Annotated in this window: 48 protein-coding genes and 2 pseudogenes; 23 read left to right on the plus strand and 27 right to left on the minus strand. The window is 70.3% G+C overall.

The window, feature by feature from the left end; translation table 11 throughout:
- From FGD71_RS05100 to tkt, 5 genes are all read right to left on the minus strand, one after another.
- Window positions 1-740 (minus strand): glucose-6-phosphate isomerase (locus FGD71_RS05100; RefSeq protein WP_478129863.1); only part of this gene is annotated, 740 nt, incomplete at its 3' end.
- Window positions 733-1,665, minus strand: coding sequence for a glucose-6-phosphate dehydrogenase assembly protein OpcA (gene opcA, locus FGD71_RS05105; protein ID WP_119099168.1), 933 nt, complete (start codon window positions 1,663-1,665; stop codon window positions 733-735). The genes opcA and FGD71_RS05100, both read right to left, overlap by 8 nt.
- Window positions 1,662-3,305, minus strand: coding sequence for a glucose-6-phosphate dehydrogenase (gene zwf / locus FGD71_RS05110; protein ID WP_240436399.1), 1,644 nt, complete (start codon window positions 3,303-3,305; stop codon window positions 1,662-1,664). The genes opcA and zwf overlap by 4 nt, the downstream gene beginning before the upstream one ends.
- Window positions 3,302-4,471 carry a transaldolase gene (tal, locus tag FGD71_RS05115; protein WP_119099211.1) on the minus strand — a complete coding sequence of 390 codons (1,170 nt, stop codon included), beginning with the start codon at window positions 4,469-4,471 and terminating at the stop codon, window positions 3,302-3,304. Before tal ends, zwf begins: the two co-directional genes overlap by 4 nt.
- 19 nt (window positions 4,472-4,490) lie before the next feature.
- On the minus strand, window positions 4,491-6,566 hold the full coding sequence (tkt, locus tag FGD71_RS05120; RefSeq protein WP_119099169.1) for a transketolase: 2,076 nt from the start codon (window positions 6,564-6,566) through the stop codon (window positions 4,491-4,493).
- 146 nt (window positions 6,567-6,712) lie between these two features.
- Here tkt and FGD71_RS05125 point away from each other — a divergent pair, with 146 nt between their 5' ends.
- A complete protein-coding gene (locus FGD71_RS05125) occupies window positions 6,713-7,600 on the plus strand; it encodes a helix-turn-helix domain-containing protein (RefSeq protein ID WP_119099170.1) in 888 nt (295 codons plus the stop codon).
- Window positions 7,601-7,654: 54 nt separating this feature from the next.
- Here the strand turns inward: FGD71_RS05125 and FGD71_RS05130 are convergent, their stop codons facing one another.
- From FGD71_RS05130 to FGD71_RS05160, 7 genes and pseudogenes are all read right to left on the minus strand, one after another.
- Window positions 7,655-9,049, minus strand: a complete 1,395-nt coding sequence (locus tag FGD71_RS05130) for a glycoside hydrolase family 16 protein (protein ID WP_119099171.1) — start codon at window positions 9,047-9,049, stop codon at window positions 7,655-7,657.
- Between the two features lie 1,176 nt (window positions 9,050-10,225).
- Entirely contained in the window at window positions 10,226-10,786 is a 561-nt protein-coding gene (locus FGD71_RS05135) for a DoxX family protein (RefSeq protein ID WP_240436400.1), read from the minus strand.
- 264 nt (window positions 10,787-11,050) lie between these two features.
- Window positions 11,051-11,998, minus strand: a pseudogene (locus FGD71_RS05140) (glycoside hydrolase family 16 protein); the annotation flags it as partial.
- A 421-nt stretch (window positions 11,999-12,419) separates the two neighbouring features.
- Window positions 12,420-12,650: pseudogene (locus FGD71_RS05145) on the minus strand (MMPL family transporter); the annotation flags it as partial.
- A gap of 72 nt (window positions 12,651-12,722) precedes the next feature.
- A complete protein-coding gene (locus tag FGD71_RS05150; RefSeq protein ID WP_162931034.1) occupies window positions 12,723-12,881 on the minus strand; it encodes an MMPL family transporter in 159 nt (52 codons plus the stop codon).
- 43 nt (window positions 12,882-12,924) lie between these two features.
- Window positions 12,925-13,692: an IclR family transcriptional regulator gene (locus FGD71_RS05155; RefSeq protein ID WP_119099174.1), complete on the minus strand. Its 768-nt coding sequence runs from the start codon at window positions 13,690-13,692 to the stop codon at window positions 12,925-12,927.
- Window positions 13,692-14,117: a MarR family winged helix-turn-helix transcriptional regulator gene (locus FGD71_RS05160; protein WP_119099175.1), complete on the minus strand. Its 426-nt coding sequence runs from the start codon at window positions 14,115-14,117 to the stop codon at window positions 13,692-13,694. The genes FGD71_RS05155 and FGD71_RS05160 overlap by 1 nt, the downstream gene beginning before the upstream one ends.
- Before the next feature lie 263 nt (window positions 14,118-14,380).
- Between FGD71_RS05160 and FGD71_RS05165 the strand changes: the two genes are divergently transcribed.
- The 4 genes from FGD71_RS05165 to FGD71_RS05180 are packed head-to-tail and all read left to right on the plus strand — an operon-like array spanning window position 14,381 to window position 18,195.
- Window positions 14,381-15,298 (plus strand): SDR family NAD(P)-dependent oxidoreductase, encoded by a 918-nt coding sequence (locus FGD71_RS05165; RefSeq protein ID WP_119099176.1) that lies wholly within the window; start codon window positions 14,381-14,383, stop codon window positions 15,296-15,298.
- A gap of 2 nt (window positions 15,299-15,300) precedes the next feature.
- The gene (locus FGD71_RS05170) at window positions 15,301-16,185 is read left to right on the plus strand and encodes an amidohydrolase family protein (RefSeq protein ID WP_119099177.1); all 885 of its coding nucleotides are present in this window, start codon (window positions 15,301-15,303) and stop codon (window positions 16,183-16,185) included.
- A 10-nt stretch (window positions 16,186-16,195) separates the two neighbouring features.
- Window positions 16,196-17,698, plus strand: a complete 1,503-nt coding sequence (menE, locus tag FGD71_RS05175) for an o-succinylbenzoate--CoA ligase (protein WP_119099178.1) — start codon at window positions 16,196-16,198, stop codon at window positions 17,696-17,698.
- A 41-nt stretch (window positions 17,699-17,739) separates the two neighbouring features.
- Window positions 17,740-18,195, plus strand: a complete 456-nt coding sequence (locus FGD71_RS05180; protein ID WP_119099179.1) for a MaoC family dehydratase — start codon at window positions 17,740-17,742, stop codon at window positions 18,193-18,195.
- Between the two features lie 105 nt (window positions 18,196-18,300).
- Here the strand turns inward: FGD71_RS05180 and FGD71_RS05185 are convergent, their stop codons facing one another.
- The 4 genes from FGD71_RS05185 to FGD71_RS05200 all read right to left on the minus strand — a co-directional run bounded on the left by FGD71_RS05185 (window position 18,301) and on the right by FGD71_RS05200 (window position 25,910).
- Entirely contained in the window at window positions 18,301-19,968 is a 1,668-nt protein-coding gene (locus FGD71_RS05185; protein WP_119099180.1) for a PHP domain-containing protein, read from the minus strand.
- 70 nt (window positions 19,969-20,038) lie between these two features.
- Complete coding sequence (locus FGD71_RS05190) at window positions 20,039-21,883, minus strand: LamG-like jellyroll fold domain-containing protein (protein ID WP_119099181.1); 1,845 nt, start codon at window positions 21,881-21,883, stop codon at window positions 20,039-20,041.
- A gap of 89 nt (window positions 21,884-21,972) precedes the next feature.
- The gene (locus tag FGD71_RS05195; RefSeq protein ID WP_119099182.1) at window positions 21,973-24,885 is read right to left on the minus strand and encodes a glycoside hydrolase family 2 TIM barrel-domain containing protein; all 2,913 of its coding nucleotides are present in this window, start codon (window positions 24,883-24,885) and stop codon (window positions 21,973-21,975) included.
- A complete protein-coding gene (locus FGD71_RS05200) occupies window positions 24,882-25,910 on the minus strand; it encodes a carbohydrate kinase family protein (RefSeq protein WP_119099183.1) in 1,029 nt (342 codons plus the stop codon). The genes FGD71_RS05195 and FGD71_RS05200 overlap by 4 nt, the downstream gene beginning before the upstream one ends.
- Window positions 25,911-26,038: 128 nt before the next feature.
- Here FGD71_RS05200 and FGD71_RS05205 point away from each other — a divergent pair, with 128 nt between their 5' ends.
- The 4 genes from FGD71_RS05205 to FGD71_RS05220 all read left to right on the plus strand — a co-directional run bounded on the left by FGD71_RS05205 (window position 26,039) and on the right by FGD71_RS05220 (window position 32,301).
- A complete protein-coding gene (locus FGD71_RS05205; RefSeq protein ID WP_119099184.1) occupies window positions 26,039-26,788 on the plus strand; it encodes a DeoR/GlpR family DNA-binding transcription regulator in 750 nt (249 codons plus the stop codon).
- Between the two features lie 39 nt (window positions 26,789-26,827).
- Window positions 26,828-28,165: a 6-phospho-beta-glucosidase gene (locus tag FGD71_RS05210; protein WP_119099185.1), complete on the plus strand. Its 1,338-nt coding sequence runs from the start codon at window positions 26,828-26,830 to the stop codon at window positions 28,163-28,165.
- Window positions 28,166-28,209: 44 nt separating this feature from the next.
- Window positions 28,210-31,260 (plus strand): alpha-mannosidase, encoded by a 3,051-nt coding sequence (locus tag FGD71_RS05215; RefSeq protein WP_119099186.1) that lies wholly within the window; start codon window positions 28,210-28,212, stop codon window positions 31,258-31,260.
- Between the two features lie 156 nt (window positions 31,261-31,416).
- Entirely contained in the window at window positions 31,417-32,301 is an 885-nt protein-coding gene (locus tag FGD71_RS05220; RefSeq protein ID WP_240436401.1) for a sulfotransferase family protein, read from the plus strand.
- A 32-nt stretch (window positions 32,302-32,333) separates the two neighbouring features.
- Here FGD71_RS05220 and FGD71_RS05225 read toward each other — a convergent pair whose 3' ends face one another.
- A complete protein-coding gene (locus FGD71_RS05225) occupies window positions 32,334-33,443 on the minus strand; it encodes an ATP-grasp domain-containing protein (RefSeq protein WP_119099188.1) in 1,110 nt (369 codons plus the stop codon).
- 395 nt (window positions 33,444-33,838) lie between these two features.
- On the opposite strand from FGD71_RS05225, the gene FGD71_RS05235 reads away from it, so the two are divergent.
- Together FGD71_RS05235 and FGD71_RS05240 are read left to right on the plus strand one after the other, a co-directional pair.
- On the plus strand, window positions 33,839-34,747 hold the full coding sequence (locus FGD71_RS05235) for a metallophosphoesterase family protein (RefSeq protein WP_119099189.1): 909 nt from the start codon (window positions 33,839-33,841) through the stop codon (window positions 34,745-34,747).
- A complete protein-coding gene (locus FGD71_RS05240; protein ID WP_119099190.1) occupies window positions 34,695-35,381 on the plus strand; it encodes a 4'-phosphopantetheinyl transferase family protein in 687 nt (228 codons plus the stop codon). The genes FGD71_RS05235 and FGD71_RS05240 overlap by 53 nt, the downstream gene beginning before the upstream one ends.
- Window positions 35,382-35,420: 39 nt before the next feature.
- Here the strand turns inward: FGD71_RS05240 and FGD71_RS05245 are convergent, their stop codons facing one another.
- Window positions 35,421-35,648: a hypothetical protein gene (locus FGD71_RS05245; protein ID WP_119099191.1), complete on the minus strand. Its 228-nt coding sequence runs from the start codon at window positions 35,646-35,648 to the stop codon at window positions 35,421-35,423.
- A 299-nt stretch (window positions 35,649-35,947) separates the two neighbouring features.
- Here FGD71_RS05245 and FGD71_RS05250 point away from each other — a divergent pair, with 299 nt between their 5' ends.
- The gene (locus tag FGD71_RS05250; protein ID WP_119099213.1) at window positions 35,948-36,934 is read left to right on the plus strand and encodes an alpha/beta fold hydrolase; all 987 of its coding nucleotides are present in this window, start codon (window positions 35,948-35,950) and stop codon (window positions 36,932-36,934) included.
- Window positions 36,935-36,980: 46 nt separating this feature from the next.
- Here the strand turns inward: FGD71_RS05250 and FGD71_RS05255 are convergent, their stop codons facing one another.
- The 4 genes from FGD71_RS05255 to FGD71_RS05270 are packed head-to-tail and all read right to left on the minus strand — an operon-like array spanning window position 36,981 to window position 40,889.
- Window positions 36,981-38,465 carry an NAD(P)/FAD-dependent oxidoreductase gene (locus FGD71_RS05255; protein WP_119099192.1) on the minus strand — a complete coding sequence of 495 codons (1,485 nt, stop codon included), beginning with the start codon at window positions 38,463-38,465 and terminating at the stop codon, window positions 36,981-36,983.
- Window positions 38,449-39,657 carry an MAB_1171c family putative transporter gene (locus FGD71_RS05260; protein ID WP_119099193.1) on the minus strand — a complete coding sequence of 403 codons (1,209 nt, stop codon included), beginning with the start codon at window positions 39,655-39,657 and terminating at the stop codon, window positions 38,449-38,451. Before FGD71_RS05260 ends, FGD71_RS05255 begins: the two co-directional genes overlap by 17 nt.
- A 13-nt stretch (window positions 39,658-39,670) precedes the next feature.
- Window positions 39,671-40,201, minus strand: coding sequence for a toxin-antitoxin system, toxin component (locus tag FGD71_RS05265; RefSeq protein WP_119099194.1), 531 nt, complete (start codon window positions 40,199-40,201; stop codon window positions 39,671-39,673).
- Window positions 40,202-40,232: 31 nt separating this feature from the next.
- Complete coding sequence (locus FGD71_RS05270; RefSeq protein WP_119099214.1) at window positions 40,233-40,889, minus strand: helix-turn-helix domain-containing protein; 657 nt, start codon at window positions 40,887-40,889, stop codon at window positions 40,233-40,235.
- 263 nt (window positions 40,890-41,152) lie between these two features.
- Here FGD71_RS05270 and FGD71_RS05275 point away from each other — a divergent pair, with 263 nt between their 5' ends.
- The 4 genes from FGD71_RS05275 (at window position 41,153) to FGD71_RS05290 (ending at window position 44,261) form a co-directional block, all read left to right on the plus strand.
- On the plus strand, window positions 41,153-41,824 hold the full coding sequence (locus tag FGD71_RS05275) for an MmyB family transcriptional regulator (RefSeq protein ID WP_119099195.1): 672 nt from the start codon (window positions 41,153-41,155) through the stop codon (window positions 41,822-41,824).
- Window positions 41,825-42,046: 222 nt separating this feature from the next.
- Window positions 42,047-43,117: an aromatic ring-hydroxylating oxygenase subunit alpha gene (locus FGD71_RS05280; protein ID WP_181359124.1), complete on the plus strand. Its 1,071-nt coding sequence runs from the start codon at window positions 42,047-42,049 to the stop codon at window positions 43,115-43,117.
- Entirely contained in the window at window positions 43,114-43,329 is a 216-nt protein-coding gene (locus tag FGD71_RS05285; protein ID WP_119099197.1) for a hypothetical protein, read from the plus strand. Before FGD71_RS05280 ends, FGD71_RS05285 begins: the two co-directional genes overlap by 4 nt.
- Window positions 43,326-44,261 (plus strand): PDR/VanB family oxidoreductase, encoded by a 936-nt coding sequence (locus tag FGD71_RS05290; protein ID WP_119099198.1) that lies wholly within the window; start codon window positions 43,326-43,328, stop codon window positions 44,259-44,261. Before FGD71_RS05285 ends, FGD71_RS05290 begins: the two co-directional genes overlap by 4 nt.
- Here FGD71_RS05290 and FGD71_RS05295 read toward each other — a convergent pair.
- Entirely contained in the window at window positions 44,212-45,039 is an 828-nt protein-coding gene (locus tag FGD71_RS05295) for an IclR family transcriptional regulator domain-containing protein (RefSeq protein WP_119099199.1), read from the minus strand. The genes FGD71_RS05290 and FGD71_RS05295 overlap by 50 nt on opposite strands.
- Window positions 45,040-45,254: 215 nt before the next feature.
- Here FGD71_RS05295 and FGD71_RS05300 point away from each other — a divergent pair, with 215 nt between their 5' ends.
- The 4 genes from FGD71_RS05300 to FGD71_RS05315 all read left to right on the plus strand — a co-directional run bounded on the left by FGD71_RS05300 (window position 45,255) and on the right by FGD71_RS05315 (window position 48,689).
- Window positions 45,255-46,226: an ABC transporter substrate-binding protein gene (locus FGD71_RS05300; RefSeq protein ID WP_119099200.1), complete on the plus strand. Its 972-nt coding sequence runs from the start codon at window positions 45,255-45,257 to the stop codon at window positions 46,224-46,226.
- Between the two features lie 83 nt (window positions 46,227-46,309).
- A complete protein-coding gene (locus tag FGD71_RS05305; RefSeq protein WP_119099215.1) occupies window positions 46,310-47,077 on the plus strand; it encodes an ABC transporter permease in 768 nt (255 codons plus the stop codon).
- A complete protein-coding gene (locus FGD71_RS05310; protein WP_119099201.1) occupies window positions 47,074-47,853 on the plus strand; it encodes an ABC transporter permease in 780 nt (259 codons plus the stop codon). The genes FGD71_RS05305 and FGD71_RS05310 overlap by 4 nt, the downstream gene beginning before the upstream one ends.
- A gap of 32 nt (window positions 47,854-47,885) precedes the next feature.
- Window positions 47,886-48,689: an ABC transporter ATP-binding protein gene (locus FGD71_RS05315; protein WP_181359125.1), complete on the plus strand. Its 804-nt coding sequence runs from the start codon at window positions 47,886-47,888 to the stop codon at window positions 48,687-48,689.
- 51 nt (window positions 48,690-48,740) lie between these two features.
- Here FGD71_RS05315 and FGD71_RS05320 read toward each other — a convergent pair whose 3' ends face one another.
- Window positions 48,741-50,036, minus strand: a complete 1,296-nt coding sequence (locus FGD71_RS05320) for an MFS transporter (protein WP_119099202.1) — start codon at window positions 50,034-50,036, stop codon at window positions 48,741-48,743.
- A gap of 261 nt (window positions 50,037-50,297) precedes the next feature.
- On the opposite strand from FGD71_RS05320, the gene FGD71_RS05325 reads away from it, so the two are divergent.
- Window positions 50,298-52,349 carry a phosphocholine-specific phospholipase C gene (locus tag FGD71_RS05325; RefSeq protein ID WP_119099203.1) on the plus strand — a complete coding sequence of 684 codons (2,052 nt, stop codon included), beginning with the start codon at window positions 50,298-50,300 and terminating at the stop codon, window positions 52,347-52,349.
- A 67-nt stretch (window positions 52,350-52,416) separates the two neighbouring features.
- Complete coding sequence (locus tag FGD71_RS05330; protein WP_119099204.1) at window positions 52,417-53,280, plus strand: LURP-one-related family protein; 864 nt, start codon at window positions 52,417-52,419, stop codon at window positions 53,278-53,280.
- Between the two features lie 117 nt (window positions 53,281-53,397).
- On the opposite strand, the gene FGD71_RS05335 is transcribed toward FGD71_RS05330, so the two are convergent.
- Window positions 53,398-54,363 carry a DMT family protein gene (locus tag FGD71_RS05335; RefSeq protein ID WP_119099205.1) on the minus strand — a complete coding sequence of 322 codons (966 nt, stop codon included), beginning with the start codon at window positions 54,361-54,363 and terminating at the stop codon, window positions 53,398-53,400.
- Complete coding sequence (locus FGD71_RS05340) at window positions 54,360-55,229, minus strand: phosphatase PAP2 family protein (RefSeq protein ID WP_119099206.1); 870 nt, start codon at window positions 55,227-55,229, stop codon at window positions 54,360-54,362. The genes FGD71_RS05335 and FGD71_RS05340 overlap by 4 nt, the downstream gene beginning before the upstream one ends.
- A 260-nt stretch (window positions 55,230-55,489) precedes the next feature.
- On the opposite strand from FGD71_RS05340, the gene FGD71_RS05345 reads away from it, so the two are divergent.
- On the plus strand, window positions 55,490-56,113 hold the full coding sequence (locus tag FGD71_RS05345; protein WP_119099207.1) for a TetR/AcrR family transcriptional regulator: 624 nt from the start codon (window positions 55,490-55,492) through the stop codon (window positions 56,111-56,113).
- 134 nt (window positions 56,114-56,247) lie between these two features.
- Here the strand turns inward: FGD71_RS05345 and FGD71_RS05350 are convergent, their stop codons facing one another.
- A complete protein-coding gene (locus FGD71_RS05350) occupies window positions 56,248-57,204 on the minus strand; it encodes a DUF2510 domain-containing protein (RefSeq protein ID WP_119099208.1) in 957 nt (318 codons plus the stop codon).
- Window positions 57,205-57,217 lie beyond the last annotated feature (13 nt).

Consider the following 57,217-nt stretch of genomic DNA (forward strand, 5'->3'; position numbering starts at 1 on the left):
GACAGGGCCACGAAGTGCGCCGCGACGGCGTCCGGGCCGGCCTTCAGCTCGGACAGCAGCCAGTCCCGCGCCGACGTCGCGTTGGTGATCGTCTCGATGGTGGTGAAGGTCTTCGAGGCGATGATGAACAGCGTCTCGGCCGCGTCCAGATCCCGTACCGCCTCGTGCAGATCGGCGCCGTCCACATTGGAGACGAAGCGGACCGTCAGCTCGCGGTCGGTGAAGGAGCGCAGCGCCTCGTACGCCATCGCGGGGCCCAGGTCCGAGCCGCCGATGCCGATGTTGACCACCGTGCGGATCCGCCTGCCCGTGTGGCCGGTCCACTCACCGGAGCGGACCTTCTCGGCGAAGGCGCTCATCTTGTCGAGCACGGCGTGCACCGCCGGCACGACGTTCTCGCCGTCGACCTCGACGACCGCGTCACGCGCGGCGCGCAGCGCGGTGTGCAGCACGGCCCGGTCCTCGGTCGTGTTGATCTTCTCGCCGCGGAACATGGCGTCGCGCAACCCGAACACATCGGTCGCGGCGGCGAGTTCCTGGAGCAGGGCGAGCGTCTCGTCGTTGATCAGATGCTTGGAGTAGTCGATGCGCAGATCGCCGGCGCGGACGGTGTAGCGCTCCGCGCGCCCGGGGTCCGTGGCGAACAGGTCGCGCAGCTGAGGGTGGAGCATGCTGTCCGCGCGGTGGTCCTCCAGCGCTGTCCACTCGGGGCGGCGGATGAGCCTGGGCGTGTCAGGCACGGCTGGTCCCTTCCTCGCCGTCGGCGCGCAGGGCGACGGCGTACATCTCGTCCGCGTCGAGGCGGCGCAGCTCCTCGGCGATCAGCTCGGAGGTGCTGCGGACCTTCAACGCGAGGGTGCGCGGGGGCTGGCCGGGCAGAGAGAGGGTGGCCAGCGGGCCCTCGGGGCGGTCGATCCGGAGCGCGCCGTTCTCCGCGCCGAGCTGTACGGCCGTCACCACCGGTCCGGCGGTGACGACACGCTCGACCGGTACGCCGAGCCGGGCGCCCAGCCAGCGGGCAAGCAGCTCGGCGCTCGGGTTCTCGGCCTCGCTCTCGACGGCGGCCGAGATCACCTTCGCGCGCGCCTGGTCGAGAGCCGCGGCCAGTATCGAGCGCCACGGTGTCAGCCGGGTCCAGGCGAGGTCGGTGTCGCCGGGCGTGTACGAGGCGACGCGGGCCTCCAGCGCGCGGAGAGGCTGCTCCACGGCGTACATGTCGGTGATCCTGCGCTGGGCCAACGCCCCCAGCGGGTCCTTGGCGGGGAACTCGGGGGCGTCCACGGGCCACCAGACGACGACGGGCGCGTCCGGCAGCAGCAGGGGGAGGACCACCGAGTCGGCGTGGTCCCCGACCTCCCCGTACAGCCGGAGCACCACCGTCTCGCCGGTGCCCGAGTCCGCGCCGACCCGGACCTCGGCGTCGAGGCGTGAGTTCGTCCGGTCACGGGGCGAACGGGAGACGCGCCTGATGACGACGAGCGTGCGCGAGGGGTGCTCGTGCGAGGCTTCCTCGGCCGCCTTGATCGAGTCGTACGCGTTCTCCTCGTCCGTCACGATGACCATCGTCAGGACCATGCCCACGGCGGGTGTGCCGATGGCGCGGCGGCCCTCCACCAGGGACTTGTTGATCTTGCTTGCCGTGGTGTCGGTCAGGTCGATCTTCATGGCCTGCGCCAGCTCCGTCCGTCTCGTGCGAGCATCTCGTCGGCTTCCCCGGGTCCCCAGCTGCCCGAGGCGTACTGCGCGGGCCTGCCGTGGGAGTCCCAGTAGTTCTCGACCGGGTCGAGGATCCTCCAGGACTCCTCCACTTCCCTGTGGCGCGGGAAGAGGTTGGCGTCACCGAGCAGCACATCCAGGATGAGGCGTTCGTACGCCTCGGGGCTGGACTCGGTGAAGGACTCGCCGTAAGCGAAGTCCATCGTGACGTCCCGGATCTCCATCGACGTACCCGGCACCTTCGAGCCGAAGCGCACCGTCATGCCCTCGTCGGGCTGGACGCGGATGACGATGGCGTTCGCGCCCAGCTCCTCCGTGGCGGTCGAGTCGAAGGGGGAGTGCGGGGCACGGTGGAAGACGACGGCGATCTCCGTGACGCGGCGGCCGAGGCGCTTTCCGGTCCTCAGATAGAAGGGGACACCGGCCCAGCGGCGGTTGTCGACCTCCAGCTTGACCGCGGCGTAGGTGTCGGTCGTGGAGGCCGGGTCGATGCCGTCCTCCTGGAGGTAGCCGCGCACCTGCCTGCCGCCCTGCCAGCCCTCGGCGTACTGCCCGCGGACGGTGTGCCGGCCCAGGTCGTCCGGGACCCTGACGGCCTTGAGGACCTTCAGCTTCTCGGCCAGCAGGGACTCGGCGTCGAAGGCGGCGGGCTCCTCCATCGCGGTCAGGGCCATCAGCTGGAGCAGGTGGTTCTGGATGACGTCCCGGGCCGAGCCGATGCCGTCGTAGTACCCGGCCCGGCCGCCGATGCCGATGTCCTCGGCCATGGTGATCTGCACGTGGTCGACGTACGACCGGTTCCAGATGGGTTCGTACATCTGGTTGGCGAAGCGGAGCGCCAGAATGTTCTGAACGGTCTCCTTGCCGAGGTAGTGGTCGATGCGGAACACCTGGTCCGGGTCGAACACCTCGTGCACGATCGCGTTGAGCTCGCGCGCGCTCGCCAGGTCGTGGCCGAACGGCTTCTCGATGACGGCGCGCCGCCACGAGCCCTCCGGAGCGTCCGCGAGCCCGTGCCTCTTCAGCTGCTGGACGACCTTCGGGAAGAACTTCGGCGGTACGGAGAGGTAGAAGGCGTAGTTGCCGCTGGTGCCCCGGGAGGCGTCCAACTCCTTGACGGCCGCGCGCAGTTGCTCGAACGCGTTGTCGTCGTCGAAGTCCCCCGGGATGAATCGCATGCCCTCGGCGAGCTGCTGCCAGACCTCCTCGCGGAAATCCGTACGGGCGTGCTCGCGCACCGCGTCGTGCACCACCTGCGCGAAGTCCTGGTCCTCCCATTCGCGGCGGGCGAACCCGAGGAGCGAGAAGCCCGGCGGGAGCAGACCGCGGTTGGCCAGGTCGTAGACGGCCGGCATCAGCTTCTTGCGGGCCAGGTCGCCGGTGACGCCGAAGATCACGAGCCCGGAGGGGCCGGCGATCCGGGGGAGACGGCGGTCGCGGGGATCACGCAGGGGGTTGGTCCAGTCATCGGCCGGGGTGCCCGCTGCCGGCAGCGCGACCGGCGCTTCGGCGGCGACGCCCGCGGTGGATGCCCTCTGTGCCGTGAGCGCTTCGACGAGCGCCTCGACAGACGTGTCGCTCTTGCTCATTCCGCCACGACTCCCTTGCCGCTCAGCGAGGCCGCGACGGCGTCCAGCAGATCGCCCCACGCGGCCTCGAACTTGGCGACGCCCTCGTCCTCCAGCTGCCGCACGACCTCGTCGTAGGCGATGCCGAGCCGCTCGATGGCGTCCAGGTCGGCATGCGCCTGGGCGTAGCCGCCGCTCACCGTGTCGCCGCGGATGTCGCCGTGGTCGGCGGTGGCGGTCAGCGTGGCCTCCGGCATGGTGTTGACCGTGCCGGGCGCGACCAGCTCGTCGACGTACAGCGTGTCCTTGTACGCCGGGTCCTTGACGCCCGTCGAGGCCCACAGGGGGCGCTGGCGGTGGGCGCCGGACGGGGCGAGCGTGGTCCAGCGGTCGGAGGACTGTGTCGAATTGCCGGCGGAGCCGAACACGTCCTCGTACGCCTCATAGGCCAGGCGGGCGTTGGCGAGCGCCGCCCTGCCCCTGAGCGCGAGAGCCTCGTCCGAGCCGAGCTTCGCGAGCCGCTTGTCGACCTCGCTGTCGACGCGCGACACGAAGAAGGAGGCGACGGAGTGGATGGCGGAGAGATCGAGGCCCGCGGCCCGCGCCTTCTCCAGACCGGCCAGGTAGGCGTCCATGACCTCGCGGTAGCGCTCCAGCGAGAAGATCAGCGTCACGTTGACGCTGATGCCGAGGCCGATGACCTCGGTGATCGCGGGGAGACCCGCCTCGGTCGCCGGGATCTTGATCATCACATTGGGCCGGTCCACCAGCCAGGCGAGCTGCTTGGCCTCGGCGACCGTGGCCGCGGTCCGGTGCGCGAGGCGGGGGTCGACCTCGATGGAGACACGGCCGTCGCGGCCGCCGGTCGCGTCGTACACGGGCCGCAGGATGTCGGCGGCGGCGCGGACGTCGGCGGTCGTCATCATCCGGACGGCCTCGTCGACCGTCACGCCGCGTACGGCGAGTTCGGCGAGCTGCTCCTCGTAGCCCTCGCCGGAGCCGATCGCGGACTGGAAGATCGACGGGTTGGTGGTGACACCCACCACGTTCCGCTTCTCGATCAGTTCGGCGAGGTTGCCGGACGTGATCCGCGTGCGTGACAGATCGTCCAGCCAGATGGAAACGCCTTCGTCGGAAAGGGACTTGAGGGGCTCTACGGGTGCGGATATGTCAGTCACAGTGATCATCTTCTTTCTGGCGATCGGGTCAACCACGCGCGGCGGCGAGTGATTCCCGGGCGGCGGATGCGACGTTCTCGGCGGTGAAGCCGTACTCGGTGAACAGGGTCTTCGCGTCGGCGGAGGCGCCGAAGTGCTCCAGCGAGACGATGCGTCCGGCGTCACCGACATACCGGTACCAGGTCAGACCGATTCCGGCCTCGACGGCCACACGGGCCTTCACGGCCGGCGGCAGCACGCTCGCCCGGTACTCCGGGGACTGTTCCTCGAACCACTCCACGGACGGCATCGACACCACCCGGGTGCCCACGCCCTCTTCCTCCAGCCGCTCACGCGCCGCGACGGCGAGCCGCACCTCGGAACCGGTGGCGATGAGGATGACGTCCGGGGTCTCGGTGGAGGCGTCCCGCAGGACGTAACCACCCCTTGCCGCCTCGGGGTTGGCCTCGTACGTCGGCACGCCCTGACGCGTGAGAGCAAGGCCGTGCGGGGCCGGGGCGGTGGCGTGCCGCCGCAGGATCTCGGCCCAGGCGACCGCCGTCTCGTTGGCGTCGGCCGGGCGGACGATGTTCAGGCCTGGGATGGCGCGCAGCGAGGCGAGGTGCTCGACGGGCTGGTGGGTGGGCCCGTCCTCGCCCAGGCCGATGGAGTCATGGGTCCACACGTACGTCACCGGGAGCTGCATCAGCGCGGACAGGCGTACCGCGTTGCGCATGTAGTCCGAGAAGACGAGGAACGTGCCGCCGTAGACGCGGGTGTTGCCGTGCAGCGCGATGCCGTTCATCTCCGCGGCCATGGAGTGCTCTCGGATGCCGAAGTGGATGGTGCGGCCGTAAGGGTCGGCCTCCGGCAGGGGGTTGCCCTTCGGCAGGAACGAACTCGTCTTGTCGATGGTCGTGTTGTTGGAACCCGCGAGGTCGGCGGAGCCGCCCCACAGCTCGGGGATCACCCCGCCCAGCGCCTGGAGGACCTTGCCGGACGCGGCGCGCGTGGCGACGGACGTGCCCGCCTCGAACACCGGCAGGGCCCGCTCCCAGCCCTCGGGCAGCTGACCTGCCACGACGCGGTCGAAGAGCTGGGCGCGCTCCGGATGGGCGCCGCGCCACTTGTCGAGCCGCTTGTCCCAGGCGGCGTGCGCTTCGGCGCCGCGGTCGAGGGCCTCACGGGTGTGGTTCAGGACCTCGCCCGTGACCTCGAAGGTCTTCTCCGGGTCGAATGCCAGCAGCCGCTTGGTGGCCGCGATCTCGTCCGCGCCGAGCGCCGAGCCGTGCGAGGCCTCGGTGTTCTGCGCGTTCGGCGCGGGCCAGGCGATGATCGTGCGCATCGCGATGATCGAGGGGCGCTCGGTCTCGGCCCGCGCCGCCACGAGCGCCGCGTACAGCGCGTGGACGTCGACATCACCGCCCAGCACCGGCTCGACCCGCTGGACGTGCCAGCCGTACGCCTCGTAACGCTTCAGGACGTCCTCGGAGAACGCGGTCTGCGTGTCGCCCTCGATGGAGATGTGGTTGTCGTCGTAGACGAAGACGAGGTTGCCGAGCTTCTGGTGGCCCGCGAGGGACGAGGCCTCGGCGGAGATGCCCTCCTCCAGGTCGCCGTCGGAGACGATCGCCCAGATGGTGTGGTCGAAGGGGGACACGCCCTCCGGGGCGTCCGGGTCGAACAGGCCGCGCTCGTAGCGGGCGGCCATCGCCATGCCCACGGCGTTGGCGACGCCCTGGCCGAGGGGGCCGGTCGTGGTCTCGACGCCTGCGGTGTGTCCGTACTCGGGATGGCCGGGCGTCTTCGAGCCGTGCGTACGGAACGCCTTCAGATCGTCCAGCTCCAACTCGTACCCGGAGAGGTAGAGCTGCGTGTAGAGGGTCAGCGAGGTGTGGCCGGGGGAGAGGACGAAGCGGTCGCGGCCGGTCCATTCGGGGTCCGCCGGATCGTGCCGCATCACCTTCTGAAAGAGGGTGTACGCGACCGGGGCGAGGCTCATCGCGGTACCGGGGTGGCCGTTGCCGACCTTCTGTACGGCGTCGGCCGCCAGCAGTCGGGCAGTGTCGACGGCACGCCGGTCGAGGTCGGTCCACTCGAGGTCGTCGTGTGAGCGCGTACTCATCTTCAAGAAGTCCTCAGTGAGGGAGAAATGGATGGCTGGACGCCTTCAAAATTAAAAGTCAGACCTTTAACGCGGAAGGTAGGCCTGTGTCAGGCTTCGGTGAAAGTGGGACACGGAGCGCAGGGCCGAGCCGCCGCGAGAGGGACATGGCAGACAGATCCATGCAAGACGGGGACGGGATCAAGACCTTCCCCTTCCCCGTCGACCAGAGCCTCTCCGGCGTCGGTATGCAGGTCGGCCCGATGGGCCCCGGCCACACCTGGCACACGGACGCGCCCCTGGAACGCGTGCACCGCATCGACTTCCATGTCGTGATGCTGTTCAGTGGCGGCCCGGTGAACCACATGATCGACTTCGCCGCGTACGAGGTCTCGGCCGGCGACCTGCTGTGGATCCGCCCCGGCCAGGTCCACCGCTTCTCCCGGACGGCCGGGTATCGCGGGACGGTGCTGACCATGCAGCCGGGCTTCCTCCCGCGCGCGACCGTGGAGGCGACCGGCCTCTACCGCTACGACCTGCCACCGCTGCTGCGACCGGAACCGGACGAACTGACCGCGCTCCACCACTCGTTGGCACAGCTGGAACGCGAGTACGTCGACACGACGACGCTGCCGCCGGGCGTGCACACCGCGGTGCTGCAGCACTCCCTGACCGCGTTCCTCCTCCGGCTGGCCGACCTCGCGGCGCGTTCCGCGCGGCCGGGGCCCGACCAGGCCGACACCGCCTTCACGCGTTTCCGGGAGGCGGTCGAGAACGGCTTCGCCACCAATCACAGCGTCAGCGCGTACGCCGATGCCCTCGGCTACTCCCGCCGCACCCTGGTCCGCGCGGTGCGCGCCGCGACGGGCGAGACGCCCAAGGGCTTCATCGACAAGCGGGTCGTCCTGGAGGCCAAGCGTCTACTCGCCCACACGGACATGCCCATCGGACGCGTCGGCGCGGCCGTCGGCTTCCCCGACGCCGCGAACTTCTCCAAGTTCTTCCACCAGCACACCGACTCGACCCCGGCGGCGTTCCGGGCGGAGTTGCATTGAGAGGGGCGGGCCGGCCGGCCCGCCCCTCTCGCTGGTCTTGGTCGAACTCCTCGGTCAGCGGCCGAAGTTGAACCAGTTCACGTTCACGAATTCCGCCGGCTGGCCGCTGGTGAAGGTCAGGTAGACGTCGTGTGTTCCGGTGACGTCGCGGATGTTCGCCGGGACCGTCTTCCAGCTCTGCCAGCCTCCGGTGTTGGCCAGCGAGAAACTGCCGATCGGGGCGCTGGTGCGGCTGTCCAGGCGGACCTCGACCAGGCCGCTGACGCCGGAGGGGGCACCGCTGGCGACGCGGGCGTAGAACTGCTTGGCGGGTGTAGAGCCGAAGTTGACGCCCTTGTAGAGGGCCCAGTCGCCGCCTGCGAGGGAGCCGATGTTCTGGCCGCCGCCGGAGTCGGTGGTCGTCTCCGTGCCCACGCCGCTCTGGCCGTCGTGCGACTCGGCCTGGATCGCGCTGTAAGCGTCACGGTTGCCGGTCGGGGGAGGTGTGGTGCCGCCCCCGCCGGCCTGCAGCACCTGGACGTAGTCGACGACGAGCGGGTGGCCGGGCACTGTGGCGCTGTCCGGGCCACCGCCGTACGCGGCAGGAAAGGCGCCGCCCATCGCCACGTTCAGGATGATGAAGAAGCCGTGGTTGGTGGCGTTGGCCCAGGTCGTCGCGTCGACCTGGTTCGCTCGTACGGTGTGGTAGTTGGTGCCGTCGACGTAGAAGCGGATCTCCTCAGGGCTCGTCGACCGGTCCCACTCCATGCTGTACGTGTGGAAGCCCGCCTGACAGGTCGTGCCGGGGCAGGAGGTGGAGCCGCCGAGGCCGGTCGTCTCGTTACAGGGACCGCCAGGGTTGGTGCCGCAGTGCATGGTGGCCCACACGGTGTTGACGCCCTGGACGTTCTCCAGGATGTCCAGTTCACCGACGCTCGGCCAGTTCTGGTAGTTGCCGCGGTAGGGCGCGCCCAGCATCCAGAAGGCCGGCCAGTAGCCCCGGGCGGCGGCGCCCGTCACGTTCGGCATCTGGATCCGGGACTGGACACGCAGTTTGCCTCCGGCAGGCGGCTGGAAGTCGGTGCGGTTGGTCTCGATGCGGCCCGACGTCCAGTTGCCGGAGGCGTCGCGCCGCGGGGTGATCCGGAGGTTCCCGGAGCCGTCCAGCGCCACGTTGTTGGTACTGGAGGTCATCGTCTCGACTTCGCCGGTACCCCAGTTGGCGGGGCCGCCGGGATAGCCGGTGCCGGTCGCGTACTGCCAGTTCGAGGTGTTGACGCCGGTGCCCGCGGCGCCGTTGAAGTCGTCGACGAAGACCTGGGTCCAGCCGGCCGGCGGCGCGGGCGCGTCCGCCTGGGCGGCCGGCGCCCCGGCCGCCGCCAGGCTCAGGACGCTGACGAGGGCGATGAGCGTACGCCGAAACGGACCGCGTCTACCGCGTCTGACTTGTGTGCCGGAAGTTTCCCTCATGGGTGCCTCTTCGGGTACGGAGTGGAGGTGCGCGGGTGTTTGTGAGAGCGCTCTCATCACAGCTGCGCGGCCAATGTGCTCTTCGGCACTCCGGTCGTCAAGAGGTAAAGCAGCGAAAGCCCCCCGAGGAATGGGGAGTTCACACTCTGAAGGAGGGACGCCCCGTTCGACCACGGTCCGGTTCGACCATGGTCCGGAGTCTGTTCCATCACGTATCGGACAAGGGGTGTGCCCGGGGTCGGCGGCTGGGGGAGTCTGCCGGAGTGGCGAGACGCGGGGGATGTCTGATCAATGGTTGCCTGACCATGCTGGTGCTCTCCCTGGTGGCGGTCGTTGGCGTGATGGCGTGGATCGGGACGAGCGGCTGGCGTTACGGCAACCAGGCGCGGGACGACCTGAAAGAGAGCGTGGACCGGACGCGGGCCGCCCTGGCGCGGGCGGCCGCCGATGGCGTCCTGCTCGGTACCGAGATCGACCGGGCGGTGGTGGGCTACGCGAAGCCGCGCCCCGAGGTCCGGCGTCAGGCCCGGACCGTCACGGTCACCGTGCGGCTGTCGGCTTTCGTGGGTGCCGGGGTCGTCGGCAGCGGGGACGCCGACGGGTGCTACCGGTTCGAGGCCGTCCCCTCTGCCGGTTCGTCTTCCGTCTCCGTACGCGAAGTGCCCGCGCGGTCCTGCCTCGACCGTTCGCCCTGGCCGTACCGGAAGCCGACGGAGGTCGCCGACGACGTGATCGTGGAACTGCGGGCCGCGGTGGCCCGTGGCGGGGTCGAGGGCGCGGGCACCGCGCAGGTGTGGAAGACCTCGGGCATCAGGATCCAGGACACCGAGACCGCGAGCGGCCGGCTGACCACGCTCGCGTGGCTGGATGGCGGCACCGGACCTGGGGGCAAGGACTGCTATGAGTTCCGGGTGACCACGTTCTCCGTCACTGCCAAGCAGCTGAAGCCGGACGGCTGTTACCGCTTCCAGCGCGAGCGCGACGCCCAGGCGGGAAAAGCCCGCCGGGCCGAACTCGAAGCGGGCGCCGAGAAGGTCGAACGACAGATGGAGGACGCGATGGCCGACGGACGGTTGACACGGAGCCATGTGGTGCTACGAGTTCCGCGCGCATCTCCCGACGGAGGCCGTCACGCGCCACTACCTGGAGCAGGGCTGCTCGTTCTAGCCACGTCCTCTAGCCAAAGATCTGCTGGCCCCTCCGCCGTCGCCGCACCGCCAGCAACGATTGCAGCGAGTACGTCGGCGCCCCCGACAGCAGCAGCGGCAGCCAGGACATCAGATAGGCAAGGTCATTGCTGTAGTAGTAGTGCTCGGTCTCCCAGCTGACCGTCAGCCAGAAGGTGAGCGAGATCAGCCCCCCGCCGAATGCGGCCAGCCGGGGCCACAGGCCCAGCAACGTCCCCGCTCCCACGGCGATCTCGCCCGCCGCGATGGCATAGCCGAAACCCTCCGGGCTCTTCAGCGCGAGGTCGATCAGCCAGGGCACGGCCGCCGTCTGGTGCACGCTCTCCAGCAGCGAGGCGAGCGAGCCGTCACCGCTGCCGGCGAGGAAGGCGGAGTCGGTGAGCTTGTCCAAACCGGCGTAGACGAAGGTGATGCCGAGGAAGAGCCGTAGCGGCAGCAGCGCGTGACGCCCGGCCGAGGTCCTGTTCCCCCCACCGACCCGGGCATCGCCGAAGCCGTCGATGGCCTTGGGGCCGCCGCCCTCGCCGCCCATCCGCTCCGCCAGGGACATCCGTCCACCTGCCTCTCCGCAAGTGCGTTCGGGGTATGTGCGGAGGTGATCCTTCCCCTTCGTCCGCGGCTCAAGGCGAGCATGGTGCGAACTGTGCGGGGAAATTACGTGCGTCCTAGGTGATCGAATCCAAGGGGTAACCAGGCCCGGGTCGGTGGCGAGGGGGGTCGCGAGGGTGTCCAACTCTGTCTCCACACACCGACGTTGGACTGTTGGACACCCTCGTCCCATGCACTCGGCTCATCCCTTGGAATCGATCACCTAGCCGGCCGCCTGGAGAACCTGGACGTAGTCGACCACGAGCGGGTGGCCGGGTTCCGTGCCGCTGTCCGGGCCGCCGCCGTGCGCGTTCGGGAAGGCGCCGCCCATCGCGACGTTCAGGATGATGAAGAAGCCGTGGTCGGTGGCGTTGGCCCAAGTCGTCGCGTCGACCTGGTTCTCCCGCACCGTATGGAAGTTGGAGTCGTCGACGTAGAAGCGGATCTCTTCCGTGCCGGTCGACCTGTCCCACTCCACGGCGTACGTGTGGAATCCGGCCGTGCATGCCGTGCCGGGACACGGGGCGGATCCGCCGATGCCGGTGTTCTCGTTGCAGGGGCCGCCCGGGGCGGTGCCGCAGTGCATCGTGGCAAACACCGTGTTCTGGCCCTGGGTGTTCTCCATGATGTCCAACTCGCCGACGCTCGGCCAGTTCTGATAGTTGCCGCGGTAGGGCTCGCCCAGCATCCAGAACGCGGGCCAGTAGCCCTTGGCGGCGGCGCCGGTGACGTTCGGCACCTGGATCCGGCCCTCGACGCGCAGCTTGCCTCCGGCGGGCGGCTGGAAGTCGGTGCGGTTGGTTTCGATGCGGCCCGAGGTCCAGTTCCCGGAGGCGTCGCGGCGTGGCGTGATGCGCAGGTTTCCGTTGCCGTCGAGGGCGACGTTGTCCGTGCTGTCGGTCATCGTCTCGATCTCGCCCGTGCCCCAGTTGGCGGGCCCGCCCGGGTAGCCGGTGCCCGTCGCGTACTGCCAGTGGCCGGTGTCGACGCCGGAGCCCGCGGTGCCGTTGAAGTCGTCGACGAACACTTCTGTCCAGCCCGTCGGGGGAGGGGGCGGCGACGCGTTGGCGGGCAGGGTGACGGCCGCGGCGGCGCCCGCGGCCAGGCCCAGTGTGCTCAGGACGGCGATGAGCACACGCCGACGAGGTTTGCGTTTGCTGTGAGTTCCGCTCATGGGTGCCTCTTCACTGAGGGTGGGGGGAGGTGCGGGTGCGCTGAGAGCGCTCTCATTACAGCTGCGCCGGACAATGTGCTCTCCGTGGCGCCAGTCGTCAAGAGGTAAAGCCGAGAAAGTACTTGCGGGGAAGGGGAGTTCACGCGGTGAACGATCGCGAAGGCCGGGTCCGAGGGGACGCTGTTGGCCCATCACCCTCTGCCGGGACACCAGCTGCGAAAAGCGTGAACACTTTCCGGGAAAGTGTTCACGCTTTCGCTGGGTGCATGCCTGGGATGGCGCGCCGCCGGCCGGGATCAGGACCGGGCTGTCAGTTGGGGCTCAGCGGGTGCAGCCTCCTCCGCATGCGGACGACGGTCGCGTCGATCAGGACCGCCAGCGTCAGGTGCCGGTGACCACGCGGCCGGAGCTGGCGCAGGCCGCCCAGCGCTCCCGCCAGATGACCGTCCTGGAAGACCCGGACCACCACTCCCAGCGCGGCGGCCAGGCTGAGCAGTGTGAAGATGCCGGCGAGCACGGTGAGGGCGGCCCAGGGCGCGCGGTCGCCGAGCATCGTGCGGAAGTCGACCAGTCGGGCCGCCACACCGGTGACCTCGACGGGCTCGTCCCCGCGTACGTCCCGTACACGCTGGACCAGATCGGTTGCCGCCTTGCAGCGGCAGCCCGGCGGCGCGCAGTCCGCCGAAGATGACGAGCAGCAGGGCGAGGACGACCGGCAGTGAGATCAACTCGGCTTGCGCCACGTCCGGTGGACGCGGTCAGCGGCCGTGTCCACGGCCTTCTCCTCGGCGTCGTCGTCGAGACCGCCCTTCAGCGTAACGGGGATGACCAGGGCCTGCCCGTCCTCCGAGGTGAGGCCGCGCGTGGTGTACGGGTCGGGCACAGTGACTATCCGTCTGACAGGTCAGTATCCCGTCACTCGCCCGTCAGCCGCCCGGCGGCTTGTCCGGCTCCGGCTGCCAGCCGAGTGCCCGCGAGATGCCGCGCGCCGCGAGCCGCACCGCCGGGATCAACGCCGGGGTCTGGGCGTCGCGTTGGGGCACCACGACGGAGACCGCGGCCACGACCGATCCGTCCGCTCCTCTGACCGGAGCGGCCACCGACAGCGCGTCCTCGGTGACCTGTCGGCTGCTCACCGCGACGCCGGAGCGCCGGACTTCGGCGAGGACGCGGCGCAGGGTCGCCGGGTCCGTGATGGTGTGCGAGGTGAACCGGGCGAGCGGCTGCGCACAGTACGCGTCCTGCGAAGCGACGTCGCTGTGCGCGAGCAGCGCGAGCCCCACCCCGGTCGCGTGCAGCGGCCAGCGCGCGCCCACCTGGATCCGTACGCCGACAGCGGAGCGCCCGGAGATCCACTCGATGTAGACGACCTCGGAGCCGTCGCGCACCGCCAGCTGCACGTTCTCGTGCGTGGCCTCGTACAGGTCCTCCAGATACGGCAGCGCGATCTGCCGCAGGGCCAGGCCGCGCGGGGCGAGCGCGGCGACCTCCCACAGGCGCAGCCCCACGTGGTACACCCCGGACTCGTCGCGCTCCAGGGCGCCCCATTGGCTGAGCGCGCTCACAAGACGATGGGCGGTGGTGAGGGAGAGCCCGGCCCGGCGGCTGATGTCCGTGAGGGAGAGCGCCGGGTGGTCGTGATCGAAGGCGGCGAGCACGGAGAGGAGGCGGTCGGGCGCCGAGCGTGCGGTCATCAGCTGAGTTCGGTCTCGGCGATCCGTTGCAGGAGCGTGTGCAGCGTGTCCCGCTCGGTGGCGTCGAGGGGGCGGAGCAGGGTGCTTGTCGCGCGCAGCCCCGCCTCGTCGGTGTCACGCAGGAATGCCCGGCCGTCGTCGGTGAGGACGACGATCCGGCTGCGGCGGTCGTCGGGCGACGGGCGGCGGGCGGCGAAGCCGAGCTTCTCCAGGTCGTCGACCAGGCCGACGATCGCGCTCGGGTCGTACCCGAGCCGGGTGCTCAGCTCCCGCTGCAGCGCGCCCTCGGTGGTGGCCAGGAAGCGCAGCAGCGCGTAGTGACGCAGCCGCAGCCCCGACTCCTGGAGGAACGCGTTGAACAGCTGCCCCGAGCGCAGACCGATCCGGTACAGCAGGTAGCCGGTGTCCGCGTGCAGCCCGCGCATCCACGGCTCCTGCGCGTCGATGGCGTCGGGGTTCGTTGCGTGCTGCTGGCCGGTGATGTCGGGCTCCCTGGTCGAGGCCCCGGGTCGGGGCGGTCCTGCGTACTGCGGGGGTCCTGCGTGGCGCGGTTCTGCGTACTACGGCGGATCCTGCCTATGGGAGACAGCATGACGCACAACTGAGCGAGCAACAACTATTGACGTCGACAATTATTGTCCTTAGCTTCGATCTCGTAGCCGCAGCTCCTTCTCGAAGGGACCCCCTCGTGCCCAGCATCGATCTCACCGGCAAGGTCGCCGTCGTCACCGGCAGTGGCCGTGGCCTCGGCCTGGCCTACGCGCACGCTCTGGCTGCCGTAGGCGCCTCCGTGGTCGTCAACGACGTCGACGAAGCCGTGGCCGAGCAGGCCGTCAAGTCCATCACCCAGGCCGGCGGCAAGGCCGTCGCCGAGGTGGTAGCGGTCGGTACGTCCGAGGCCGCGGACCGCCTGGTCACCCGTGCGGTGGAAGAGTTCGGGCGCCTCGACATCCTGGTCACCAACGCGGGCATCCTGCGCGACAAGGTCCTGTGGAAGATGTCCGACGAGGACTTCGACGCGGTGATCACCACCCACCTGAAGGGCACCTTCACCTGTGCCCGCGCCGCCGCGGTGCGCCTGCGCGAGCAGGGCGAGGGCGGCAGCATCATCCTGGTGGGCTCCCCGGCCGGGCAGCGCGGCAACTTCGGCCAGACGAACTACTCCGCCGCGAAGGCCGGCATCGCCGCCATGGCCCGTACGTGGTCGATGGAGCTGGGCCGCGCGGGCATCACCGTCAACGCGATCGTCCCCGTGGCCGCCACCGCGATGACCGAGACCATCCCGGCCTTCGCCCCCTACATCGAGGCGATGCGCCAGGGCGAGCCGCTGCCGGACTTCCTGCGCAAGGGTGAGGGCTTCGGCACCCCCGAGGACTGCGCCGCGCTGATCCCGTTCCTGGCGTCCGAGGCCGCCCGCGGCGTGACCGGCCAGGCCATCGGCATCGGCGGCGACAAGGTGACCCTCTGGTCCCATCCGCAGGAGATCAAGGCGGCGTACGCTGACGGTGGCTGGTCGCCCGATGCCCTCGCCGAGGCCTGGCCCACCTCGCTGGGCGCCGAGCCGCAGACCGTGGGCATCCCCGCGCCGAAGTTCCCGGAGGCGTAACCATGACGACCCTCAACGTCGAGGAACTCGTCGCGATCGACGTCCACACGCATGCCGAGGTCTCCTCCAAGGGCCACTCGTCCCTGGACGACGACCTCCACGACGCCTCCAGCGCCTATTTCAAGGTCGAGGGGAAGCGCAAGCCGACCCTGGAGGAGACGGCCGCGTACTACCGCGAGCGGAAGATGGCCGCCGTCATCTTCACCGTGGACGCCGAGTCGGCGACCGGTACCGAGCCCGTCCCGAACGAGGAGGTCGCCGAGGCCGCGGCCGCCAACCCGGACGTGCTCATCCCCTTCGCCTCCATCGACCCCTTCCGCGGCAAGGCCGGCGTCAAGCAGGCCCGCCGCCTGGTCGAGGAGTACGGGGTCAAGGGCTTCAAGTTCCACCCCAGCGTCCAGGGCTTCTTCCCCAACGACCGCTCGATCGCGTACGACCTGTACGAGGTGATCGAGGAGACCGGCACCATCGCCCTCTTCCACACCGGCCAGACCGGAATCGGAGCCGGCGTCCCGGGCGGCGGCGGAATCCGGCTGAAGTACTCGAACCCCCTGCACGTGGACGACGTCGCCGCGGACTTCCCGCATCTGAAGATCATCCTGGCGCACCCCTCCTTCCCCTGGCAGGACGAGGCCCTCGCGGTCGCCACCCACAAGCCCGGCGTCCACATCGATCTGTCCGGCTGGTCGCCGAAGTACTTCCCGCCGCAGCTCGTGCAGTACGCGAACACGCTGCTCAAGGACAAGGTGCTGTTCGGCTCCGACTACCCGGTCCTCACCCCGGACCGCTGGCTCGCCGACTTCGAGAAGCTCACCATCAAGGACGAGGTCAAGCCGAAGATCCTCAAGGAGAACGCGGCTCGGCTGCTCGGACTGACGACGGAGTAAGAGGCCACCGATGCGCAATGAGGGACTGGGATCGTGGCCCGCGCGCCGGGCCCGCAAGACGCCCCACCGCACCGCCCTGATCCACCATGACACCGAAGTCTCGTACGCCGAGCTGTACGAGCGCACCACGCGCCTCGCCCACGCCCTGCGCGCGGGCGGTGTGCGACGCGGTGACCGGGTCGCCTACCTCGGCCCGAACCACCCCTCGTACCTGGAGACACTGTTCGCGGCGGGCACGCTCGGGGCTGTCTTCGTCCCCCTCAACACCCGCCTCGCCGGGCCCGAGATCGCCTACCAGCTCGCGGACTCGGGGGCCAGGGCACTCGTCTACGCGCCCTCGCTGTCCGGAATCGTCGCCGGCCTGCCGGGCAGCACCGACGTGCGCTCGTACGTCGAAGTCGGGGCCGAGTACGACGAGTTGATCGCTGAGGCGTCCGCCGAGCCGATCGACGAACCCGTCACCGCCGACGACACCTGCATCATCATGTACACCTCGGGGACGACGGGCCGCCCGAAGGGTGCGATGCTCACCCACGGAAACCTGACCTGGAACGCGTTCAACGTCCTCGTCGACCAGGACCTGATCACCGACGAACGTGCCCTGGTCTCCGCCCCCCTGTTCCACACGGCCGGGCTGAACATGCTCACCCTGCCCGTGCTGCTCAAGGGCGGCACCTGCGTCCTGGTCGAGGCCTTCGACCCGGCCGCCACGTTCGATCTGATCGAACGGCACCGGATCACCTTCATGTTCGGCGTGCCGACGATGTTCGAGCAGGTCGCGCGGCACGAGCGCTGGGCCGGTGCCGACCTGTCCTCGCTGCGCATGCTGAGCTGCGGCGGCTCCCCGGTACCGACCCCGCTCATCGCCAAGTTCCAGGAACGCGGGCTCACTTTCCTCCAGGGCTACGGCATGACCGAGGCCGCGCCCGGCACGCTCTTCCTCGACGCCGAACACGCGGTCAGCAAGGCCGGCTCGGCGGGTGTGCCGCACTTCTTCAGTGACGTACGCGTCGTGCGGCCCGACCTGGCGCCGGTCGAAGTCGGCGAGACCGGCGAGGTCGTCGTACGCGGACCGCACGTCATGCCCGGCTACTGGGGTCTGCCCGACGAGAGCGCCGCCTCGTTCAGCGACGGCTGGTTCCGCAGCGGGGACGCCGCGCGGATCGACGAGGACGGTTACGTCTACATCGTCGACCGCATGAAGGACATGATCATCTCCGGTGGCGAGAACATCTATCCCGCCGAGATCGAGGACCAGCTCCTCGCCCACCCGGACATCATCGAGTGCGCGGTGATCGGCGTGCCCGACGAGAAGTGGGGCGAAGTGCCGCGTGCGGTCGTCGTGCCCCGTGAGGACGTGGCACTCGACCCGGACGAGATTCTCGCGTCCCTGGCCGGACGCCTGGCCAAGTACAAGATCCCGAAGTCGGTGGTGCTCGCGGACGAACTGCCACGCACCGCCTCCGGGAAGCTCCTCAAGTCCCGGGTGCGCAAGCGCTACGGAAATCGCTGACTCTCCGTCAACTCACTCATATTCTGTTGTAAGGAAGCCAAATGAGCATCACCGTGAACGGCATCGACGAACTCAAGAAGCTCGCCGGGAGCGACCTCGGCACCAGCGAGTGGATCGACGTCACGCAGGAGCGCATCAATACGTTCGCCGACGCCACGGGTGACCACCAGTGGATCCACGTCGACCCCGAGAAGGCGGCCGAGGGCCCCTTCGGTGCGCCCATCGCGCACGGGTACCTGACTCTCTCGCTGTTCATTCCGCTGTTCACCGAGCTGCTGGACGTCCAGGGCGTCACCACGAAGGTCAACTACGGCCTGAACAAGGTGCGGTTCCCCTCGCCGGTGAAGGTCGGGTCGAGGATCCGGCTGGTCGGGAAGCTGGCGGAGGTCGAGGACGTGCCGGGTGGTGTGCAGATCACGGTGGACGGCACGATCGAGGTCGAGGGCGGTGCCAAGCCTGCGGCAGTGCTGCAGAGCTTGTCGCGGTTCTACGCCTGATCGCTCCGCTGGGGCGCGGTCGAAGCTGCGGGCCGGCTGTGGCTGGTCGCGCAGTTCCCCGCGCCCCCAAAGGGGCGCTCAGCCCCCGCGGACTAAAAGGGGCACTCAGGCGCCCTCAACGTTCACGAACACCGGGTTCGAGTAGAACCACGTGTCCACCCACGGGTCGCCGTTGCCGGGCTCGTGGGGAATCGGACCGTGCGGGTCGACGGACGCACCGAGGTACCCCGCTCCGTTGCGGTTGCCGTCGCTGCCGCGCAGCCGCACGTAGAAGGACTCGTCGCCCGCGACCAGCGGGATGCGCAGGGTGTACGTTCCCTCGCGGCCGGACACGTCCGTCGTGTGCACGACCTTCGTGTCGGGCGCGCGCCACTCGTCGCGGTCGGCCGCCGGACCGCGCACCGCGCCGCGGATCACGTCGACATGGGCGAGTTCGGGCAGGATGCCGTGCGGGTTGGCCCGCGAGGCGCTGGTCACGGTCACGCTCAGGGTCAGCTTCTCCCCGGGGCGCACCCGCAGCCGGCCGCCCAGCGTGACGCCCCTGCCGCCGTCGCTGTCCCGCTTCAGCCGTACCTCGAGACCGTCCAGCAGATGCCCGTGGTCGAGCCAGACCCGGCCCGCGCGCAGTCCCGCCATCACCGCGCGGTAGCCGTAGCGGTTCACGCCCACGTGGGTGCGGCTGAACTGGCCGGGCCAGAAGTCGCCGCCCGGCTGCGGCTCGGTCGTGTTCACGGGGTCGGGGAGCCGGCCGGTGTTGTCGAAGTTCTGGCCGGGCAGCCAGTCACCGTTCTTCCAGGTGTCGAACACCACCCGGTGCACATCGGAGTTGGTGGTGATCGTGAACAGCTTGCCCTCGGCGAGCATGGCGTCCCACAGGCCTCCGACGGTGGCCGTCATCCAGTCGAAGCCGCCGTACGTGACGTACGCGTCCGCCGGGTAGCCGGGCCAGGAGTTCTCCGAGGGCTTGTTCTCGTACTCGCCGCGGATCGAGGTCGGACCGCGCCAGCCGGGGATGCCGCCGCCCTGGGCGCCGGGCGCGCCCTCCACGCCGATCATGATCTCGGGGGCCGCGTCCCGCCAGTTCCGCATCTCGTGCGGTGAGTCGATGCCCAGCCGCAGCGGGTGGTTGGCGAGGACGAGCACGTCGTCGACGTAGCCGCTGCGGCGCTGTTCGGCGAGCCACTGGATGGCCTTGACGGCGTGCGCCTCGTTGCGAGGAGTGTCGGGGTGGGTGGGACCGCCCGCCGCGTAGCCCAGCAGCTTGCCGTCGTAGGCGAGCTCGAACTGCGTGAGGACGTCGACCTCGTGCGGGCCCGGCGCGGCGAAGACCGTGCAGTGCTCGGCGCCCGGGATGTACCACTCCAGGCCCTGGAAAATCAGCTGGCGCGGGTTGGCGGCGCGCGCCTTGAGGATTTCCTCGTGCTCCAGCTGCGCCCCGTACTTCGCGTGCCCGAAGTTGGAGTGCTCGTTGAACACCATCCAGTCCAGGCCGTACTGGGCGCCGGCTTGGGCGAGCTGGTCGAAACGGTACTTGGCGTCGTGGCTGTAGACGGTGTGGACGTGGTGGTCGCCGACGAGGTAGGCGAGCCGCGGGTCCTCGCCGCCCAGCAGGGGGGTCTGCGCGGCCGCGGGAGTCGCGAGGGAACCGGCCGCGAACGCGGCGCCGAACAGGCCCGCACGGCGCATGAGCTGACGTCTGGAGAGGCCCTGCGGATCGAGGGCGGCGGGGGAGACGGACGGATCCGCCCAACTGGGCAGCTGTTGCTCGGACATGGGGTGATCTCTTTCTCAAGGAGTCGGACACGCATCGAGCATGGGGGGTGGTGGGGCTTTTGAGGGGTTCTCAGTGGTTCATGAACGCCGAGACCGGCAGTGCCCGCTCGACGATCCGGACGTCGCCGAGCCGCCCGTGCAGGATCTGGTCGATCTTCCCGGCGTACTCGTAGCCGCCGAGCAGCCACGGCAGACCGAGCGAGGTGAGTCCGATGGAGACCGCGGTGGGGTTGCGGGCGACGGGGCAGCCCTGGACGTACATCGTCGTGTGCGAGCCGTCATTGACGACGGCGACGTGCCACCACAGCTCCCGGGCCGTCTCATCACCCCAGTTGGTGGCGATGCCCTCCTGGTTGAGCGGTCGCACCGCCCACTGCGGGCCGGGGCCGTCGGACAGCGACAGGGTGGCGAGCGGCTCGTCCGGGTCGCTTTCCGTCTTGCCCGCGGCCCCGCCCGTACCGGTCCGGCTGATCAGCCCGGCCCAGGCGTTGCGGGACGGATCCCAGTCGTCGGGCAGCTGGTAGAAGGCCTCGAAGGTGTAACCGGCGCGGAAGGTCGCCGAGTTGAGCGGCGCGTTCTCGGCCGTCCGCAGATAGGCGCCCCGCAGCGGCGACTTGGTGCCGTGGAAGGAGAGGCTGCCATGGCACGGCTGGTCGGGGTGGTGTGCCGACGACCACGTGAGGGAGCCGTTCTGGACCCTGACCACGGTCAGGTCGTTGCCGCGCCCCGACAGGTCACGGACCGTGCCGTCCACGGCCGCGCCGTCCTTGTGCCCGTCGAAACGCCAGTACGCGACCGTCCCCGGGACCAGCATCTCGGAGGCGGGCCGAGGCGCCCGCGGAGGTATCGGGGCGAAGCCGGAGAAGCGCTTCTCGAAGTCGATGGCGACCGAGAAACGGTCCTCGGGACCGGTCAGCTCGATCTCCTGCCGCTCCAGTTCGTTGAGCCCGTCGGCAGCCCGGCCCAGGATCCACGGGGAGATCGTCTCGACGTCGATGGTGTCGCGGTCGAGGTCGAAGCGGTAGAGGCGGATCATCGCCGCGCCGCCGTAGTAGCGGTTCTGATAGTTCGTCAGGTGCAGGTGGACGTCGTTCCCGGCCGCGTTCTTGCGGACGGCGCGTCCGGCCGGCCAGTTGTGCCCGTTGAGGGTGAGGAAGATCTGGTCGTGCTCCTCGAGCAGCTGGTCCCAGAGCTGCTGGCCGTAAGCGGAGAGCGTGTCGTCCTCGTAGAGCAGTTCATGGGTGGTGAGGATGACCGGTGTCTTCGGGTGCCGCGCGATGACGTCCTTGGCCCATGCGTACCCCTGCGCCGACAGCCGCCAGTCCAGGGCGAGGACGAGCCACTGCCGGCCGCCCGCCTTGAAGAGGTGGAAGGTGTTGTAGCCGTCGGGCGAGGCACCGCCGAAGGTCGGCTTGCTCTTGAACCGCTGCGGGCCGAAGGTCTCCAGATACGGGGTCGGGCCCCGCTGATCGTCGGTGGACGACCGGACGTCGTGGTTGCCCGCGAGCACGCTGTAACCCACACCTTGCTGATCGAGCAGCTCGAACGCCTTGCCCGCCGCGGCCATTTCGGCCTGCGCGCCGTTCTCGGTGAGGTCTCCCAGGTGGGAGAGGAAGACGATGTTCTCGTCCTCCCCCTGCTCCAGGATGTAGCGCAGCGACGCCTCGATCGGGGCGGGGTTGATGCTCGGCCCGTCGAAGAGGTACTGCGTGTCGGGCATCACGACGAGCGTGAAGCGGTGGCTGTCGGGGTCGGGGCTCCATGTCGTCGACTCCGGCGCCGCCTGCGCCGTGGCCGTCGGCAGCGCCATCGTTGCCGCGGCCGCGCCGATCAGCGCCGTCGCCCGCAGGAAGTTCCGTCTGCCGGCGCCCGCCTGCTCGGCCTCGGCCTGGTCGTGCTCATGCAAATTGCACACTTCTGCTCCGTAAAGGGGGATGCGTAGAAGGGGGGTGCCAAGGGGGTGCTGAGGAGGGGGGTGCCTAGATAGGGATCCGTTACCAGGGGTCAGAGCACGCGCAGGGTCCAGGACCAGCGGTGGGTGCCCGGCGCGACGAGGTACTGGGGCGAGGTGTCGGGCCCGCAGGAGGCGGTGCCCAGGCCGCGGTGCGCGGCGTCCAGATGCACGACGCAGCCGGGCCGCGGCACCAGCTCGTCGTGGTGGGTGGCGGCGGCCAGGTCCTCGGCGCGGTACCGGGTGACCGAGACCTGGCTCGGCGCGCCGAGTTCCACGGTCAGTCCCGTGGCGTCCGGCGCCGACAGCGTGAACCGGCGTACACCGTGCCGCCCGCCGCTCTCCTGCGGCCGCAGATACGGCGTGAACAGCTCGTCCACCGGGAGGGAGTGGTGCCCGACGGGCGGACCCGCGCTCCGGTCCGGATACGACTCCCAGGGGCCTTGCCCGTACCAGTCCAGGACATCGAGCCCGGCGACCGTCTCGAAGACCGTGCCGACCCGCGCCGCGTCGTCCAGCTCCTCCGGCAGCTCGGCCGTCTCCTCGATCCGCAGGCCGCCGGCGATCCGTGTGATCACCTGCTCGTGGTGGACGGTCCCGGCACCGGTCGCGTACTCGGCGATCACGGTCACCCGGGCACCCTCGCGCTGTACGTCCACGACCTTGCGGACCAGCGCGTCGAGCCCCCAGTCGCGCCAGCGGGCAGCGATGCCGCCGAGTTCGTCGTTGTCCGTGGGGGCGCGCCACAGCGAGAGGACGGGGGGTGAGGTGAGGAGCGGGTGGAGCAGCAGCCCGTCCTCGTCCACCTCCACGGGCGGACCGGCCACCGGCTCGGGCACCCGGGTGGCTCCCGTACTCAGCCGTACCTGCGGCAGACACACATCCGTGCCGCGCGGTGCCCACGGTTCGTCGTCGGCCGTCGTCACCCGCAGCGTCAGCCAGGACTCGCCCTCGGGGAGCGGGAACGGCATCGGAATCGTCTCCGACCCGCCCGGCGGTACGTCGGGCAGTGCGGCCGTCGCGGTGTGCGTTCTGCCGTCCGCGCGCACGAGAATCCACTCGGCGGCGAGCCAGTCCAGCCCCCGGAAGTGCTGCCGGTTCTGGACCAGGAACACCCCTTGGCGGTACCTCAGCCGCACCGGTGCCGCGATCTCCCGATGTTCGTACATCGCCGGTTTCGGCGTCCGGTCCGGGAACACCATCCCGTCCGCGCAGAACACCCCGTCGTTCGGGCTGTCCCCGAAGTCGCCGCCGTACGCCCAGCGGTGGCCGGGCGCGGTGACGCCGTTGTCGTACAGCCCGGCGCCCGGGCGCCCGGCCGGTCTTCCGTCGCTCACCCGCTGGAGAATGCCGTGGTCCCAGAACTCCCAGATGAAGCCGCCCTGAAGTCCTGGGATGGACTCGATGGCCGCCCAGTGGTCGGCCAGTGTCCCGTTGCTGTTGCCCATGGCGTGCGAGTACTCGCACTGGATGAGCGGCTTGGTCTGCTCTCCGGACAGGGCGTGCACGATGCATTCCTCGATCGGCGCGTACATCGGGCAGGCGATGTCGGAGGCCGGCGACGGATCCGCCCAGTCCAGTTTGGCCGCACCCTCGTACTGCAGGGGACGGGTGGGGTCGTGGCGGCGGACCCAGCCCGCCGCCGCGTCGTGGTTCGCGCCGTAGTCCGACTCGTTGCCCAGTGACCAGATGACGACGGACGGGTGGTTCTTGTCCCGCAGCACCATGCGCGAGACCCGGTCCACGAAGGCCCCCAGATACCGGGGGTCGTCGGCGATCTCGTGGGCGTGGTCGTGCGACTCGATGTTCGCCTCGTCGACGACGTAGAAGCCCAGTTCATCGGCCAGGTCGAGGAGGGTGGGATCGTTCGGGTAGTGCGCCGTGCGGATCGCGTTGAAGCCGAAGCGCTTCAGGACGACCAGGTCCGCGCGCATGTCGTCCGCCGAGACCGTGCGTCCGGTCAGCGGGTGGAAGTCGTGCCGGTTCACGCCGCGGATGAAGACACGCGCGCCGTTGACGAGCAGGTCCCGGCCGCGTATCTCCACGTCCCGGAAGCCGACCCGGTGGGACGAGGTGTCGGCTACCGAACCGTCGGCGCGGTGCAGCCGTACGGTCAGCTCGTACAGCTCGGGGGTCTCGGCGGTCCACGGGCGCACGTCGCGCACGGTCGTCGACAGCCGGACCTCGCCGAGGAAGTCGGACACGCGCAGGTCGTCGGCGTTCAGGCGGTCGAACTCGGCGTCCTGCGCGAGCAGCCGGCCGTCCAGCGCCCCGGTGGCGTACCAGCCCTCGGGCAGCGCGCCCGCGGTGTTCCGCACCTGGCAGTCGACCCACAGCTTCCCGTTCTGCCGCGCCCGTACGGTCACATCGGCGAGATGCAGCGGATCGGTCGCGTACAGCAGCACCGAGCGCGTGATCCCGCCGTGCCACCACTGGTCCTGGTCCTCGATGTGCGAGGCGTCCGACCACTTGATGACGGTGAGCCGGACGGTGGCGGGATCCCCGGGGCGTACCACGGCGGACAGGTCGAACTCGGCCGCGAGGTGGGAGTCCTTGGAGATGCCGACCGGCGTGCCGTTCACGTGGACGAGCAGCACGCTCTCGGCGGCGCCCACCTGGAGCACGATCCGGCGGCCGGCCCAGTCGGCGGGTATGACCACGGAACGCTCGTACACGCCCGTCGGGTTCGTGGCGGGTGAGGAGGGCGGGAAGTCGTCCCAGGGCATACGGAAGTTGGTGTACTGCGGCAGGTCGCCCACGTCCTGCGTGGTCCAGGCGCCGGGGACCTCGATCCGCGTCCACTCGCCCGAGGAGGCGCCCGGAGCGGGCACCAACTGGAAGTGCCAGGAGCCGTCCAGGGACAGCGCGCCGTCCCGGCGGTCCACGGCGTTCATCGGCAGCCGCCTCCAGGAGGTCACCTCGGGTGACTCCCAGGGGCGCAGGGCGAGCAGGGGATCGCGTCTCATCGGCGGACGGCTCCGGGTGCGGGTGGAGTCACGGGGGCGTGGCGGGTCGGCGGGCCCGGGTCCATCGGCATGCGGTCGGCAAGGAAGCCGTACGTCCGCCGCAGCCCGGGATCCTCGAGGGCGTGCCACCACTGGTGGATGCCGTACCAGCCGGGCGCGGCGAGGGCCCCGCCGTGCCGCCGTACGGAGAGCCCGGCGGCCAGGACCGCGAAGCGCAGCCGTTCCTCGAGCGGCCAGCCGCCGAGCGAGGCCGCGACGAAACTGGCGCCGAAGACGTCTCCGGCTCCCGTCGCGTCCAGGACGTCGATGTCGAGGGCGGGCACATCGGCGTGCTCGCCCGTCGTCTGGTCGACGGCGACCGCACCGTCGGGTCCGCGCGTGACCACGGCCACCGGCACCAGGTCGGAGAGCTTGCCGAGCGCGGCGGCCGCGGTGTCGGTGCGGGTGTAGGCGGTCGCCTCGGTCTCGTTGGGGAGGAAGGCGTGGCACAGGGACAGCTGGTCGAGGAGGTCCGAGGACCACTGCTGGGTGGGGTCCCAGCCCACGTCCGCGTAGATCTGCGTGCCGTTCGCCGCCGCCTTGGCCAGCCATGCGCGGGGCTCGGCCTCGATGTGCACGAGGGCGGTGCGCGCTTCGGGCGGGTCGCCCATCAGCGCGTCCTGCGTCAGGGGCGGTTCCTGGCCGTGGGTGATCAGGGCCCGGTCGTGGCCGTAGGCGAGCGCGACGGTGACCGGGGTGTGCCAGCCGTCCGCGGTACGCGAGAGCGAGAGGTCGATGTGCTCCTGGTTCGCGAGGACGTCACGGAGGTGGGCGCCGTAGTAGTCGTCCCCGAAGACCGTGGCCAGGGAGGTTTTCAGGCCGTACCGGGCAGCCGCCACGGCCAGGTTCGCGATCCCGCCCGGGCCCGCGCCCATACCTTCGGTCCAGATCTCCTCGCCTGGAGTCGGCGGTTTGCCCAGACCGGTCAGGACGAGGTCGTAGAAGAGCAGCCCGGTCAGCAGGACATCGGGCCGTTCGTCACCCACGAGCACATCCTCTCGTCAAAAGTCTTCAATTTCGGTGCACAGGATCGTGCGCGCATCCCGCCTATTTGGCAAGAGTCGAGCAGAACTGAGCATGGAATTGATTGGAGATGACGAGTAGTGTTCGTGCTGTGCTGGCAGAGCGAAGACATCAACTCATCCTGCGGGCCCTGCGCTCCGGTGGCCCCGCGGCCGTGACCGATCTTTCGGAGCAGCTGGGCGTCAGTCCCGCCACCGTACGCCGTGACCTGGTGAAACTGGAGGAGGAGGGCCTGCTCACGCGGGTGCACGGCGGGGCGGTCGCCGAGGAGGGCGACCAGCCCTTCGCCGAGGTGGCCGAGATGCGCGTGCCGGAGAAGGACGCCATCGCCGAGCGGGCCGCGGCGATGATCGAGGACGGTCAGTCCGTGCTGCTCGACATCGGCACCACCGCCTACCGCCTGGCCCGGCAGCTGCACGGCCGCCGGATCACCGTGATCACCAGCAACCTGGTGGTCTACGAGGAACTCGCGGACGACGAGGGCATAGAGCTGGTGCTGCTCGGCGGCATGGTCCGCCGCGAGTACCGCTCCCTGGTCGGCTTCCTCACCGAGGACAACCTGCGCCAGCTGCATGCGGACTGGCTCTTTCTGGGCACCAGTGGAGTGCGGCCCGGCGGGCAGGTGATGGACACGACGGTCGTCGAGGTGCCGGTGAAGCGCGCCATGATCGCGGCGGCCGACCGGGTCGTGCTGCTCGCGGACCGCGCCAAGTTCCCGGGGACGGGGATGGCGAAGGTCTGCGGGCCCGAGGAGCTGGACGTGGTGGTGACCAACGGATCGGCGGACGCCGGAACCCGTGCCGCCCTGGAGGAGGCTGGCGTGCGCGTGGTGCAGACATGAACCGCGTGGTGCGGACATGAACGTGGAAAGGGCTGTGGCGTGAAGCTGACGATTCTGGGTGGCGGCGGATTCCGGGTGCCACTCGTGTACGGGGCGCTCCTCGGGGACCGCGCGGAGGGCCGCGTCACCGACGTCGTGCTGCACGACCTGGACGCAGGAAGGCTCTCGGCCGTCGCCCGCGTCCTCAGCGAGCAGGCGGCCGGTGTCCCGGGCGCGCCCGCCGTGACCGCCACCACCGATCTCGACGAGGCGCTGCGCGGCGCCGACTTCATCTTCTCCGCGATCCGCGTGGGCGGCCTCGAAGGACGGGCCGCCGACGAGCGGATCGCGCTCGCCGAGGGTGTGCTGGGCCAGGAGACGGTCGGCGCGGGCGGCATCGCCTACGGGCTGCGCACGGTGCCCGTCGCCGTCGACATCGCGCGCCGTATCGCCCGGCTCGCCCCGGACGCCTGGGTGATCAACTTCACCAACCCGGCCGGCCTGGTCACCGAGGCCATGTCCCGCCACCTCGGCCACCGCGTGATCGGCATCTGTGACTCGCCGGTCGGCCTCGGCCGCCGTATCGCCCGTATCCTCGGCGCCAACCCGCGCGAGGCCTGGATCGACTACGTCGGCCTGAACCACCTCGGCTGGGTCCGCGGCCTGCGGGTCGCCGGACGCGACCAGCTGCCGCGCCTGCTCGCCGACCCGGATCTGCTCGGCTCCTTCGAGGAGGGCAAGCTCTTCGGCGCCGAGTGGCTCCGGTCCCTGGGCGCGATCCCGAACGAGTATCTGCACTACTACTACTTCAACCGGGAAGCCGTACGCGCCTACCAGGAGGCCGAGAAGACCCGCGGCGCCTTCCTGCGCGACCAGCAGGAGCGTTTCTACGAGGCGATGCGACGCCCCGACGCTGCCGCGCTCGCGACCTGGGACAACACCCGGGCCGAGCGTGAGGCCACGTACATGTCCGAGAGCCGCGCCGCGGCGGGAGCCGGCGAGCGCGAGGCCGACGACCTCTCCGGTGGCTACGAGAAGGTGGCACTCGCCCTGATGCGGGCCATCGCCCGCGACGAGCGCACCACGCTGATCCTCAACGTCCGCAATCACGGCACCCTGTCGGTACTCGACGCGGACGCCGTCATCGAGGTGCCGTGCCTCGTCGACGCCAACGGAGCGCACCCCGTCGCCGTCGATCCGCTCCCGGACCATGCGACCGGCCTGGTGTGCGCGGTGAAGGCGGTCGAGCGCGAGGTGCTCGCCGCGGCCGAATCGGGCTCCCGGACGACCGCCGTGAAAGCCTTCGCCCTGCACCCGCTGGTCGACTCCGTGAACGTCGCCCGCCGCCTCGTCGAGGGCTACACCGGAGCGCACCCCGGCCTCGCGTACCTGACGTAAGCACCGCGTCCGACCTGACCACCCGCGCGTACCTGGAGACTTTCATGCATGACGAACGCCGCCGGATCGAGGAGCGCGTCGCGCGCGTTCACGACCAGCGCATCAAGGCCGCGATCTACGCCGCCTCCGTGGCCTTCGAGGTCGAGGCCTGGCAGGCGCCGGGGGAGCCCGTCCCCTTCGACGAGGCGGCGTCGGCCTCGTACGCGCCCTTCGCGATGGACACCCCGTGGGGCCCGCCGTGGGGGACGACCTGGTTCCGGATGCGTGGACAGGTCCCCGCCGAGTGGGCCGGCCGGCGCGTCGAGGCCGTCATCGACCTCGGGTTCGTGGGCGACTGGCCCGGCAACCAGGCCGAGGCGCTGGTCCATCTCGCGGACGGCACCCCGCTCAAAGCCGTCAACCCGCTCAACCAGTACGTGCCGATCGGCAACCCGGTCACCGGCGGCGAGGAGATCCACTACCTCGTCGAAGCGGCGTCGAACCCGGACATCCTGGCCGACAACTTCTCCGCCCCGACCCCGCTCGGTGACGTCCTCACCGCCGGCGACAAGCCGCTCTACACCTTCCGCCGCGCCGACCTCGCCGTCCTGGACGAGGACGTGTTCCATCTCGACCTGGACCTCCAGGTGCTGCGCGAACTGATGGTCCACCTCGAGGAGCACGACCCGCGCCGCCACGAGATCACGCACACCCTTGACCGGGCCATGGACGCACTGGACCTGGACGACGTCTCCGGCAGCGCCGCGGCCGTCCGCGAAGTGCTCGCACCCGTACTCGCCAAGCCCGCGCACGCCAGCGCCCACACCCTCTCGGGCGTCGGCCACGCGCACATCGACTCCGCCTGGCTGTGGCCCATCCGCGAGACCAAGCGCAAGACGTCCCGCACCTTCTCCAACGTCACGGCACTCGCCGACGAGTACGAGGACTTCATCTTCGCCTGCTCGCAGGCCCAGCAGTACGAGTGGGTGCGCGACAACTACCCGCAGGTCTGGGCCCGTATCCACGAGTCGGTGAAGAAGGGCCAGTGGGCGCCGGTCGGCGGCATGTGGGTCGAGGCCGACGGCAACCTGCCCGGCGGTGAGGCGCTCGCCCGCCAACTCGTCCACGGCAAGCGGTTCTTCATGGACCACTTCGGTGTCGAGACCAAGGGCGTGTGGCTGCCGGACTCCTTCGGCTACACCGCCGCCTATCCCCAGCTCGCCAAACTCGCCGGCAACGACTGGTTCCTCACCCAGAAGATCTCCTGGAACCAGACCAACAAGTTCCCGCACCACACCTTCTGGTGGGAAGGCATCGACGGCACCCGCATCTTCACCCACTTCCCGCCCGTCGACACCTACAACGCCCGGTTCAGCGGCGAGGAGTTGGACCGCGCCGTGCGCAACTACCAGGAGAAGGGCGGCGGCACGCGCTCCCTGGCGCCCTTCGGCTGGGGCGACGGCGGCGGTGGTCCCACCCGCGAGATCATGGAGCGGGCGCGGCGGCTCGCCGACCTGGAGGGTTCGGCGAAGGTCGTCGTGGAGCACCCCGACGCGTTCTTCGAGGCCGCCCGCGAGGAGTACCCGGACGCCCCCGTCTGGGTGGGCGAGCTCTACCTGGAACTGCACCGCGCCACCTACACCTCCCAGGCCCGCACCAAGCAGGGCAACCGGCGCAGCGAACACCTGATGCGCGAGGCCGAGTTGTGGGCGACCACGGCCGCGCTCAACGCTCCGGGCTACTCCTACCCGTACGAGAAACTCGACCGGCTGTGGAAGACGGTCCTGCTCCACCAGTTCCACGACATCCTGCCGGGCTCGTCGATCGCCTGGGTGCACCGGGAGGCGGAGGCGGAGTACGCGCGGGTGGCGAAGGAGGTCGAGGCCATCACCGCCGAGGCCGTGGCAGCGCTCGGCTCCGGTCGGACGCGGGTGTTCAACACCAGCCCGTGCGACCGCGCCGAGGTCGTGCGCACCCCGGCCGGTGCCCCGGTGTACACGGAGGTACCCGCGAACGGCAGCGCGCCGCTCGGATCGGGCGAGCCCCCGCAGCCGGTGACCGTCAGCGGTCGCGTCCTCGACAACGGCCTCGTCCGCGTCGAACTCGCCAAGGACGGGACCCTGGCCTCCGTACGCGATCTGCGGGCGGACCGCGAAGTCCTCGCCGACAAGGGCAATCTGCTCCGGCTCCACACCGACCTCCCGAACTACTGGGACGCCTGGGACGTCGACAAGCACTACAAGAACCGCTACACGGACCTGCTGGAGGCGGAGTCCGTGACGGTGGTCGAGGAGGACCCGCTGCGGGGCGCGATCCGCGTGGAGCGCTCCTTCGGGAAGGCCTCGCGGATCACGCAGACGATCACCCTCCGGGCCGGCAGCCCCCGTATCGACTTCGAGACGGACATCGACTGGCACGAGGCAGAGAAGTTCCTCAAGGCGGGCTTCCCGGTCGACATCCGGGCTCCCCACTCCTCCGCCGAGATCCAGTTCGGCCATATCCAGCGCCCCACCCACATCAACACGAGCTGGGAGGCGGCCCGCTTCGAGGTCTCCGGCCACCGCTGGGTGCACATCGCCGAGCCCGGGTACGGCGTCGCGGTCATCAACGACTCCACCTACGGCCACGACGTCTCCCGCACGGTCCGCGAGGACGGCGGGACGACCACCACGGTCCGCCTCAGCCTGGTCCGCGCCCCGCGCATCCCCGACCCGGAGGCCGACCAGGGCAAGCACCGCTTCACGTACGCGCTGCTGCCGGGCGCGACGATCGACGACGCGGTTGCGGAGGGCTACGCGCTCAACCTGCCGCTGCGGGTGGCGGACTCGGCCGGTGCGCCCGGTGGCCCGGTCGTGAGCGTCGAGGGCGAGGGCGTGACCGTCGAGGCGGTCAAGCTCGCCGACGACGCGTCGGGCGATGTCGTCGTACGCCTCTACGAGTCCCGTGGCGGCCGTGCCCAGGGCACCCTGCGCACGGGCTTCCCGCTGGCCGGGGCCCAGATCACCGACCTGCTGGAACGCCCCCTCGCGGAGGCCGGCGCCGACGGCGACGCGGTCCCGGTGTCACTGCGCCCCTTCGAGGTGCTGACGCTCCGGCTGGCCAGGCGGAAGGACTGACCCCGTTTCCATGAAGAATTAAGAATGCGGTAAACGGCCTGCTCACGGCGGGTTTCCAGCCCGCCGTGAGCACGCCCCGTCGCTTCCACGACACCTGAAGTTCGCCCGGCACCCCTGAGATGGCGCGGCAAGGCGAAGGAAAAGAGAGGTGTCACCGTGCGGGACCCACGCATGTCCGCGATCCGCAATGGCCTGAAGCGTCGCGGCAGACTGATGGCCCAAGCGGTGAGCCCGCCGCGCCGGAACCTCGACGCCGTGCCCGCGCCCCGCCGCCCCGCCGAGGAGACGCAGGACGCGTACGTCGCCCCGCGGGCCCCACGCCTCGTCAACTCGCCGGTCTTCGTGCTCTCCTCGGTACGCTCCGGCTCGACCCTGCTGAGGGTCCTGCTGAACAGCCACTCCCGGATCCGTGCCCCGCACGAGATGCATCTGCGCACCCTTCACGTCCATCTGTCCCGTCACTTCACGGCGGACGCCATGGAGGCGCTGGAACTGGACAAGGACGAGCTGGAACATGTGCTGTGGGACCGGGTGCTCCACCTGGAACTCGCCCGCAGCGGCAAGGACGTCATCGTCGACAAGACCCCGCCGAATACCCTCATCTGGCCGCGGCTGCAACGATGTTGGCCCGACGCGCGCTACATCGTCCTGCTCCGTCACCCGGGCGCGGTCGTCACCTCTCTCACCCGTCGCCGCACCGACCCGGACCACGAACAGATCCGCGCCGAGGTCCTCGACTACAGCGAGAAGCTGGACGAGGCCCGCCGTGGTCTCGACGCCCATGTGCTCACGTACGAGGAACTCACGACCGAGCCCGAGACGGCCACCCGGGACCTGTGCGACTACCTCGGGGTCCCGTGGGAGCCGGGGATGCTCGACTACGGCAAGAAGGACCACGGCACGTTCCGCCCCCAGCTCGGCGACTGGAGCACCACCATCAAATCGGGCCGCGTCCAGCCTGCCCGCCCGGCCGACCCGACCGCTGAACTGCCGCCGCGGCTGGTCGAGTTGGCGAGGGCCTGGGGATACCCGGTCGACTGACCGGGCATGACCGCGGTGATCCGGGCGAAGGGTCAGGCCGGGGCGGCGGCCGGTGCCGTGGCAGGGGCGGGCGTGGCCGGCCGCGCGGGCGGGAGGTCATGGCGCTGCTGCGGCAGAGACATGGCGCGTACCGCACGCGGTCCCGCGACCACCGCGTAGTCCGGACCGAGGAACGGGGGAGTCAGATCCCCCGGATCCTCGCCGAGCGCCAACCGGACCGCTGCCCAAGGGGCGTTGAGGCCGCACAGGGAGAGCTGGTGCAGACCGCCGGCCGGGCGGGTGTTGACGTCCATGAGCACCGGCTTCTCGCCGTGCACACGGAACTGGATGTTGGTCAGGTAGTGCAGCCCGAACGACTGGGCGATGAGTCGCGCCGGTTCGGTCCACGACGGGTGCAGGGTGAAGCCGCGCCGCCGCCCGTTCTTGGTCCGGCCCACCGCCATCCGCACACGTCCGTCCGGTCCGGTGAGGCAGTCGACGGACACCTCGGGCTCCCGCAGAAGCGGCATCACCAGCCAGTCGACCGGCCCCTCGGCGTGCCGCAGCGCGTCGACGATCAGGTTCAGGGGCACGTATGGGCTGGGGAATCCATTGAGGTGCATGAGGGAGAAGGAGGCGCGCGTGATGATGCGGAAGCCGACTCCGCCCGCCCCCGACGCCGGCTTGAAGCACGCCTTGTGGCCGTCCGCCTCCAAGGCGTCGACCGCCGCGAGCAGTTCGTCCTCGGTCCGCACCCGCCACCACGGCGGCACCGGCACCCCGAGGGCCTGGACCGCCTCGTACGCGGTCACCTTGTCCTGAAACGTCGTCACGGCCTCGGCGGGCGGCGCGAGCAGGGCCGTACCGGCCGCGGCGAACTCCTCGCGGTGCGCGGCGACGGCCGCCTGATGCAGGACCGGCACGAACACGTCGATCGAGTGCCGGGCGCACTGGTCGAGGGCGTACTCGACGTACGCGGCCGGGGACAGCCCCTCCGGCTCCGGCGCAGCGGTGTCGGCGGCGGCCAGGATGGGGGAGGCGGGGTCGCCGTGAGTCGCATGGATCTCGACCGGGCGGCCGCTGGGATTCTCCCGCAACTGATCCATGAAGAACACGTTCTCCGCGTACGTGCGGTTGAGCCAGACGCGTACGCGAGAAACCATGCAGGCCGCCTTTCAAGGTTCGCGGGCACGGCGAAGCAGACCGAGCCCGGCCAGGGAGTATGGAGGTACACGAAACCGCCGTTCGGAAACGGAATGCGTGGCGGTTGTGTTGGGCCCGATCATAGGGCCTCCAAGGCGGGTCTGCTGCTACGGCCGGGTTACGAATCTCCGGATGTGCCCCTTCAGGCCCTTTCGGGGGCACTCAGGGCGTCTGCGGGCGTCTCGGTGCTCTCGAGCCGGCCTGCTTGTAGCACTGGCGGCGGCCTCGGCGAGGTGACAGCGGTCATGCCGCGCGAGCCCGGCGGAGGGGCTCTTGTACGGTGGCGTACGGATGTGTTCATGTGTTCCCACCCGGGTTCATGGTGGGGGCGTCCGGATGCCCGGAGGGGGCGAGGGTGATATCGACGGCTGACCGCCCCGGCCGGCTGCTGGCCATCAGCGATCTGCACATCGGATACGCCGAGAACCGCGCCCTCGTCGAACAGATGCGCCCGGAATCGGACGACGACTGGCTCCTGGTGGCCGGCGACATCGCCGAGACCGTGGCCGACATCCGCTGGACCCTGGAAACGCTCACCGGCCGCTTCCGCAAGGTGATCTGGGCACCCGGCAACCACGAGCTGTGGACCCACCCCAAGGACACCGTCACCCTGCGCGGCGTGGCCCGCTACGAACACCTGGTCGCCCTCTGCCGCGAACTGGGTGTGACGACTCCCGAGGACCCGTACCCGGTGTGGGAGGGCGCGGGCGGACCCGTCGCCGTCGCACCGCTGTTCCTCCTCTACGACTACTCGTACCTGCCCGCGGGCTGTACGACCAAGGAGGAGGGCCTCGCCTACGCCCACGGGACCGGGGTCGTCTGCACCGACGAGCATCTGCTGCACCCCGACCCGTACCCGAGCCGCGAGGCCTGGTGCCGGGCGCGGGTCGCCGAGACCGAGCGCAGGCTGGAAGAACTGCCCGCCGAGCTGCCCACGGTGCTGGTCAACCACTATCCGCTGGACCGGCACCCGACGGAGGTCCTCTGGTACCCCGAGTTCGCGATGTGGTGCGGCACCACGCTCACCGCGGACTGGCACCGCAGATACCGCGTCGCCGCGATGGTGTACGGGCACCTGCACATTCCCCGGACCACCTGGCTCGACGGCGTCCGATTCGAAGAGGTGTCCGTGGGCTACCCCCGCGAGTGGCGCAAGCGCCCCGGACCACCGGGCACGCTGCGCCGCATTCTGCCGATGGAGGTCGGATCCAGTGATCGAGGAGTTGCTCCCGGACTCGGTCGTGGCCGTGGAGGCACACGGTGACGAAGAGGTCGAGGGAGCGACGCTGTACCCCGAGGAACAGGCGCTGATCGCACGGGCCGTGGAGAAGCGCGTCCGTGAGTTCACCGTGGTGCGCGCCTGCGCCCGGCGCGCCATGGAGAAGCTCGGCGTACCCCCGCAGGCCATTGTGCCGGGCCACCGCGGAGCCCCGCAGTGGCCCGCCGGTCTGATCGGCAGCATGACGCACTGCGAGGGCTACCGCGCCGCGGCCCTGGCCCGCGCCACCGATCTGGCCTCGCTCGGTATCGACGCGGAACCCCATCTGCCGCTGCCGGCCAACGTGCTGCCCTCCGTGGCGCTGCCCACCGAGGACCGCCGCCTGGGCGAACTCGCGGCGGCCCACCCGACCGTCCACTGGGACCGACTCCTGTTCAGCGCGAAGGAGTCGGTCTACAAGGCGTGGTTCCCCCTCACCGGGAAGTGGCTGGACTTCACCGAGGCGGACATAGAGGTCGAGCCGAACGCCGGGCACGCCACGTCGGGCGGCTTCCGCGCTCAACTCCTCGTACCCGGCCCGGTGGTGGACGGCCGCCGCGTCGACCACTTCCTCGGGCGCTGGACAGTGAGCCGGGGTCTGGTGACCACGGCCGTGACGGTGGCGTACGACCGGGGCTGAGCGGGGCCCAGCCCCCGGGTAACAGCAGGGCGCGGTTCATCACGGCTCCGGGCACCAGGCGTGCAGCAGCTGGAAGAACGACTCCTCGTTGCCCGCGAGACCCGCCGCGGCCAGCGCCCGCTCGGCCTCGGCCAGGGCGGCGGGCGGCACGACGGGTGGACGCTCCGCACCGGCAGGCCCGTCCAGCGTGGCCCGTACTGTCTGCAACAGGCGCAGATAGGCCTGCACGGCGGTGCGTTCGTGGTCGGTCAGCACGGCGGTCGGCATCGGACGACTCTCCCGATTCGGCTCGGTTCGGTTCGGCTCTTGCGGTTCACGCGCCGTCGCACAGCGGTGGCGCTGCGTACAGCTTGCCGTCCGCCACTGACAATCACCTTTCCGCACGCGCCGGTTCGCCCGGTTAGCCGAGGCGAAACCTCACGGAAATCCCTGGTGGGACAAGCGTTCCTAGGCTGTTGCCCATGCTCTTGAAGCCACCGTCCCGGCGGCTTGCGAGAGGGGCGGACGGGGAGGGAAGGGGAGGTGAGCCGGTGGCCGGCACCCCGCGGGAGCGTGCGCGGCGCGCCATGCGGCTGCGCCCGGTGGGCGACGGAGACCTGCGGCTGCACCACCGTGTCGTGCACGGCTACCGGCGCGCCTACCGCATGGCCGGCGACGGCCCGGCGCTCGTCCTCATCCATGGCATCGGCGACTCCTCGGCGACTTGGGCCGAGCTCATCCCCGACCTCGCCCGCAGCCACACCGTCATCGCCCCCGACCTGCTCGGCCACGGCGCCTCGGACAAGCCGCGGGCCGACTACTCGGTGGCCGCGTACGCGAACGGGCTGCGCGATCTCCTGTCCACCCTCGACATCGAACAGGCCACGCTGGTCGGGCACTCGCTCGGCGGCGGAGTCGCGATGCAGTTCGCGTACCAGTTCCCGGAGCGCACCGAGCGGCTGATCCTGGTGAGCGCCGGCGGCGTGGGCCGCGAGGTGAACCCCGTGCTCCGGGCGGTGTCACTGCCCGGAGCGCATCTGATGCTGTCCGCGCTGCGGTTGCCCGGCATGCACTTCCAAGCGGGCCTGTTCGCCCACCTGATGAGGCTCCTCGACACCGATCTGGGCCAGGACGCACCGGAGTTGCTGACCCTCGTGGACGCGCTGCCCGACGCCACGTCCCGCAGCGCTTTCATCCGCACCCTGCGTGCCGTGGTCGACTGGCGTGGCCAGGTGGTGACCATGCTCGACCGCTGCTATCTGACCGAGGGCATGCCCACGATGCTGATCTGGGGCGACCGGGACAGTGTGGTGCCGGTGCGACACGCGTACGGGGCGCACAAGGCGATGCCCGGCAGCCGGCTGGAGATCTTCGAGGGCGCCGGGCACTTTCCCTTCCACACCGACCCCGCCCGCTTCCTCTCCCTGGTAGAGGACTTCACGAGTACCACCCGTCCGGCCGACTGGAGCCGCGAACACTGGCGCGACCTGTTGCGCTCCGGCCGCCCCGGCGGGGCCCGGAGCACCACCACGGACCGGAACCTGAGAGAGGCGAGCGAACGCAGCGCGACGTGAGCCTGAGCGCGTCCGGCCCGCGTCGTGCAGGTCGACAAGGGCCCCGTCAGCCCACGCGCTCACGGTCCAGGAGCGGTGGTTCCGCGAGGGGTGTGCGGCGTGGGCCGCGGAGGACCGCGAGGACGACCTCGGGCTTGAGCAGCGTGTTGAGCGGCTGCGACAGGGTGAAGACGCCGAGGAACTCCTTGGCGACCAGCGGACGGCCGGTCGAGGTGAGCATGAGACGGTTCACGTAGCGGTTGAGCAACTGCTGTGCGAAACCGGGCTGTTTGCCGATCGCGCCGGGGTAGCGGATGTCCGTGGCGGTGGCCAGTTCCCAGGCGATCGTCACCGGACGGGCCACGGCGCGCTGCACCCGCCGCGCCAGCCCCGGCGAAGCCAGGCCGTGCTCGGACACCTGCTCGCGCAGCGCCAGTGCGCTCTGTGCGGCCACGGACATGCCGTGTCCGTAGATCGGGTTGTACGTGCAGACGGAGTCACCGATCGCGACGAAGCCCTCGGGCCAGGCACCGACTTTCTCGAAGAAGCGCCGCCGGTTGACCGTGCTGCGGGTGACCACGACGTCCGTCAGCGGCTCCGCGCGGGCGATCAGCTCGCCCACCAAGGGATGCCGGGTCTCGCGTGCGAACGCCTCGAACTCCTTGGCGGAGCCGGTCGGTTGACCGCCCCGCGTGCCCGCCAGCGTCACCAGCCAGCGCCCGCCCTCGATGGGCACGATGGTCGCGCTCTGCCCCGGCACGGGCCGGCGCGCGTCCGGCTGCACGTTGATCACGGGATAGTCCTCGGTGCCCGCGGGCGCGCGGAAGATCCGGCTGGCGTAGACGAGCCCGGAGTCGACCTCCTCCATCGGCGCCTGAGGGACACCCAGCGCGTCGAGCCAGCTGGTGGCCCGCGAACCGCGGCCCGAGGCGTCGACCACGAGATCGGCGTCCAGGACGCGCTCTTCACCCACCGCGTCGCCCTCGGGTGCGGTGCGGACGCGTACGCCCGTTGTCCGGGAGGCGTCGCCTTCCAGTCCCAGGAGCTCCGTGCGCTCCAGGACCGTGATCCGGGCGCTCTTGGCGACCTCTTCACGGATCACCGCGTCGAGCAGATCACGACTGCAGCTGATCATGAACTGCATCTCGGGCCAGCGCCGCAACCAGCCGTGCGGCTGCAGACTGACGAGACCGGTCGGCAGCGCGATGCGCCGGGCGCCGGCGGCGAGCCAGGAGTCGGTCACCCCGGGCAGCAGATCCTCCATCGCGCGGGCCCCACCGGACCACAGCAGATGGGCGTGGCGGGCCTGGGGAATGCCCTTGCGCGGCTCGGGGCCGCCGGGCAGGGCGTCGCGCTCGACGACGGTGACGTCCGCGTACGCATCGAGGGCGGCGGCGGCCAGCATGCCGGCCATGCCTCCGCCGATGACGACGGCACGTCGGGTGGCCGCACCGGACGATGCGGCGGCACTCGGCGATGCGGTCGCACGGGAAGATGCGGCCGCGTGGGAAGAAGCACCCGCGCCGGGGGAGGCGCTAGCGGATTCGCTCATGGAAGTCTCTCCCTGACCTGGTCACGGCCTGCCCGCGGGCGGCCGCGACGACGGGTGACTGACGCAGGGCGAGGGACATCCGCACGAGGTCGCGGCGCCCCTCGGCGGACGCGGGCGGCGCCGCGGGCGTCGCCGCCGAGCTGATGACCCTGCCCTCCGGGTCGGCGGCCCTGGCCCGCACCGCCGCCGCCACCATGGCCGCGTCGGCCTCGGCCTGCGCCTGGACGGGGGCGGAGCCGGCGGCCACGGCCGCGTCGTGGGCGCGGGCACGCACCTCGGAGTCGAAGTACGGGCACAGGCTGAGCATGCCGTCGCGGATGTCGGACTCCCGCTGGGTCACCTGGAGTTCGGCGGGGGACCACCAGGAGATGCGTACGGCCCGGTCCTCGGGCACGGCGACCGGCCGCAACTCGTGCCACAGCGGCCCGAGCCGGCGATAGGTGGACCAGGTGTGCCAGCTGTCCCCGATGCGCTGGCCGATCAATGGGAGACAGAACCCGACCGCGCTGATCTGTGCTCCGGTGGAGGCCAGCAGGGGCGCCACGTAGGTGCTCAGGTCGTCCAGGTTCCCGCCGTTCCACCGGGCGACCACGGCGATGAACTTGGCCGCCGAGTAGGGGATGTTGAACAGGAAGCCGAACGCGATGATCAGGAGTCCGGCCCGCAGCCAGCCGTGCACCCGAAGCGCCCAGCGACAGCACATGACGATCATCGCGAAACCCGCGACCGTGAGCGCCGCAAGGTAGAGCACGATCATCTCGCGAATGAACGGCGTGTTGGCGTAGTACGTGTCGAGATCCCGCCGCCGTTCGAGCGGTGCGTCCCCGAGCGCGAACAGCGTGACCAGCGCGACGATCACCACGCCGTACCCGGCGATCCACCGGCGGGAGGTCCGCCGGGTCACCTCCGGCGGACCGCCGCGCCAGTTGATGATCAGCACCAGACAGGCGGCGCTGAACGCGCTCAACAGGCCGTAGACCAGCGGCGCCGAGACGTTGGCGATGCCGGTGGTGCGGTTGACCTCGGAGATCGTCGGCGGGGCCGCGAAGAAGAACACGAGGCCCGCGAGCGCGAGCAGCGCGCACACGGACCGCAGCAGCGGGTCCCGCCAGGACCGCACCAGCGCGGGGGCCTTGCAGCCGAAGGCGATCGCCATGACGGCGGCCGGGAGGTAGTAGCTGGAATCATCCATGGCGTCGGCGGCTTCAGCCCCGCGGCCCGCGATAACCCAGGGACGCCCCGATCCGGCCGGCGACCCCGTCCCGCCGTACCGGGCCGCGCAGCGCCGAACCGGCCAGCCACGCACGGCACTTGCTCGCCAGCAGCAGTCCGAAGCTCTCGGCGTCCTGCTCGTCCTTGAGGTCGAACCGGGTACGGGCGGCCACCTTCAGGACGGTCGCCTGCAGATCGGCGTCGTCCGACAGTAAGCGGGCGGCGACGGCCGCGCCCTCGACGTGGTGGCTGCAGTGCCCGGAGTTCATGTGCCACAGCTCATGGCCGAGGATCACCAACTGGTGGTCGGGCGCGGTGCGTTCCTCGATGACCACGAGGTCCTGCTCGGCCATGTCGAGCCAGAGCCCGCTGGCGGTCCCGGGCGGGAAGGCGGCCGTGCGGAACTGCACCGGGCGGCCACGGCGTCTGCTCATGGCGTCGCACAGCGATGCGTAGAGGTCGGCGGGATCCGCCGGTGCCGGGAGCGAGAGCTCGCCGACCAACTCGCCGCACAGGCGGCGCATTTCCTTTCCGATGCCCACGTTCTCCCCCGGATCAGGACTCGGGCCGCTTGACGCTCTCCAAGAGCATGTCCAGCCATTCCGCGACCTTGTCCCGGTGCTGGTCCGTCGGTAGCTGTGCGGCGCGCCAGGCGATGCCACGGACCCCGTGGTCCTGGAGCAGCTGCTCGAAGGGGTCGGCCGCGGCTGCGGCCGAGGCTCTCTCGCGGTCGGCGAGCCGCTGGAGCAGCTCCTGCTCGGAGCGCTGGAGGGCGCCCGCCAACGCCTCGGGGTCCTCGGCCGTGAGGAACCCGGCGTGCACGCGGAAGAATCGCTGGATGGCGTCGCAGTGCTCCATGGTGGGGCGGCGGTCTCCATTGATGAGGGCACCCGCCTGCTGACGCGACATGCCCGCGCCGTCGGCGATCTCCTGCTGCGTGTACCGGCGGCCGTTCGGCTTCAGTCGCGTACGGCGCAGCAGGTCGAGGCGTTGCAGGAAGCGGGTCTGCAGATCCGGTTCACCGGCGGGCCGGCCGCTCAGCAGTGCCTTGACCACGACCTCCGGCACACCGGAAGCCACGGACAGGCGCTGGACGTCGAACACCTCGCTGTGCGGCACACCGAGCCGGTCCGCGAGCGCGTGGACGCGGGCCACCACGGCCGGCAGCAGACCCGTCGCGGTGGCGCCCGGAACCTCGAAGCCATCCGTCACCGACAGGTCTCCCACGTTTCTCTCGACCGCTCTGAGGAAGGTGCGGAACCATGGGGCGCGAAGCCCCCGGAATCCGGGTAGTGCACCGTGAACTTCCGGAGACTAGCCCCTCGTTCGAACTCACATCCAGGCCTCGCCACAACTGTGGCGAGATTCAATCGTCAACAGGCGCCAAATGCCACGATAGTTGACACGCCTCCACCGGTGATAGCAGGATCACGGCGCCGCGTGAAGGCCGCATAGGCAAGAGGGGTGACCTCCCGATGGAGTACCAGGCAGGAGGGCGGCGGCCGCGGCCGCGACCTGTCCCCGAGAGTCTCCAGGCTCAGGCGTATTTACAGGACTACGCCGCACTCCTGGAGGCCGTCCCCTTTCCGTCCGTCGTCTTCGATCACCGCTGGGATGTCGTCCTCGCGAACGACGCGTTCGAGACACTTTTTCGCGGCGTCGGACCGCATCCCACGGCCATGCCGGGGGACAACTTCCTCCGGTTCGTCCTGTTCCATCCGGATGCGGCCACGGTCCTCGCCGAGCACGAGTCGAGCTGGTGTCTGCCGATGCTGGCCCACTTCTCCGCCGCGATGGAGCGGCACGGTCAGGACCGTGTACTGCTGTCCATCCTCCGGGACATCGCCCAGGATCCGATCATGGACGCCGCGTACCGGCACGGCCTGCCGCACTGGATCCGCTCCGTCGGCCCGGGTGCCCTGGAGCACGACGGTGCCGTACGGCCGCTGTGGCACCCGGACCCTCGGTGGGGCCGTACCGACTGCCGGATCGTCGGCGAAACCCCCAAGACCCTCCAGGACATGGGCTATTCGCGCATGACACTGGTCCTGCGTGAGGCGGACCGCTCCACGGGCGTGACGCGCCGGGCCGCACGGGCGCGGCGCACGACGAGCCATCTCAGCGTGGTCCCCACCGCGAAGGCGTAACTCGTGAAGGCGTGACGGCCTGGCTCAGCCTCTGTCGCGACCCTCGCGAGGGCTGCCGGACCGGGTGCCGGACAGCCGTGGACGCCCGGGTCCGCGGGCAGCCAAGACACTCCTTCCGTCAGACGGAAGCCGGGTTGCCGAGTCGTGGTGGCCGTCACGACTGTGGTGACACCACCGGCAGCGCGGGGCGACGGCGCCCCGCTTCAAGGGACGGGACCGCCCATGCCTCATATGACCGCTTTCGCCAGGAATCAGTGGTACGTCGCCGCCTACGCCCACGAGGTCGGGCGCGAGCTGCTCGGCCGTACGATCCTCGGCGAGCCGCTCGTCTTCTATCGCACGGAGGAGGACGGGACACCCGTCGTCCTGCACGACCGGTGCGTGCACCGCCGCTACCCGCTGTCGGAGGCCCCCACCCGCCTCGACGGCGACCGGATCGTGTGCGGTTACCACGGCTTCACCTACGACACGACGGGCACCTGTGTGTACGTGCCTGGGCAGAAGCGTGTCCCGCGCACGGCCCGCGTCGCCTCGTACCCGGTGGTGGAGCAGGACTCCCTGATCTGGGTGTGGATCGGCGACCCGGCCCTCGCCGACCCGCAGACCATCCCGCGGGCCAAGCACCTCGACTCCCCGGGCTGGGTCACCGTCCGCGGCATGGAGCCCATCGACTGCGACTATGGTCTCCTCGTCGACAACCTCCTCGACCTCTCCCACGAGACGTATCTGCACGGCGGTTACATCGGCACCCCCGAGGTCGCCGAGACGCCGATCACCACCGAGGTCGACGAGGGCGCGGGCATCGTGCGCGTGAGCCGGCACATGGACGACGCCGAGTGCCCGCCGTTCTACGCCAGCTCCACCGGCATAGAGGGCCGCATCACCCGCTGGCAGGACATCGAGTACCACGCGCCCTGCCTCTACCTGCTGCACAGCCGTATCGCCCCGGTCGGCGTGGTGCCCGAGGAGGACGGCAGCGACCCGAACGGCTTCCACACCGAGATCACGTACGCGATCACGCCGTCCGCCGACGGCAAGGTGTACGACTTCTGGATGGTCTCGCGCGACTGGGCGACGGACGACGACGAGGTCACCGAGTTCCTGCGGGGCAACAACCGCACGGTCGTCATGCAGGACGTCACCGCGCTCAACCTGCTGCAGAAGACGCTCGGCACCGAGCGCCACGGTTACCAGGAGCTGAGCATCAACATCGACACCGGCGGTCTCGCCGCCCGCCGCATCCTCGCCCGGCTGGTCGAGGAGGGCGAGAAGCCCATGGAGAAGGTCCAGTGACAAGTCCCACCGGCGAGATCTACCGCATCGACTGGCTGCCGGGCACGGACATCCTGCACGGCACCTGTCACTGCGGCCGCGAGCACACCGCACAGGACCCCATCGAGATGTGGGAGTGGATGCTCGCCCACCCGCAAGGACACGAGCCGCAAGGACACGAGCCGCAAGGACACGAGCCACCAGGACACGAGCCGCAAGGAAACAGCTCATGACCTCGTACGAAGCCGAACTCGTCGTCAGCCGCCGGGAGCCCGCGGCCGACGGCGTGCTCACCCTCACCCTCCGCCACCCGCTGGGCGAGGAACTCCCCGCGTGGGAGCCGGGCGCGCACATCGACGTCCTCCTCGGCCCGGACCTGGAGCGGCAGTACTCGCTGTGCGGGGACCCGGCGGACCGGAGCGCCTGGCGGATCGGTGTCCTGCGCGAACCCGACGGGCGCGGTGGATCCGCGTACGTCCACGGGGAGTTGAGGGAAGGTGACAAGGTCCGTGTGCGCGGGCCGCGCAACAACTTCGCGCTCGAACCCGCCCCGCGCTACCGCTTCGTCGCGGGCGGCATCGGCATCACCCCGATCCTGCCGATGCTGGCTGCGGCCGACGCGGCGGGCGCTCAGTGGACGCTGCTCTACGGGGGCCGCACGCGCAACTCCATGGCCTTTACTGAGGAGTTGGCCGCGTACGGGGACCGGGTGACGATCGCCCCGCAGGACGAGTCCGGGCTGCTCGATCTCGGCTCCGTGCTCGACGACGTGCCCGAGGGCACCCTCGTCTACTGCTGCGGTCCGGGGCCGCTGCTGGACGCCGTCGAAGAGCGGTGCCCGGGCGGGGTGCTGCACGTCGAGCGGTTCCAGCCCAAGGAGCAGGAGACCGGTCCGGACAGCGAGTTCGAGGTCGTGCTGGAGCGCACGGGGAAGACGCTGACCGTGCCCGTGGGTGTGTCCGTCCTGGACACCGTGCGGGACGCGGGCGTCGAGGTGCTCTACTCCTGTACCGAGGGCACGTGCGGGACCTGCGAGACGGATGTCCTGGAGGGCACCCCGGACCACCGGGACTCGGTGCTCACCGACGAGGAGCGCGAGGCCGGAGAGACCATGCTCATCTGTGTGTCCCGGTGCCGGGGGCAGCGGCTGGTACTCGACCTGTAGCCGTGGTCGCCACCCCGAGGTCGGCCTCGATCCGGGCGACCGTGGCCAGCAGGTGCGGCAGCAGGTCACGGCGTACGGACTCCACCGAGTTACGGCTGGCGTGCACGGGGATGTTCACCGCAGCCACCACCTCGCCGTCCCGGTCGCGCACCGGGACGGCGACCGACCGCAGCCCCTCCTCCAGCTCCTGGTCGACGATCGCGTACCCCTGACGGCGCACGCGGCGCAGTTCGGCGCGCAGCGTCCCGGCCGAGACGATGGTGCGGGCCGTGAGGGGCGGTAGCTCGGCGCGGGCCAGCCGGGAGTCGATCTCCTCGTCCGGCAGGTGCGCGAGGATCACCCGGCCCACGGATGTCACATACGCCGGGAAACGGGTGCCGACGGTGATCGTCGCCATCATGATGCGACGCGTGGGCACGCGTGCCACGTACACGATGTCGTCCCCGTCGAGAACGCACAGCGACGACGACTCCCGTACCTGCGCGACGAGTTGCTCCAGATGCGGCTGGGCGAGGTCGGACAGTGTGAAGCCGGCCAGGAACGCGTAGCCGAGTTCGAGCACGCGCGGGGTGAGCCGGAACAGCCGGCCGTCGGTGTGGACGTACCCGAGGTCGACGAGCGTGAGCAGGAAGCGGCGGGCCGCCGCCCGGGTCAGTTCGCAGGAGCGGGCGACCTCGCTGAGCGTCAGCGAGGGATGCTCGGCGTCGAAGGCGCGGATCACCGCGAGACCGCGTTCGAAGGACCGGACGAAGTGCGGTTCGCGGGCTCCATCGGCCATCGTCGCCTCCACGAGGACGCACGGGAAGTGCGCTCTGTACGCACGAGGGTGCGCTGTGCGCACGCTAGGAGCACACTTCGGCAACTGTCAACGGCCTGCGCGTCCAGGGCATTGACCCGTACCCGGTGACGCTCTACTTTCCCGCTGAGCACTGTTGAGCACTTGTGTGCGGTCTGCGCACAACCCGTCGAAGAGCTGTCCCACTAGGGGGATCCATGCGTCGTCTGCTCATCTGCGTCGCGGCCGGCGCCGTGTTCGTCGCCGCGACGGCCTGCGGTTCGTCCGACTCCTCCGGGTCGGGCGGCGAGGACAAGGGGTCCGGCGGAACCACCACGCTCAAGGTCGGGGTCATTCCCATCCTGGACGTCGCCCCCGTCTACCTGGGCCAGAAGAAGGGCTTCTACGCCGAGCGCGGTCTCAAGCTGGAGCTGGTGCCCGCCCAGGGCGGCGCGGCGATCGTGCCCGGTGTCCTCAACGGCCAGTACCAGTTCGGTTTCAGCAACACGACGTCCCTGCTGGTCGCCCAGTCCAAGAACGTGCCCCTCAAGGCCGTGGCGAACGGCGTCGCCTCCACGGCCAAGGAGGGGGCCGATTTCATGGGCACCACGGTGAAGAAGGGCAGCCCGATCAAGTCCCCCAAACAGTTGGAGGGCAAGAAGGTCGCGGTCAACACGCTCAACAACATCTGCGACACCTCGATCAGGGAGTCGGTCCGCAAGGACGGCGGCGACCCGTCCAAGGTCAAGTTCGTCGAGATGCCCTTCCCGCAGATGCCCGCCGCGCTCGACGGCGGACAGGTCGACGCGGCCTGCACGCCGGAACCCTCGCTCGCCACCGTCAAGGCCGCGGGCGGCAAGTCCATCGCGTCGAGCTTCTACGACGTGGATCCGAACCTCACCGTGGCCATGTACTTCACCTCCCAGCAGTACGCCCAGAAGAACCCGGAGCTGGTGAAGAAGTTCCAGGAGGCGACCGCCGAATCGCTCAAGTACGCCGACAGCCACCCGGACGAGGTCCGCGAGATCCTCACCACGTACACGAAGATCCCCAGCACCCTGCTGGAGAAGCTGACCCTGCCGCACTGGCCCGCCGAGCCGGACCGCGCCTCCATCCAGAGGCTCGCCGAACTGGCCAAGCAGGACGGCCTCTTCAAGGAGACCCCCGACCTGGACAAGCTGCTGCCGTGAAGGACGTGCAGGACGCGCAGGAGAGGCAGCTCGACGACGCCGCGCAGGGGCCGACGCCACCCCTGCGGGCGGAGCGCCCGGGGCTGACCAACGCCGCCCTGGGCGCTGCCGGGCTCGCGGGCTTCCTCGCCCTGTGCGAGGCGGTTTCGCGGGTCGGCATCGTCTCCGACGACTACTTCCCGCCGGTCAGCCGCATCGCCGACGCGCTCGTCACCGAGCTCGGCGACCAGGCGTTCTGGACGGCGCTCGGAGACACGCTCACCGGCTGGGCGCTGGGGCTGGCGATCGCGGTGACGGCCGGGATCCTCGTCGGCGTCGTGATCGCGGTCGTGCCCTACCTGCGCGAGGTGACCGCCTCCACGATCGAGTTCCTGCGCCCGATCCCGTCGGTCGCGCTGATCCCGCTCGCGGTCCTGCTGTACGGCACAGAACTGCGCTCGGTGCTCCTGCTGGTGGTGTACGCCTCGTTCTGGCAGGTGCTGATCCAGACGCTGTACGGAGTGCAGGACGTCGACCCGGTCGCCGAGGAGACGGCCCGCAGTTACGGTCTCGGCACCTGGGCCCGGATCCGCCACGTCCTGTGGCCCTCTGCCCTGCCGTACGTCATGACGGGCGTCCGGCTGGCCGCCGCGGTCGCCCTCATCCTGGCCATCACCGCCGAACTCGTCATCGGAGCCCCGGGGTTGGGCCAGCGCATCGCCGTCGCCCAGACCTCGCAGGCCGTGCCGGAGATGTACGCGCTGGTGGTGGTCACCGGGGTGCTCGGGCTGCTGATCAACGTGGGCGCGCGGACGGTGGAGCGCCGGGCGCTGGCCTGGCACCAGTCGGTGCGCGGGGAGGTGGCGGTGTGAAGCTTTTGGCCCTGCGGCTGTTCTTCGTCCTCGCGTTGCCGCTGCTGCTGCTGGTCGCCTGGTGGTTCGCCTCCGCCGGCAGCACCGACGTGTACCGGCCGCCCCTGCGCACGATCCTCACCACGTTCCCGGACGTGTGGACGGGCGAGCGGCTGCGCGCCGACGTCCTGCCCAGTGTGCTGCGGCTGCTGGCCGGTTACACGTCGGCGGCCGTGGTCGGCGTCGCGCTGGGCACGGTCATCGGCTCGTACCGCCGCGTGCGGGCCGTGTGCGAACCGGTCCTGGAGTTCCTGCGGGCGGTGCCGCCGCCCGTCCTCGTGCCGGTCATCATGCTGTTCGCGGGCATCGGCGACACGATGAAGATCGCAGTGATCGCGAGCGGCTGCGTGTGGCCGATCCTGCTCAACACGGTCGAGGGCGTGCGGGCGGTGGACTCGGTCATGTCGGAGACGGCACGGTCGTACGGCATCGTGGGCGCGGCACGCCTGCGCCACGTGGTCCTCAGGTCGGCGAGCCCGCAGATCTTCGCGGGGCTGCGGCAGGCCCTGTCCATCGGCATCATCCTGATGGTGATCAGCGAGATGTCCGTGTCCAGCAACGGGCTCGGTTACACCGTCATCCAGTTCCAGCGCACGTTCGCGATCCCCGACATGTGGACCGGCATCCTGGTCCTCGGTCTGCTCGGGTTCCTGTTGTCGGTCCTCTTCCGGCTGGTCGAGCGTCGGGTGCTCGGCTGGTACCACGGTCTGCGCGCGTCCTCCCGGCGGTCGTCGTGATGCTTGAAGAGAAGCGTGAAAAGGGGCAGTCCATGCTCGACGTTCGCGGCCTCAAGAAGGTCTACGAAGGTTCCGGTCGCCGCGTGGAGGCGGTGCGGGACCTCACGTTCACCGTCGACGCGGGCGAACTCGTCTGTCTGGTCGGCCCGTCCGGCTGCGGAAAGACAACGCTGCTGAAGTGCGTGGCCGGACTGCTCACGCCCACGTCCGGCGAGATCCTGCTGGAGGAGCGTCGGGTGAGCGGTCCGCCGCCCGGCATGGCGGTGGTCTTCCAGGAGTACGGGCGCAGCCTGTTCCCCTGGATGCGGGTCGGCCAGAACGTCGAACTGCCGCTCAGGCAGAAGCAGTTGAGCAAGGCGCGGCGCCGCGAGCTGGTCGCCGACGCCTTGGAGTCGGTCGGGCTCGCCGACGCCGCGGGTGCGTATCCGTGGCAGCTGTCGGGCGGCATGCAGCAACGGGTGGCCATCGCCCGGGCGCTCGCGTACGAGCCGGATGTGCTGCTCATGGACGAGCCGTTCGCGGCGGTGGACGCCCAGACCCGCGCCGACCTCGAGGACCTGGTGCGCGGGCTGTGGCGGCAGCGGGGCATCACGATCCTCTTCGTGACGCACGACATCGACGAGGCCGTGTATCTCGGCGAGCGGGTGCTGATCCTCTCCGCCTCCCCGACCGTCGTCCAGGAGCAGCTCAAGGTCGATCTGCCCGCCGAGCGCGACCAGTTGCACACCCGGGTGGCCCCGCGCTTCGCCGAGCTGAGGACCCATGTGTACGAGCAGATCCAGGCGGCGAAGCGCGGTGGGCCGGGCCTGAAGGCGGACGCGCCTCCGCCTCGCTGAACGCGGCGGAGGCGGGCCTCGCGAACACACTGTGCGCGTGGGACGCCGTCGCTAGCGGGCCAGTTCCTTGTGGGCCGTCTCCGGCAGCCGCAGATAGACCACCGAGGAGACGAGGCAGAGCCCGGCCACGTACCAGGGAAAGAGCCCTGAATGGCCGATCTCCTTGAAGAGCGTGCCGACGTACGGGGCCGTGCCGCCGAACAGGGCCACGGTGAGCGAGTAGGGGAAGCCGATTCCGGCGGCGCGCACACGCGGCGGGAAGACCTCCGCGTTCACGGCCGCGCTGATCGAGGTGAAGCCGGTGAGCAGCACCATGCCAGCGCAACTCACGAGCAGCAGCACGGCGAACGAGTCGTGCAGGGAGCGCAGCAGCGGCACGCTCAGCAGGGCGAAGCCCAGACCGAAGAAGAGGAGGAGCGGACGGCGGCCGAAGCGGTCCGACAGCAGTCCGCCGAGCGGCTGGAGCAGTCCGAAGAACGCCAGCGAGATCGTGCCGGCGAGCAGCGCGTCGGACTTGTCGATGCCCGCGTTGAGCTCCGCGTACGTGGGCAGATACGAGGTCCAGGTGTAGTACGCGATGGTGCCGCCCGCCGTGATGCCGCAGATCAGCAGGGACTCGCGCGGGTGGTGCCGCAGGGCGTCCAACAGGCCCGGGCGCGGGGCCTGTTGCTGCTCGGCGCTCTGCGTCTCGTGGGCTCCCTGCCGGATCCAGAAGCCGACGAGACTCAGGGCGGCGCCGAGCAGGAACGGGACCCGCCAGCCCCAGCCTTCCATCTGTCCGTCGCTCAGCGCGCCGACGAGCAGAGCCGCCATGCCCGACGCCAGGAGCTGGCCCGCCGTCGTGGAGACGTACTGGAAACTGGAGAACAGGCCGCGTCGCCGGGGCCCAGCCGACTCGACGAGGAAAGTCGTGGAGGCCGCGAACTCGCCGCCCACGGACAACCCCTGGAGCAGCCGTGCGCAGACGAGCACGATGGGAGCGAGTACGCCGACGGCCGCGTACGTCGGCGTCAGTCCGACCAGCAGGCTGCTGCCGCCCATCAGCAGAATGGTGACCGTCAGCGCGGTGCGCCGCCCGTGCCGGTCCGCGACGGCGCCCATCACAAGCCCGCCGACCGGGCGCATGAAGAAGCCGACCGCGAAGACGGCGAAGGTCGACAGCAGCGGCACCAGGGAGTTGCCGGAACTCTTGGGGAAGATCTGGTCGGCGATGTACGTCGCGAGGAAGGTGTACGCGTACCAGTCGTACCACTCCACGGCATTGCCCACGGAAGCGGCGAGTAGCTGCCGTACCGGGCGCCGGGTGGGAGTGCGAGTGGGGTGGGTCTGTGTCATGACCGCGACCATCCCCAGCGCGATGGCCGCGCACACCTGACCGGAGCGAGGGGGGTGATCCGAACGACACCCCCTAGGCTTCCCGTCGCCGGTCGCGGAAGCGCTCCGGACGACAGCGCCCGACTGTTCGCGTCACGTATGCCCTCCGGTCACATCAGCGCCGCAAGCCCCTTTCCTGACATCTGCTGCTCTTGGAACACTCCTTTCGCGCACGTTCCAGCACTTCCCCAAGGGCCCCACTCCACCCAGTCCAGGACAAGAGGTCACCCAGCCATGTCTCAAGTGAACAGGCGTCGTTTCCTCCAACTCGCGGGCGGCACCGCGACGTTCAGCTCGCTGTCGGCCAGCATCGCCAAGGCCGCGTCGATTCCCGCGGGTTATCACCGCGGCACCATCGAGGACGTCGAGCACATCGTCGTCCTCATGCAGGAGAACCGGTCCTTCGACCACTACTTCGGCTCACTCAAAGGCGTCCGCGGCTTCGGCGACCCGCACCCCGTGACCCTCGACAGCGGCAAGTCGGTGTGGCACCAGCCCGACGGCAACAAGGACGTGCTGCCCTTCCACCCGGAAGCCGACGACCTGGGCATGCAGTTCCTGGAAGGCCTGCCGCACGGCTGGCCCGACGGGCAGGCCGCCTACAACGGGGGCAAGTACGACAGGTGGGTCCCCGCGAAGGGCACCACGACCATGGCGTACCTGACGCGCGAGGACATCCCGTTCCACTACGCGCTCGCCGACACCTTCACCATCTGCGACGCCTACCACTGCTCGTTCATCGGCTCCACCGACCCGAACCGCTACTACATGTGGACGGGTTACACGGGCAACGACGGCAAGGGCGGCGGCCCCGTCCTCGGCAACGACGAACTCGGCTACGGCTGGACCACCTACCCCGAGCGCCTGGAGGAGGCGGGGATCTCCTGGAAGATCTACCAGGACATCGGCGACGGTCTGGACGCGGCGGGCTCCTGGGGCTGGATCGAGGACGCCTACCGCGGCAACTACGGTGACAACTCGCTGCTCTACTTCAACAAGTACCGCAACGCCGCGCCCGGTGACCCGCTGTACGACAAGGCCCGCACCGGCACCGACGTCAAGAACGGCGACGGCTACTTCGATGCGCTGAAGGCCGACGTCAAGGCGGGCAAGCTGCCGCAGATCTCCTGGATCGCCTCCCCCGAGTCCTTCTCCGAGCACTCCAACTGGCCCTCGAACTACGGCGCCTGGTACATCGCACAGGTCCTGGACGCGCTCACCGCCAACCCCGAGGTCTGGGCGAAGACCGCGCTGTTCATCACGTACGACGAGAACGACGGCTTCTTCGACCACCTCGTGCCGCCGCTGCCGCCGCGCTCCGCCGACCAGGGCAAGTCCACCGTCGAGGTCGGCCCGGACCTCTTCGCGGGGAGCGCGACCCACGTCGCCGGCCCGTACGGCCTCGGCCCGCGGGTTCCGATGCTGGTGGTCTCGCCCTGGAGCAAGGGCGGTTACGTCTGTTCGGAGACCTTCGACCACACCTCGATCCTCCAGTTCATGGAGCGTCGCTTCGGGGTGCGCGAGCCGAACATCTCGCCGTGGCGGCGCGCGATCTGCGGCGACCTCACCGCCGCGTTCGACTTCACCCGCAAGGACGCCGCGCCGGTCGAACTCCCGGACACCGACGACTACGAACCGCCGGACCGCGAGCGCCACCCCGACTACCGCCCGAAGCTGCCGGCCGACCCGAGCATGCCCCGGCAGGAGCGCGGGCTGCGTCCGGCCCGCCCGCTCAAGTACGCGCCGAGGGTGGACGGTTCGGCAGACCCCGCGGCCGGGACGTTCACGCTGACCTTCGCCTCCGGTCGCAGGGCGGGCGCCTCGTTCCTCGTCACCTCGGGCCATCGCACCGACGGCCCGTGGATGTACACCACCGAGGAGGGCAAGAGCGTCTCGGACACCTGGAACTCGGCCGAGTCGAACGGCTCGTACGACCTGACCGTGCACGGCCCGAACGGCTTCCTGCGCGTCTTCAAGGGCCCAGGCAGGGTGGCCGGCCCCGAGGTCACCGCGCGGCATTTCGGCGACGACGTCGAGTTGACCTTCACGAACAAGGGCGCCGTCGCTGCGAGCCTGAAGCTCACGAACGGCTATGGAGGACAGCCCCGGACGTTCAAGGTGCGGCCCGGCGCGACCGTGCGGCACACCGTGGATCTGCGGACGAGCAGGCGCTGGTACGACCTGACCGTGGCGTCCGACGCGGACCCCTCGTTTCTGCGAAGGTTCGCCGGACATGTCGAGAACGGGCAGCCGGGCGTCAGCGACCCCGCCATCATCACGGTGTAGGAGAAGCGATGAGGTCCACACCATATCGACCGGTCACATACCGGTGGGCTCGCGGTAGTGTGCCCCGGTGACCACGCACTCGAACACACCTGCAGGCTGGTACCCGGATCCTCAGGGGGCGCCCCAGACGCTCCGCTACTGGGACGGTGCACAGTGGACCCAGCACACCAGTCCGGACCAGCAGGGTCAGGGCGCTCAGCAGCCGCAGGCCGTGCCTCAGCCCGCTCAGCAGGCGGGGCAGTCCGTTCCGCAGCAGGCGCCCGGATTCGACGCGCGTGTGCAGCGGCAGGTGCAGCAGCAGGCCGGGGTCGCGGCGAACGCGGCCGGTGGAGGCACCCTGTTCACCGAGCCGGTCCTGGTGGTGAACCAGAAGGCCAAGCTGATCGAGCTGACCAACGAGTACAAGGTCATGGACCAGCAGGGCAACCAGCTCGGCTCGGTCGTGCAGGTCGGGCAGAGCGCGCTGAAGAAGGTCGCACGGTTCATAGCCAGCATCGACCAGTTCATGACCCACAAGCTGGAGATCCGTGACGCCTACGGTCAGCCGCAGTTGCTGCTGACGCGCCCCCGCAAGTTCATGAAGTCGCGGGTGCTGGTGGCGCGTCCGGACGGGCAGCCGGTCGGCGAGATCGTCCAGCAGAACATGATCGGAAAGATCAACTTCGCGATCATGGCCAACGGCCAGCAGGTCGGCGCGATCAAGGCGGAGAACTGGCGCGCCTGGAACTTCGCGATCGTCGATCACGCGGACAACGAGGTCGCCCGGATCACCAAGACCTGGGAAGGCCTGGCCAAGACGATGTTCACGACCGCGGACAACTACGTCCTGCAGATCCATTTCCAGCTTCCCGAGCCCCTGCTGAGCCTTGTGGTTGCTACGGCCCTGACGGTCGACACGGCGCTCAAGCAGGACAAGCGCGGCCTGGGCTGACAGGGCGTGATGCGGCAAGGACCGGCAAGGGCGGTCGCGGATCTCCGCGACCGCCCTTCCCGCTGTGATGCCGTCACCTCGTTCAGCCTGCTTGACCTTCGTTGACCGTCGGAGAGCTCACAGGGGAGTGAGGTGCTCCGGCTTCTGCTGCCGGGGCAGCAGCGAGGGCTCCGGTGACGCCGACCCGGGCTCCAGCGCCAGTACCGCCGCGACGGGATGGTCGTGGTCGCCGGCCAGGGGCGGCTCGGGCGTCGTGCGCCGCGTTTCGGGTGTCGCATGCGAGAGAGTGACGACGCCCCAAGAGGCGACCCCCGCCCCTGCCAACGCCGGCAACAGACCCGCCACCCCGCCCTGCAACCCCTCGCCCAGCAGGAAGAGGCCGATGACCGCGGCGGCTGTCGGGTTGGCCAGCGTCACCACCGCGAGTGGCGCGCCGAGGCCGCCCCGGTAGGCGGTCTGCGACAGCAGCAGCCCGGCCGTCGCGAACGCCGCGACCAGCAGGGCGACCACGACCACCTGCGCGCTGAGCAGCGGTCCCGAGCCGTCCGTCGCGGCCACGGTCACGGTCTGCGTGAGAGCGGACGCGACACCCGAGGCGAAGCCGGACGCGGTCGCGTGCCGCAGCCCGGGACGCGTGCCGGGCCGGGACAGGACGCCGATCACGACCGTGGTCGTGCCCGCGACCGCCAGCGCTTCCGGCACGCTCAGCACCTCGCCGGGCGAGGACCCGGACGCGGTGGCGAGCAGCGCGGCGAGCCCGGTCAGCGTGAGGGCCGTACCCCGCCACTCGACCCCGCTGACCCGCCGGCCCGCCGCCCGTGCGCCGAGTGGCACGGCGGCGACCAGGGTGAGCGCGCCGAGTGGCTGGACCAGGGTGAGCGGCCCGTACTTGAGGGCGGCCACGTGCAGCAGCGCGGCGGACCCGTTGAGCGCGACCGAGGACCACCACGCGCCGCTGCCGAGGAGGTTCAGTACGCCGGAGCCGGGGGTCCGGGAGGCCAGCCGCTCCTGGGCCACGGCCGCGGCGGCGTACGCGACGGCGGAGAAAAGCGAGAGGACGACGGCGACGACGGTGGCGCTCATCGGCCGGCTCCCACGAGTTCGGGAGCCGAGTCCCCGGTCGGCACCAGGGGCTCGGGTGCCGTGTCCTCCGGCGGTGTCGCGGCCTCCGGTCGCGTGTCCGCCGCCGGTGTCCCGGGCTGCGGGGAACCGTCCGGAGCCGTCGTCCGGTGCGGTGGCCGGACCACCGCGAGGACGATGCCCAGCAGCGCGGCCGCGACGATCGCGTCGAGCCAGTAGTGATTCGTGGTACCGACGATCACGAGCAGGGTGAGCAGCGGATGCAGCAGCCACAGCGGGCGCCACCGTGACCTGGTCGCGACGATGAGGCCGATCGCCACCATCAGTGCCCAGCCGAAGTGCAGTGACGGCATCGCCGCGAACTGGTTCGACAAGGAGTCGGTCTCCGGCGAGGCCCCGTACACCGTCGGCCCGTACGCCTGCCCGGTGTCCACCAGACCCGCCGTGTCGAGCATGCGCGGCGGGGCGAGCGGGAACGCGAGATGCAGCATCAGGGCGGCGGCGGTGACCGCGGCGAGGACCCGGCGGGCCCAGACGTAGTGCGCGGGGCGCCGCAGGTACAGCCAGATCAGGAACGCCGCGGTGGCGGGGAAGTGGACCGTCGCGTAGAAGAGGTTCGCGAGGTGCACGAGGGTGTCGCTGTGCAGCAGCCCGGACTGGACGGCGCCTTCGCCGGGCACGCGCAGGGCCCGCTCCAGGTCCCATGCGCGGCGCGCGTTGTCGAAGGCCTCGCCGGTATGGCCGGTGGCCAGTTGGCGGCCGAGCTTGTAGACGAGGAAGAGTCCCGCGACGAGCAGGAGTTCACGGACGAGGGGCGGCCGCGATATCGCGGCCGCCCCGTCTGGCGCAGGCTCGGTGCGGGCTTTCATCCCCCGGCCCCCTTGCTGACGGTGGCGCACGAAGTGGTGTGGGACGAGCCCAGGGCAGGGCCCACTCGACACAGGAGTGNCGAAGTGGTGTGGGACGAGCCCAGGGCAGGGCCCACTCGACACAGGAGTGGGTCCTGCCCAAGGCTCATCGATACGCCACTGTACCGATACGACTCCGTTTCGGTACAGTGGCGTATCGATAGACGTACGACACACTGGGAGCGGGCCACCGGGCCGCGGGGACGAGTGAGGAGAAGGCCATGGCGTCGCAGGCAGCGGACGGACCGCAGACGGGCGCCGCCTCGCGCCGCTCCAAGCTCACGCCCGAGCGTGAGCGCGAGTTCTTCGGCGCCGCGCTCGACCAGATCCGTGAGTGCGGCTATGACGCGCTGACCATGGAAGGTGTCGCCGCCAGCACCCGGTGCAGCAAGTCCACGCTCTACCGGCAGTGGAAGACGAAGCCCCAGTTCGTGGCGGCCGCGCTGCGTGCCCTCAACTGTCCGCGGTTCGCGGGCATCGACACCGGCTCGCTCGCCGGCGATCTACGGGCGGCCGCGCGCGCCGCGGGCGAGCGGTCCGACGAGGACGCCAAGCTCCTGCAGGCGCTCGGACCCGCCGTCCTGCAGGACGAGGAGCTGGAGCGCGCGCTGCGCGACGCGCTCGTGGAACCCGAGCTCGGCGCACTCCAGGAGATGCTCCGGCGCGCGGTCGACCGGGGCGAGATCGCCGCCGGCCACCCGGCCCTGGAGTTCGTGCCCGCGCAGCTGCTTGCCATGATCCGGCTCCGTCCGCTTCTGGAGGGGCAGCACGCGGATGCCGACTATCTCGTCCGTTATGTGGAGGCGGCCCTGATCCCCGCCCTGGGACTCTCGGAGTCCACCTGAGACGCGGGCCGTCGTCCGTGGGATGACCGGACGGCCGCCTGCTCGCGCCGCACCGTGGGGACGGGGGCGGCGCGAACCCCCGGCCGGGTGGGGTCTCTCCTGAGCGGAGAGGATCCCCACCCGGCCGACCGGTGTCACACGTTCTGGCCGTTGCCGCCGCCCGCGGCGGCCTTGATGCCCTTGGTGATCTCGTCGATCACGGACTGCTTGGGGGCCTTGTCGTCGACGTCGATGCCGAAGCGGACGACCACGAGGAGCTCCGGCGTGGCGGGGGAGGGGAAGGCGAGCGACTCGACATAACCGTCGTCGCCCTTGCTCGTGACGACCTTCCAGCGGACCATGTAGCCCTTCTGGCCCGCCACGGTCACCGCCTTCGAGGCGAGTTCGTCGTGCGAGGTGATCTTGCCGTAGGTCGTGCCGCCGTAGGAGTCCTCGGCGTTCTTGGAGATGTCCTCCTTGGCGGCCGCCTCGGCGGTGGTCGCCTTGATCTTCCAGGCCACGGCGGGTGCGGAGTTGGCCCCGCCGCGCAGGCACTGCTTGGAGGTGTCGCCGGGGCACTTGTACGTTCCCGTCGACACCGAGGCGCCGACCTGCTCGGACTTTCCGGTCCAGCCGTCGGGCACGGGCAGGCTGATGCCACTGATCGCGTCGGTGGCGTAGCCGTCCTCGGTGCGTGGTGGCCGGGGCTGCCCCGGGGCACCGCTCTCTCCGCCGTCGGGGCCGCCCTGACCGCCGCCGCCGTCCTGCCCCTGAGGGCCCGGCCGGGTGGGTGCCGGGCGGGCGTTGTTCTGATCGCCGCCGCCCGAGCCGTCGTTCGCGGTCAGCGCGTACACACCGCCGCCTATGCCCGCGAGGACCGCGACCGCCGCGGCGATCGCGATGCCCGTGCGCAGGCCGCGGCGCGGCGAACCGGGCGGCATGGCCGGATACGGTCCGGCGGCCGGCGCATACGCGGGGGGACCCCATGCGGCCGGCCCGACGGGGCGGGTCTGCTGCGTCCACGTCTTTCCGTCCCACCAGCGTTCCGTGGCGGGACCGTCACTTGTCTGCCCGGGGTCGGGATACCAGCCGGGGGGAGTCTCCTGGGTCATGGGTCCCACCGTA

The organism is Streptomyces sporangiiformans, from assembly GCF_005768555.2.
Lineage (GTDB): Bacteria > Actinomycetota > Actinomycetes > Streptomycetales > Streptomycetaceae > Streptomyces > Streptomyces sporangiiformans.

What these genes read in the sequence shown, in the direction of transcription:
- FGD71_RS05265 (WP_119099194.1), bottom strand. Translation starts at nt 40,201, where the DNA reads ATGCGCCGCCTGTGCGGCGAGTTGGTCGGCGAGCTCTCGCTCCCGGCA.
- FGD71_RS05185 (WP_119099180.1), bottom strand. Translation starts at nt 19,968, where the DNA reads ATGTCCGAGCAACAGCTGCCCAGTTGGGCGGATCCGTCCGTCTCCCCC.
- FGD71_RS05315 (WP_181359125.1), top strand. Translation starts at nt 47,886, where the DNA reads ATGCTCGACGTTCGCGGCCTCAAGAAGGTCTACGAAGGTTCCGGTCGC.
- FGD71_RS05325 (WP_119099203.1), top strand. Translation starts at nt 50,298, where the DNA reads ATGTCTCAAGTGAACAGGCGTCGTTTCCTCCAACTCGCGGGCGGCACC.
- FGD71_RS05125 (WP_119099170.1), top strand. Translation starts at nt 6,713, where the DNA reads ATGGCAGACAGATCCATGCAAGACGGGGACGGGATCAAGACCTTCCCC.
- FGD71_RS05255 (WP_119099192.1), bottom strand. Translation starts at nt 38,465, where the DNA reads ATGAGCGAATCCGCTAGCGCCTCCCCCGGCGCGGGTGCTTCTTCCCAC.
- FGD71_RS05345 (WP_119099207.1), top strand. Translation starts at nt 55,490, where the DNA reads ATGGCGTCGCAGGCAGCGGACGGACCGCAGACGGGCGCCGCCTCGCGC.
- opcA (WP_119099168.1), bottom strand. Translation starts at nt 1,665, where the DNA reads ATGAAGATCGACCTGACCGACACCACGGCAAGCAAGATCAACAAGTCC.
- FGD71_RS05215 (WP_119099186.1), top strand. Translation starts at nt 28,210, where the DNA reads ATGCATGACGAACGCCGCCGGATCGAGGAGCGCGTCGCGCGCGTTCAC.
- FGD71_RS05290 (WP_119099198.1), top strand. Translation starts at nt 43,326, where the DNA reads ATGACCTCGTACGAAGCCGAACTCGTCGTCAGCCGCCGGGAGCCCGCG.
- menE (WP_119099178.1), top strand. Translation starts at nt 16,196, where the DNA reads ATGCGCAATGAGGGACTGGGATCGTGGCCCGCGCGCCGGGCCCGCAAG.
- zwf (WP_240436399.1), bottom strand. Translation starts at nt 3,305, where the DNA reads ATGAGCAAGAGCGACACGTCTGTCGAGGCGCTCGTCGAAGCGCTCACG.
- FGD71_RS05225 (WP_119099188.1), bottom strand. Translation starts at nt 33,443, where the DNA reads ATGGTTTCTCGCGTACGCGTCTGGCTCAACCGCACGTACGCGGAGAAC.
- FGD71_RS05250 (WP_119099213.1), top strand. Translation starts at nt 35,948, where the DNA reads ATGCGGCTGCGCCCGGTGGGCGACGGAGACCTGCGGCTGCACCACCGT.
- tkt (WP_119099169.1), bottom strand. Translation starts at nt 6,566, where the DNA reads ATGAGTACGCGCTCACACGACGACCTCGAGTGGACCGACCTCGACCGG.
- FGD71_RS05135 (WP_240436400.1), bottom strand. Translation starts at nt 10,786, where the DNA reads ATGTCCCTGGCGGAGCGGATGGGCGGCGAGGGCGGCGGCCCCAAGGCC.
- FGD71_RS05260 (WP_119099193.1), bottom strand. Translation starts at nt 39,657, where the DNA reads ATGGATGATTCCAGCTACTACCTCCCGGCCGCCGTCATGGCGATCGCC.
- FGD71_RS05245 (WP_119099191.1), bottom strand. Translation starts at nt 35,648, where the DNA reads ATGCCGACCGCCGTGCTGACCGACCACGAACGCACCGCCGTGCAGGCC.
- FGD71_RS05295 (WP_119099199.1), bottom strand. Translation starts at nt 45,039, where the DNA reads ATGGCCGATGGAGCCCGCGAACCGCACTTCGTCCGGTCCTTCGAACGC.
- FGD71_RS05280 (WP_181359124.1), top strand. Translation starts at nt 42,047, where the DNA reads ATGCCTCATATGACCGCTTTCGCCAGGAATCAGTGGTACGTCGCCGCC.
- FGD71_RS05170 (WP_119099177.1), top strand. Translation starts at nt 15,301, where the DNA reads ATGACGACCCTCAACGTCGAGGAACTCGTCGCGATCGACGTCCACACG.
- FGD71_RS05300 (WP_119099200.1), top strand. Translation starts at nt 45,255, where the DNA reads ATGCGTCGTCTGCTCATCTGCGTCGCGGCCGGCGCCGTGTTCGTCGCC.
- FGD71_RS05130 (WP_119099171.1), bottom strand. Translation starts at nt 9,049, where the DNA reads ATGAGGGAAACTTCCGGCACACAAGTCAGACGCGGTAGACGCGGTCCG.
- FGD71_RS05340 (WP_119099206.1), bottom strand. Translation starts at nt 55,229, where the DNA reads ATGAAAGCCCGCACCGAGCCTGCGCCAGACGGGGCGGCCGCGATATCG.
- FGD71_RS05320 (WP_119099202.1), bottom strand. Translation starts at nt 50,036, where the DNA reads ATGGTCGCGGTCATGACACAGACCCACCCCACTCGCACTCCCACCCGG.
- FGD71_RS05180 (WP_119099179.1), top strand. Translation starts at nt 17,740, where the DNA reads ATGAGCATCACCGTGAACGGCATCGACGAACTCAAGAAGCTCGCCGGG.
- FGD71_RS05350 (WP_119099208.1), bottom strand. Translation starts at nt 57,204, where the DNA reads ATGACCCAGGAGACTCCCCCCGGCTGGTATCCCGACCCCGGGCAGACA.
- FGD71_RS05160 (WP_119099175.1), bottom strand. Translation starts at nt 14,117, where the DNA reads ATGCGCGGGCTGCACGCGGACACCGGCTACCTGCTGTACCGGATCGGT.
- FGD71_RS05155 (WP_119099174.1), bottom strand. Translation starts at nt 13,692, where the DNA reads ATGACCGCACGCTCGGCGCCCGACCGCCTCCTCTCCGTGCTCGCCGCC.
- FGD71_RS05275 (WP_119099195.1), top strand. Translation starts at nt 41,153, where the DNA reads ATGGAGTACCAGGCAGGAGGGCGGCGGCCGCGGCCGCGACCTGTCCCC.
- FGD71_RS05335 (WP_119099205.1), bottom strand. Translation starts at nt 54,363, where the DNA reads ATGAGCGCCACCGTCGTCGCCGTCGTCCTCTCGCTTTTCTCCGCCGTC.
- FGD71_RS05195 (WP_119099182.1), bottom strand. Translation starts at nt 24,885, where the DNA reads ATGAGACGCGATCCCCTGCTCGCCCTGCGCCCCTGGGAGTCACCCGAG.
- tal (WP_119099211.1), bottom strand. Translation starts at nt 4,471, where the DNA reads ATGATCACTGTGACTGACATATCCGCACCCGTAGAGCCCCTCAAGTCC.